General features: G+C 70.0%; 54 protein-coding genes (2 of these 54 only partly in view). 29 read left to right on the top strand and 25 right to left on the bottom strand.

Annotated features, from left to right (window positions below):
- Nucleotides 1-347, bottom strand: partial view of a VOC family protein gene (locus tag ACZ7M7_RS02855; RefSeq protein WP_383596198.1) — the 5' portion only. Its footprint begins 106 nt before the window's first position; the window shows 347 of its 453 coding nt (coding positions 1-347); the start codon lies at nucleotides 345-347; its stop codon lies beyond the left edge, outside the window.
- Entirely contained in the window at nucleotides 326-871 is a 546-nt protein-coding gene (locus ACZ7M7_RS02850; protein WP_472112134.1) for a pyridoxamine 5'-phosphate oxidase family protein, read from the bottom strand. Before ACZ7M7_RS02850 ends, ACZ7M7_RS02855 begins: the two co-directional genes overlap by 22 nt.
- A 172-nt stretch (nucleotides 872-1043) precedes the next feature.
- Between ACZ7M7_RS02850 and ACZ7M7_RS02845 the strand changes: the two genes are divergently transcribed.
- On the top strand, nucleotides 1044-4043 hold the full coding sequence (locus ACZ7M7_RS02845) for a bifunctional [glutamine synthetase] adenylyltransferase/[glutamine synthetase]-adenylyl-L-tyrosine phosphorylase (RefSeq protein ID WP_472112131.1): 3000 nt from the start codon (nucleotides 1044-1046) through the stop codon (nucleotides 4041-4043).
- A gap of 71 nt (nucleotides 4044-4114) precedes the next feature.
- On the opposite strand, the gene ACZ7M7_RS02840 is transcribed toward ACZ7M7_RS02845, so the two are convergent.
- Complete coding sequence (locus ACZ7M7_RS02840; protein WP_383624044.1) at nucleotides 4115-5098, bottom strand: phosphatase PAP2 family protein; 984 nt, start codon at nucleotides 5096-5098, stop codon at nucleotides 4115-4117.
- A gap of 143 nt (nucleotides 5099-5241) precedes the next feature.
- Nucleotides 5242-6276: a LacI family DNA-binding transcriptional regulator gene (locus tag ACZ7M7_RS02835; protein ID WP_383596210.1), complete on the bottom strand. Its 1035-nt coding sequence runs from the start codon at nucleotides 6274-6276 to the stop codon at nucleotides 5242-5244.
- Between the two features lie 381 nt (nucleotides 6277-6657).
- On the opposite strand from ACZ7M7_RS02835, the gene ACZ7M7_RS02830 reads away from it, so the two are divergent.
- The 5 genes from ACZ7M7_RS02830 to ACZ7M7_RS02810 all read left to right on the top strand — a co-directional run bounded on the left by ACZ7M7_RS02830 (nucleotide 6658) and on the right by ACZ7M7_RS02810 (nucleotide 13496).
- Nucleotides 6658-7926: an extracellular solute-binding protein gene (locus ACZ7M7_RS02830; RefSeq protein ID WP_472112128.1), complete on the top strand. Its 1269-nt coding sequence runs from the start codon at nucleotides 6658-6660 to the stop codon at nucleotides 7924-7926.
- Nucleotides 7927-8036: 110 nt separating this feature from the next.
- Nucleotides 8037-9041, top strand: a complete 1005-nt coding sequence (locus ACZ7M7_RS02825; RefSeq protein ID WP_383624041.1) for a carbohydrate ABC transporter permease — start codon at nucleotides 8037-8039, stop codon at nucleotides 9039-9041.
- Between the two features lie 13 nt (nucleotides 9042-9054).
- A complete protein-coding gene (locus ACZ7M7_RS02820; RefSeq protein ID WP_365062057.1) occupies nucleotides 9055-9963 on the top strand; it encodes a sugar ABC transporter permease in 909 nt (302 codons plus the stop codon).
- 199 nt (nucleotides 9964-10162) lie between these two features.
- Nucleotides 10163-11842, top strand: coding sequence for a glycoside hydrolase family 13 protein (locus tag ACZ7M7_RS02815; protein ID WP_472112124.1), 1680 nt, complete (start codon nucleotides 10163-10165; stop codon nucleotides 11840-11842).
- 268 nt (nucleotides 11843-12110) lie between these two features.
- Nucleotides 12111-13496 carry an alpha-amylase gene (locus tag ACZ7M7_RS02810; protein WP_472112121.1) on the top strand — a complete coding sequence of 462 codons (1386 nt, stop codon included), beginning with the start codon at nucleotides 12111-12113 and terminating at the stop codon, nucleotides 13494-13496.
- Between the two features lie 30 nt (nucleotides 13497-13526).
- Here ACZ7M7_RS02810 and ACZ7M7_RS02805 read toward each other — a convergent pair whose 3' ends face one another.
- A complete protein-coding gene (locus tag ACZ7M7_RS02805) occupies nucleotides 13527-13850 on the bottom strand; it encodes a hypothetical protein (RefSeq protein ID WP_383596225.1) in 324 nt (107 codons plus the stop codon).
- A gap of 212 nt (nucleotides 13851-14062) precedes the next feature.
- Here ACZ7M7_RS02805 and pulA point away from each other — a divergent pair, with 212 nt between their 5' ends.
- The 3 genes from pulA (at nucleotide 14063) to ACZ7M7_RS02790 (ending at nucleotide 21825) form a co-directional block, all read left to right on the top strand.
- Complete coding sequence (gene pulA / locus ACZ7M7_RS02800; RefSeq protein ID WP_472112118.1) at nucleotides 14063-19471, top strand: pullulanase-type alpha-1,6-glucosidase; 5409 nt, start codon at nucleotides 14063-14065, stop codon at nucleotides 19469-19471.
- A gap of 73 nt (nucleotides 19472-19544) precedes the next feature.
- On the top strand, nucleotides 19545-21440 hold the full coding sequence (locus ACZ7M7_RS02795) for a SpoIIE family protein phosphatase (protein ID WP_472112115.1): 1896 nt from the start codon (nucleotides 19545-19547) through the stop codon (nucleotides 21438-21440).
- A 28-nt stretch (nucleotides 21441-21468) separates the two neighbouring features.
- Nucleotides 21469-21825, top strand: coding sequence for a 5-carboxymethyl-2-hydroxymuconate Delta-isomerase (locus tag ACZ7M7_RS02790; RefSeq protein WP_472112112.1), 357 nt, complete (start codon nucleotides 21469-21471; stop codon nucleotides 21823-21825).
- 30 nt (nucleotides 21826-21855) lie between these two features.
- Here ACZ7M7_RS02790 and ACZ7M7_RS02785 read toward each other — a convergent pair whose 3' ends face one another.
- The 5 genes from ACZ7M7_RS02785 to ACZ7M7_RS02765 all read right to left on the bottom strand — a co-directional run bounded on the left by ACZ7M7_RS02785 (nucleotide 21856) and on the right by ACZ7M7_RS02765 (nucleotide 27126).
- On the bottom strand, nucleotides 21856-22545 hold the full coding sequence (locus ACZ7M7_RS02785) for a TetR/AcrR family transcriptional regulator (protein WP_383596234.1): 690 nt from the start codon (nucleotides 22543-22545) through the stop codon (nucleotides 21856-21858).
- A gap of 56 nt (nucleotides 22546-22601) precedes the next feature.
- The gene (locus ACZ7M7_RS02780) at nucleotides 22602-23627 is read right to left on the bottom strand and encodes a PDR/VanB family oxidoreductase (protein ID WP_472112109.1); all 1026 of its coding nucleotides are present in this window, start codon (nucleotides 23625-23627) and stop codon (nucleotides 22602-22604) included.
- Nucleotides 23627-24523, bottom strand: a complete 897-nt coding sequence (locus tag ACZ7M7_RS02775; RefSeq protein ID WP_383624020.1) for a metal-dependent hydrolase — start codon at nucleotides 24521-24523, stop codon at nucleotides 23627-23629. Before ACZ7M7_RS02775 ends, ACZ7M7_RS02780 begins: the two co-directional genes overlap by 1 nt.
- 105 nt (nucleotides 24524-24628) lie before the next feature.
- Nucleotides 24629-26554, bottom strand: a complete 1926-nt coding sequence (locus ACZ7M7_RS02770; protein WP_472112104.1) for a hypothetical protein — start codon at nucleotides 26552-26554, stop codon at nucleotides 24629-24631.
- Nucleotides 26555-26625: 71 nt separating this feature from the next.
- Nucleotides 26626-27126 (bottom strand): tetratricopeptide repeat protein, encoded by a 501-nt coding sequence (locus ACZ7M7_RS02765; protein WP_472112101.1) that lies wholly within the window; start codon nucleotides 27124-27126, stop codon nucleotides 26626-26628.
- A 120-nt stretch (nucleotides 27127-27246) separates the two neighbouring features.
- On the opposite strand from ACZ7M7_RS02765, the gene ACZ7M7_RS02760 reads away from it, so the two are divergent.
- Nucleotides 27247-27678, top strand: coding sequence for a hypothetical protein (locus tag ACZ7M7_RS02760; RefSeq protein WP_383596249.1), 432 nt, complete (start codon nucleotides 27247-27249; stop codon nucleotides 27676-27678).
- A gap of 74 nt (nucleotides 27679-27752) precedes the next feature.
- On the opposite strand, the gene ACZ7M7_RS02755 is transcribed toward ACZ7M7_RS02760, so the two are convergent.
- The 8 genes from ACZ7M7_RS02755 to ACZ7M7_RS02720 all read right to left on the bottom strand — a co-directional run bounded on the left by ACZ7M7_RS02755 (nucleotide 27753) and on the right by ACZ7M7_RS02720 (nucleotide 36079).
- On the bottom strand, nucleotides 27753-29324 hold the full coding sequence (locus ACZ7M7_RS02755) for a DUF1996 domain-containing protein (RefSeq protein WP_383596252.1): 1572 nt from the start codon (nucleotides 29322-29324) through the stop codon (nucleotides 27753-27755).
- Between the two features lie 203 nt (nucleotides 29325-29527).
- Nucleotides 29528-30181 carry a LuxR C-terminal-related transcriptional regulator gene (locus tag ACZ7M7_RS02750; RefSeq protein WP_383596255.1) on the bottom strand — a complete coding sequence of 218 codons (654 nt, stop codon included), beginning with the start codon at nucleotides 30179-30181 and terminating at the stop codon, nucleotides 29528-29530.
- Complete coding sequence (locus tag ACZ7M7_RS02745) at nucleotides 30166-31452, bottom strand: sensor histidine kinase (RefSeq protein WP_472112097.1); 1287 nt, start codon at nucleotides 31450-31452, stop codon at nucleotides 30166-30168. The genes ACZ7M7_RS02750 and ACZ7M7_RS02745 overlap by 16 nt, the downstream gene beginning before the upstream one ends.
- Nucleotides 31453-31503: 51 nt before the next feature.
- The gene (locus tag ACZ7M7_RS02740) at nucleotides 31504-32526 is read right to left on the bottom strand and encodes an SDR family oxidoreductase (protein ID WP_472112094.1); all 1023 of its coding nucleotides are present in this window, start codon (nucleotides 32524-32526) and stop codon (nucleotides 31504-31506) included.
- Between the two features lie 83 nt (nucleotides 32527-32609).
- Nucleotides 32610-33158, bottom strand: coding sequence for a winged helix-turn-helix domain-containing protein (locus tag ACZ7M7_RS02735; protein WP_383596264.1), 549 nt, complete (start codon nucleotides 33156-33158; stop codon nucleotides 32610-32612).
- Nucleotides 33159-33471: 313 nt separating this feature from the next.
- Entirely contained in the window at nucleotides 33472-34500 is a 1029-nt protein-coding gene (gene glnII / locus ACZ7M7_RS02730; RefSeq protein ID WP_383596266.1) for a glutamine synthetase, read from the bottom strand.
- Nucleotides 34501-34867: 367 nt separating this feature from the next.
- The gene (locus tag ACZ7M7_RS02725) at nucleotides 34868-35581 is read right to left on the bottom strand and encodes an RlpA-like double-psi beta-barrel domain-containing protein (protein ID WP_427841388.1); all 714 of its coding nucleotides are present in this window, start codon (nucleotides 35579-35581) and stop codon (nucleotides 34868-34870) included.
- Between the two features lie 132 nt (nucleotides 35582-35713).
- Nucleotides 35714-36079 carry an arsenate reductase family protein gene (locus ACZ7M7_RS02720; RefSeq protein WP_383596271.1) on the bottom strand — a complete coding sequence of 122 codons (366 nt, stop codon included), beginning with the start codon at nucleotides 36077-36079 and terminating at the stop codon, nucleotides 35714-35716.
- Between the two features lie 220 nt (nucleotides 36080-36299).
- Between ACZ7M7_RS02720 and ACZ7M7_RS02715 the strand changes: the two genes are divergently transcribed.
- Nucleotides 36300-36608, top strand: coding sequence for a hypothetical protein (locus ACZ7M7_RS02715; RefSeq protein WP_383596274.1), 309 nt, complete (start codon nucleotides 36300-36302; stop codon nucleotides 36606-36608).
- Between the two features lie 67 nt (nucleotides 36609-36675).
- Here the strand turns inward: ACZ7M7_RS02715 and ACZ7M7_RS02710 are convergent, their stop codons facing one another.
- Nucleotides 36676-37866 carry a winged helix DNA-binding domain-containing protein gene (locus ACZ7M7_RS02710; protein ID WP_472112089.1) on the bottom strand — a complete coding sequence of 397 codons (1191 nt, stop codon included), beginning with the start codon at nucleotides 37864-37866 and terminating at the stop codon, nucleotides 36676-36678.
- A 346-nt stretch (nucleotides 37867-38212) separates the two neighbouring features.
- Between ACZ7M7_RS02710 and ACZ7M7_RS02705 the strand changes: the two genes are divergently transcribed.
- The gene (locus ACZ7M7_RS02705; RefSeq protein WP_472113874.1) at nucleotides 38213-39550 is read left to right on the top strand and encodes a DUF2252 domain-containing protein; all 1338 of its coding nucleotides are present in this window, start codon (nucleotides 38213-38215) and stop codon (nucleotides 39548-39550) included.
- A gap of 28 nt (nucleotides 39551-39578) precedes the next feature.
- Here ACZ7M7_RS02705 and ACZ7M7_RS02700 read toward each other — a convergent pair whose 3' ends face one another.
- Entirely contained in the window at nucleotides 39579-41249 is a 1671-nt protein-coding gene (locus ACZ7M7_RS02700; protein ID WP_472112086.1) for an alpha/beta fold hydrolase, read from the bottom strand.
- Between the two features lie 253 nt (nucleotides 41250-41502).
- On the opposite strand from ACZ7M7_RS02700, the gene ACZ7M7_RS02695 reads away from it, so the two are divergent.
- Nucleotides 41503-41799, top strand: a complete 297-nt coding sequence (locus ACZ7M7_RS02695) for a hypothetical protein (protein ID WP_383596282.1) — start codon at nucleotides 41503-41505, stop codon at nucleotides 41797-41799.
- Nucleotides 41800-41841: 42 nt separating this feature from the next.
- Here ACZ7M7_RS02695 and pspAB read toward each other — a convergent pair whose 3' ends face one another.
- The 4 genes from pspAB to ACZ7M7_RS02675 all read right to left on the bottom strand — a co-directional run bounded on the left by pspAB (nucleotide 41842) and on the right by ACZ7M7_RS02675 (nucleotide 44854).
- Nucleotides 41842-42426 (bottom strand): PspA-associated protein PspAB, encoded by a 585-nt coding sequence (gene pspAB / locus ACZ7M7_RS02690; RefSeq protein ID WP_472112083.1) that lies wholly within the window; start codon nucleotides 42424-42426, stop codon nucleotides 41842-41844.
- A gap of 2 nt (nucleotides 42427-42428) precedes the next feature.
- Complete coding sequence (gene htpX, locus ACZ7M7_RS02685) at nucleotides 42429-43346, bottom strand: zinc metalloprotease HtpX (protein ID WP_383596288.1); 918 nt, start codon at nucleotides 43344-43346, stop codon at nucleotides 42429-42431.
- 127 nt (nucleotides 43347-43473) lie between these two features.
- Nucleotides 43474-43746: an SCO2583/SCO2584 N-terminal domain-containing protein gene (locus ACZ7M7_RS02680; RefSeq protein WP_383597634.1), complete on the bottom strand. Its 273-nt coding sequence runs from the start codon at nucleotides 43744-43746 to the stop codon at nucleotides 43474-43476.
- 346 nt (nucleotides 43747-44092) lie between these two features.
- A complete protein-coding gene (locus ACZ7M7_RS02675; protein WP_472112079.1) occupies nucleotides 44093-44854 on the bottom strand; it encodes a GntR family transcriptional regulator in 762 nt (253 codons plus the stop codon).
- 251 nt (nucleotides 44855-45105) lie between these two features.
- Between ACZ7M7_RS02675 and ACZ7M7_RS02670 the strand changes: the two genes are divergently transcribed.
- The 11 genes from ACZ7M7_RS02670 (at nucleotide 45106) to ACZ7M7_RS02620 (ending at nucleotide 51271) form a co-directional block, all read left to right on the top strand.
- Entirely contained in the window at nucleotides 45106-45351 is a 246-nt protein-coding gene (locus ACZ7M7_RS02670) for a helix-turn-helix domain-containing protein (protein ID WP_472112076.1), read from the top strand.
- Complete coding sequence (locus tag ACZ7M7_RS02665) at nucleotides 45348-45845, top strand: DUF6907 domain-containing protein (RefSeq protein WP_472112073.1); 498 nt, start codon at nucleotides 45348-45350, stop codon at nucleotides 45843-45845. The genes ACZ7M7_RS02670 and ACZ7M7_RS02665 overlap by 4 nt, the downstream gene beginning before the upstream one ends.
- Nucleotides 45845-45994: a hypothetical protein gene (locus ACZ7M7_RS02660; RefSeq protein WP_472112070.1), complete on the top strand. Its 150-nt coding sequence runs from the start codon at nucleotides 45845-45847 to the stop codon at nucleotides 45992-45994. Before ACZ7M7_RS02665 ends, ACZ7M7_RS02660 begins: the two co-directional genes overlap by 1 nt.
- Nucleotides 45995-45996: 2 nt before the next feature.
- Nucleotides 45997-46311, top strand: a complete 315-nt coding sequence (locus tag ACZ7M7_RS02655; RefSeq protein WP_472112067.1) for a hypothetical protein — start codon at nucleotides 45997-45999, stop codon at nucleotides 46309-46311.
- Nucleotides 46308-47066 carry a DUF6907 domain-containing protein gene (locus tag ACZ7M7_RS02650; protein WP_472112064.1) on the top strand — a complete coding sequence of 253 codons (759 nt, stop codon included), beginning with the start codon at nucleotides 46308-46310 and terminating at the stop codon, nucleotides 47064-47066. Before ACZ7M7_RS02655 ends, ACZ7M7_RS02650 begins: the two co-directional genes overlap by 4 nt.
- Nucleotides 47063-47260 (top strand): hypothetical protein, encoded by a 198-nt coding sequence (locus ACZ7M7_RS02645; RefSeq protein ID WP_472112061.1) that lies wholly within the window; start codon nucleotides 47063-47065, stop codon nucleotides 47258-47260. Before ACZ7M7_RS02650 ends, ACZ7M7_RS02645 begins: the two co-directional genes overlap by 4 nt.
- The gene (locus ACZ7M7_RS02640) at nucleotides 47257-48189 is read left to right on the top strand and encodes a hypothetical protein (RefSeq protein WP_472112058.1); all 933 of its coding nucleotides are present in this window, start codon (nucleotides 47257-47259) and stop codon (nucleotides 48187-48189) included. The genes ACZ7M7_RS02645 and ACZ7M7_RS02640 overlap by 4 nt, the downstream gene beginning before the upstream one ends.
- A complete protein-coding gene (locus ACZ7M7_RS02635; protein WP_472112055.1) occupies nucleotides 48186-48512 on the top strand; it encodes a hypothetical protein in 327 nt (108 codons plus the stop codon). Before ACZ7M7_RS02640 ends, ACZ7M7_RS02635 begins: the two co-directional genes overlap by 4 nt.
- Before the next feature lie 211 nt (nucleotides 48513-48723).
- Nucleotides 48724-48885 (top strand): hypothetical protein, encoded by a 162-nt coding sequence (locus tag ACZ7M7_RS02630; protein WP_472112052.1) that lies wholly within the window; start codon nucleotides 48724-48726, stop codon nucleotides 48883-48885.
- A 3-nt stretch (nucleotides 48886-48888) separates the two neighbouring features.
- The gene (locus ACZ7M7_RS02625; protein WP_472112049.1) at nucleotides 48889-49047 is read left to right on the top strand and encodes a DUF6257 family protein; all 159 of its coding nucleotides are present in this window, start codon (nucleotides 48889-48891) and stop codon (nucleotides 49045-49047) included.
- Between the two features lie 85 nt (nucleotides 49048-49132).
- The gene (locus ACZ7M7_RS02620; RefSeq protein WP_472112046.1) at nucleotides 49133-51271 is read left to right on the top strand and encodes a zonular occludens toxin domain-containing protein; all 2139 of its coding nucleotides are present in this window, start codon (nucleotides 49133-49135) and stop codon (nucleotides 51269-51271) included.
- 148 nt (nucleotides 51272-51419) lie between these two features.
- Here ACZ7M7_RS02620 and ACZ7M7_RS02615 read toward each other — a convergent pair whose 3' ends face one another.
- Entirely contained in the window at nucleotides 51420-51884 is a 465-nt protein-coding gene (locus tag ACZ7M7_RS02615; protein WP_472112043.1) for a hypothetical protein, read from the bottom strand.
- Between the two features lie 206 nt (nucleotides 51885-52090).
- On the opposite strand from ACZ7M7_RS02615, the gene ACZ7M7_RS02610 reads away from it, so the two are divergent.
- The 5 genes in view from ACZ7M7_RS02610 to ACZ7M7_RS02590 are tightly spaced (each overlapping or abutting the next) and all read left to right on the top strand, a layout consistent with a single transcriptional unit that may run on beyond the window.
- The gene (locus tag ACZ7M7_RS02610) at nucleotides 52091-52285 is read left to right on the top strand and encodes a helix-turn-helix domain-containing protein (protein WP_365062026.1); all 195 of its coding nucleotides are present in this window, start codon (nucleotides 52091-52093) and stop codon (nucleotides 52283-52285) included.
- Nucleotides 52282-52476 (top strand): hypothetical protein, encoded by a 195-nt coding sequence (locus ACZ7M7_RS02605; RefSeq protein ID WP_472112040.1) that lies wholly within the window; start codon nucleotides 52282-52284, stop codon nucleotides 52474-52476. The genes ACZ7M7_RS02610 and ACZ7M7_RS02605 overlap by 4 nt, the downstream gene beginning before the upstream one ends.
- Nucleotides 52473-52721, top strand: coding sequence for a hypothetical protein (locus tag ACZ7M7_RS02600; RefSeq protein WP_472112037.1), 249 nt, complete (start codon nucleotides 52473-52475; stop codon nucleotides 52719-52721). Before ACZ7M7_RS02605 ends, ACZ7M7_RS02600 begins: the two co-directional genes overlap by 4 nt.
- Nucleotides 52718-53539, top strand: coding sequence for a bifunctional DNA primase/polymerase (locus ACZ7M7_RS02595; RefSeq protein WP_472112034.1), 822 nt, complete (start codon nucleotides 52718-52720; stop codon nucleotides 53537-53539). Before ACZ7M7_RS02600 ends, ACZ7M7_RS02595 begins: the two co-directional genes overlap by 4 nt.
- On the top strand, nucleotides 53536-55064 hold the 5' portion of the coding sequence (locus ACZ7M7_RS02590) for a DUF927 domain-containing protein (protein WP_472112032.1). Its footprint extends 178 nt past the window's final position; 1529 of the gene's 1707 nt are visible here — the first part of the coding sequence; the start codon lies at nucleotides 53536-53538; its stop codon lies beyond the right edge, outside the window. Before ACZ7M7_RS02595 ends, ACZ7M7_RS02590 begins: the two co-directional genes overlap by 4 nt.

Below are 55064 nucleotides of genomic sequence, written 5' to 3'. Positions count from 1 at the left end.
AAGTACATGAAGGTGGCGCCGTCGTCGGGGGTGTACTGGACCGGCTCGGAGATGTCGAGGCCGCGTTCGACCAGTTCCGCGTGGGCGGCCTTGATGTCGGCCACGCAGAGCTGGAGGCCCTGGTAGGAGCCGGGCTCGGGCACGGTCTCGCCCTTGGTCATGTCCCAGATGCTGTCGCCCAGCGCGATCGAACAGCCGGAGCCCGGAGGCGTCAGCTGGACGATGCGCATGCCCGGCATGACCTCCTGGTCGATGTCGACGTGGAAGCCGACCTTGTCCCGGTAGAAGTCGCGGGCCCGGTCGATGTCGCTGACAGGCAGCGGGATCACTTCGAGCGTGAAGTCCATTGCTGTTCCTCCTGGGTGAAACGCCAACGAGTCTGGCTGAACGGCTCACCCTTACCGAAGCCGAAAACCGTGCTCGGCGCCACCGAGTAGACGTAGGCGTGTCCCGCGCCGTGCCGGAAGCAGCCGTCCGCGACGTCGAAGTGCCAGAAGGTGCCGTACTTCGTCTCCCACGCCGCGGCCAGCTTGCGTAGACGGGCCTCGTCGGTGATCCGTACCGCCTCGCCCTCGACCGCCAGGTCGTAGCCCTTGTCCCAGAGGTTCGTGCCCGTCGTCAGGACGAGGTGCGGGTTGGCCGCCAGATTCCGCGCCTTGCGCTCCTCCGGGCCGGTGCAGAAGTGCAGCGCCCCCTGGGACCAGACCGCCGGCAGCGGGGTCACATGCGGCCGCCCGTCCGGCCGTACCGTGGAGATCCAGAACAGCTCGGCCTCGGCCAGCAGCTTCTCCGCCTCGGGCCACGGGACCGCCGTGGCCGTCTCGTCGCTGTAGCGCGCATCCAGCCGGGTCTGCGGTTGTTTCTCGGTCATCGGACGGCCTCCAGATGTGTCGGCGGAATATGTCGCCGGACGTGTCCCTCGACAAGGAAGACCCCGCGGACCCCCCGAACTCATCGGCGCCACTGTCGGACTCTCCGGCTAGGCTCGACCGGGTACGACCTTGATCGGGCGCGCACGACCCCGATCGGACGGGAGGGCGAGCATGACGGCGCCGGGGCGCAGGAGCAGTACCTTCACGCGGCTGCTGCGGCACGGTTTCACCGACCCGTCCGCCGCCGAGCGCCTCCTGGACAGCGACCAGCTCGCGCCGATCAGGAACGACCCGGTCCTGCTGGAGGCCCTCGGCGCCACCGCCGACCCCGACCTCGCCCTGCACGGCCTCGTCCGGCTGCTCGAGGCACAGCCCGGCCCCACGGCCCAGCGGGAGCTGGTGGACACGCTGATAGCGGCCAAGCCCCTGCGCGACCGACTGCTCGGCGTGCTCGGCGCCTCCGCCGCGCTGGCCGACCACCTCGCCAAGCACGCCGGTGACTGGCAGGAACTCGCCATGTACGAGCCGCGGGATCTGCACCCCGGCGTCGAGGAGTTCGAGCGCGGGCTCGCCGGAGCCACCGACCCGGTGTCCCTGCGCGTCGCCTACCGGCGCTGTCTGCTGTCCATCGCCGCCCGTGACGTGTGCGGCACCACCGACCTGGCCCAGACGGCCGCCGAGCTCGCCGACCTCGCCACCGCGACCCTGCGCGCCGCGCTCGCCATCGCCCGCACCGCCGCACCGGAGGACGCCGCACTGTGCCGGCTCGCGGTGATCGCGATGGGCAAGTGCGGGGGCCACGAGCTGAACTACGTCTCCGACGTCGACGTCATCTTCGTCGGCGAGATCGCGGACGGAGCCGACGAGGCCAAGGCCCTGCGCTCGGCCACCAAGATCGCCTCGCACATGATGCGCATCTGCTCGGAGACCACCGTCGAGGGCTCCATCTGGCCGGTCGACGCCAATCTGCGCCCCGAGGGCAGGAACGGCCCCCTCGTGCGCACGCTCAGCAGCCATCTCGCCTACTACCAGCGCTGGGCCAAGACCTGGGAGTTCCAGGCGCTGCTCAAGGCCCGCCCGGTGGCGGGCGACATCGAGCTCGGTGAGGCGTACGTCGCCGCGCTGGAGCCCCTGGTCTGGAAGGTCGCCGAGCGGGAGAACTTCGTCGTCGACGTGCAGAAGATGCGGCGCCGGGTCGTGGAGAACATCCCCGTCGCCGAGCTCGACCGGCAGCTCAAGCTGGGGCCTGGAGGGCTGAGGGACGTCGAATTCGCCGTTCAGCTACTGCAGTTGGTACACGGACGCGACGACGCGTCGCTGCGCAGCGGCACCACGCTCGATGCCTTGCAGGCTCTCGCCGCCGGCGGTTACGTCGGCCGTGCCGACGCCGCACAGCTCGACGCCGCCTACCGCTTCCTGCGCTCGATGGAGCACCGCATCCAGCTCTACCGGCTGCGCCGGACGCACCTGGTGCCCGAGGACGACGCCGACCTGCGCCGCATCGGCCGCTCCCTCGGCCTGCGCGCCGACCCGGTCGCCGAACTGAACCGCGAGTGGAAACGGCACGCGAGCGTCGTACGGCGTCTGCACGAGAAGCTCTTCTACCGGCCGCTGCTCGACGCGGTCGCCCAACTCGCCCCCGGCGAGGCCCGGTTGAGTGCCGGGGCCGCACGCGAGCGGCTGGTCGCGCTCGGGTACGCCGATCCGGCGTCCGCCCTGCGCCATCTGGAGGCGCTGGCCTCCGGCGTCAGCCGCAAGGCGGCGATCCAACGCACCCTGCTGCCCGTCCTGTTGGGCTGGTTCGCCGACTCGGCCGATCCGGACGCGGGTCTGCTGAACTTCCGCAAGGTGTCGGACGCGCTCGGCAAGACGCCTTGGTATCTACGGCTGCTGAGAGACGAAGGCGCCGCCGCCGAGAACCTCGCCCGGGTGCTGTCGGCCGGCCGGCTCGCCCCCGATCTTCTCCTGCGGGCGCCCGAGGCCGTCGCGCTGCTCGGGAACGGGGACGGCGGCAGCGGGCTGGAGCCCCGCTCGCGCGGGCATCTGGAGCAGGAGATCATCGCCGCGGTGAGGCGTGCCGACGGTGACGCCCAGGCGGTCACGGCGGCCCGTGGGGTGCGCCGGCGAGAGCTGTTCCGTACGGCCGCCGCGGACATCGTCGACTCCTACGGCACCGAGACGAAGCCGGCCGAGGCCGACCAGGGCGCCCTCGTGGACCGGGTCGGCGCGGCGGTGTCGAGCCTCACCGCAGCGACGCTGGCGGGGACGCTGCGGGCGGTGGTGCGGGCCGGTTGGGGCGACACCCTGCCCACCCGGTTCGCGATCATCGGGATGGGGCGCTTCGGCGGGCAGGAGCTGGGTTACGGCAGTGACGCGGACGTCTTGTTCGTGCACGAGCCGCAGGACGGCGTCGACGAGCACGAGGCCGCGGTCGCCGCGAACCGGGTCGTCGAGGAGATGCGACGGCTGCTGCAGATCCCGAGTGCGGATCCGCCGCTGCTGATCGACGCCGATCTGCGACCCGAGGGCAAGTCGGGGCCACTGGTCCGGACGCTGAAGTCGTACGGGGCGTACTACCGCCGGTGGTCGCTGGTGTGGGAGTCGCAGGCGCTGCTGCGGGCCGAGGCGATGGCGGGGGACGCGGATCTGGGGCGCCGGTTCATCGAGATGATCGATCCGCTGCGGTATCCCGCGGGCGGGCTCGGTGAGGACGCCGTGCGGGAGATCCGGCGGCTGAAGGCGCGCATGGAGTCCGAGCGGCTGCCTCGCGGTGCCGACCCCAAGTTGCACACCAAGCTCGGGCCGGGCGGGCTCTCCGACGTCGAGTGGACGGTTCAGCTTCTTCAGATGCAGCACGGCTCGGACGTGTCGGGGCTGCGGACGACCCGGACTCGGGAGGCTCTCGGCGCCGCTCGCGGCGCCGGGCTCATCTCGGACGAGGACGCGGCGACCCTGGATGAGGCCTGGGTGCTGGCGACTCGGGTGCGCAATGCCGTGATGCTGGTGCGCGGGCGGGCCGGCGACACGTTTCCGTCGGACGCGCGGGAGCTGGCCGCTGTGGGGCGTTACCTGGGGTACGAGCTCGGTCACGTGGGGGACATGCTCGACGCCTACCGGCGTACCGCTCGGCGGGCCCGGGGTGTGGTGGACGAGCTGTTCTACGGAGGGTGACACGTCCCTCCGGGGGATGGGCCGGATGCCTGCGGCGGCCTGTGCGGTCCCGGTGGGGGTGCGCGTAGCGCCTAGCGGTGTGGTTGAGGTCGGGGCCGTGCCGGGGGGTGTCCGTCCTCGGTCGGGCGGCTCGGTTCCTCGGAAGGCTGCTCGGCGTTGACGCCCGCCGCTGCGGGCGGACACCCCCCGGCACGGCCCCTTCCCGCCGTGGGCGACTGCGGGCCCGTGCGGGGTACCGCCACTCGCCTGGGCAGTGCGTGCGGCAGCTTTCCGTACCAGAGGCGGGCCACCGTGTAGCCGAACGCCAGGCAGACGAGGCCTCCTACCGCGTCCAGCCAGAAGTGGTTGGCCGTGGCGACGATCACCAGCAGTGTTGCCGTGGGGTAAAGGAGGCCCAGGACGCGGACCCAGGGGACGCGTGCCAGGGCGAAGATCGTCAGGCCGCTCCAGACGGACCAGCCGATGTGCATGGACGGCATGGCGGCGTACTGGTTCGACATGTTCTTCAGGTCGCCCGAGGCCATCGAACCCCAGGTGTCGTGGACCAGCACCGTGTCGATGAAGCCGGTGTTGGTCATCAACCGTGGGGGAGCGAGCGGATACAGGTAGTAACCGACCAGGGCCACGCCTGTAGTGGCGAACAGGACCAGGCGGGTGGCCGCGTAGCGGCCGGGGTGGCTGCGGTAGAGCCAGATCAGGACGCCGAGGGTGATGATGAAGTGCAGCGTCGCGTAGTAATAGTTCATGCCGACGATGAGCCAAGTCACCGAGTTCACGGCGTGGTTGATCGACTCTTCGACCGCGATGCCGAGTTGGTGCTCCAGCTTCCAGAGCCAGTCGGCGTTGTGCAGGGCCTCGGTCCGCTGTTCCGGGACCGCGTTGCGGATCAGTGAGTACGTCCAGTAGCTCACCGCGATCAGCAGGATCTCGAACCAGAGGCGTGGGCGGCGCGGAGTGCGCAGGCGGCGCAGGGGCCCCCGCCCCGTCTCTTCCGCGACGGGGGGCAGAACGGCCGCTTCCCGGCCTTCCAGTGTCGTCACGGTGGTGTCACCCATGGGCACAGAGTCTGCCAGAAAAGACTTCCCCGACCGATCATCCCCCGGTTGGGTTGAGGATGCACGTTCTACGGCCGGCGTACAGCTCCATACTCCTACCAACGCAGGGGAGGGATGGGTCTATTCTCCGCCTCACGGACGACTTACGGACGAATCCTGTCACCGGGTGCCGAAGCCGTCGAACCCCGCACCACCAGCTCCGGCATGAACACGAACTCGCTGTGGGGGGCGGGAGTCCCGCCGATCTCCTCGAGGAGCGTGCGTACCGCGGCCTGGCCCATCGCCGGGACCGGCTTGCGGACCGTGGTGAGGGGCGGGTCGGTGAAGGCGATCAGGGGGGAGTCGTCGAAGCCGACGACCGAGATGTCCTTGGGGACGTCGAGGCCGAGTTGCCGGGCCGCCCGTATCGCGCCCAGCGCCATCATGTCGCTGGCGCAGACGATCGCGGTGCAGTCGCGGTCGATCAGGGCCGTGGCGGCGGCCTGGCCACCCTCCAGGGTGTAGAGGGAGTGCTGGATCAGCTCGGTCTCGATGACGTTCGTCGGCAGGTTCAGCTGGTCCTGCATGGTGCGGACGAAGCCCTCGATCTTGCGCTGGACCGGCACGAAGCGCTTGGGGCCCAGGGCCAGGCCGATGCGGGTGTGCCCCAGCGAGGCGAGGTGGGTGACTGCCAGGTTCATCGCCGCGCGGTCGTCGGGGGAGATGAAAGGTGCCTGGACCTTCGGGGAGAAGCCGTCGACCAGGACGAAGGGGACACCCTGCGCGCGCAGCGTTTCGTAGCGCTGCATGTCGGCGGTGGTGTCGGCGTGGAGGCCGGAGACGTAGATGATGCCCGCCACTCCGCGGTCGACGAGCATCTCCGTCAGCTCGTCCTCCGTCGAGCCGCCCGGCGTCTGTGTGGCCAGCACCGGGGTGTAGCCCTGCCTGGTGAGGGCTTGGCCGATGACCTGGGCCAGGGCCGGGAATATCGGGTTCTCCAGCTCCGGGGTGATCAGGCCGACCAGGCCCTCGCTGCGCTGGCGCAGGCGTACGGGGCGTTCGTAGCCGAGCACGTCGAGTGCGGCCAGCACGGACTGGCGGGTGGTCGAAGCGACGCCCGGCTTCCCGTTGAGGACGCGGCTGACGGTCGCTTCGCTGACCCCCGCCTGAGCAGCGATGTCGGCAAGCCGTGTGGTCACGGCACTGGACTGTACCGGCCGTATGTCGCCTTGCACACCAATCGGACGCCGTGGGCGACCGGTTGGCCGTCGCGGCCCGCGCTGCTGCGTCATCGCGCTCCCTCGTGAAAGTGATGGCAAGAGCTTGCAGAGTCTTGCACAACCCGCCTCTGTGCCGCTCCACCGTTGAAAAGAAGCGTCTCATGGTGGTCGCCGAGCGGTCACGCCCGGATAACTTCGACGTTCCCTTGCACTTTTTTTCTGCAAGGTCTTTCGTAAGTCTTTCAACGCTGTTACGTTCACGTCGCCCGGCGGCCGCAACGGCGCAGTCGGCAAGACAGCAGAGGCAGGCAGACGGGGCCGCCTCCGCATCACACGGGCTTTCACCCTCAAGGAGATCTCATGCGGCGTGGCATAGCGGCCACCGCGCTGGTGGCGTCCCTCGCCCTCGCGGCGACGGCCTGCGGCGGAAGTGACAGCGGCGACAGTGCCGACGGGCCGGTCACCATCACCTGGTGGGACACCTCCAACGCCACCAACGAGGCACCGACGTACCAGGCCTTGGTCAAGGAGTTCGAGGCCGCCAACAAGGACGTCAAGGTCAAGTACGTCAACGTGCCGTTCGACCAGGCGCAGAACAAGTTCGACACCGCCGCCGGCTCCAAGGGCGCCCCGGACATCCTGCGCTCCGAGGTCGGCTGGACCCCCGCCTTCGCCAAGAAGGGCTTCTTCCTGCCGCTGGACGGCACCGAGGCCCTCGCCGACCAGGCCAAGTTCCAGCCCAGCCTGATCGAGCAGGCCAAGTACGAGGACAAGGTCTACGGCGTTCCGTTCACCACGGACACCCTCGCCTTCGTCTACAACAAGGACCTGTTCAAGGAGGCCGGCGTCGAGGCCCCCAAGACCTGGGACGACCTGAAGAAGGCCGCCGCCAAGATCAAGGACAAGACCGGCGTCGACGGATACTGGGGCTCCACCCAGGCCTACTACGCCCAGACGTTCCTCTACGGCGAGGGCACCGACACCGTCGACGCCGACGCCAAGAAGATCACCGTCGCGGGCGCCGAGGCCAAGAAGGGCTATGGCACCTGGCTGAGCCTCTTCGACGGCAAGGGCCTGCACAAGGCCGACACCACCGCTGACGCCTACGCCCACATCCAGGAGGCGTTCGTCAACGGCAAGGTCGCCGCGATCATGCAGGGCCCCTGGGAGATCACCAACTTCTACAAGGGCTCCGCGTTCAAGGACAAGAGCAACCTCGGCATCGCCACCGTCCCGGCCGGCTCGTCCGGCAAGGCGGGCGCGCCGACCGGTGGTCACAACCTCTCCGTGTACGCCGGCTCCGACGAGGCCCACCAGAAGGCCGCGCTGAAGTTCGTGAACTTCATGACGTCGCAGAAGGCACAGGAGACGATCGCGCTCAAGAACTCCACGCTGCCGGTCCGTGACGACGCCTACACCGCCGAGGTCAAGGCCGACCCGGGCATCGCCGGCTACCAGACCGTCCTCGCCTCCGCCCAGCCGCGTCCCGCGCTGCCCGAGTACAGCTCCCTGTGGGGTCCGCTGGACACCGAGCTGCTGAAGGTCGCCGGTGGCAAGGAGTCCCTCGACAAGGGTCTGAGCACCGCCGAGACCTCCATCGCCAAGCTGGTCCCGGACTTCAGCAAGTGACCCCGAGTGGCCGCCGGAACTTCCTGACCATGGGGGGAGAGTTCCGGCGGCCACCGGCCTGTGTGCCGTACACCCCCTGATCTGCCGAACTTCGAGAAGGTTGTCGAACCATGACAGTCGCCATCGACCGCGCGACCGGCAAGCGCCGCGGTGACCGCGCGCCGCGGCCCGGGCTGGGCCAGCGCCTGAAGCACGGCTACCAGAAGCACTGGTATGCCTACGCGATGATCGCCCCGGTGGTGATCGTCCTCGGCGTTCTCGTGCTGTATCCGCTGGTGTACGGCTTCTACCTCACGCTCACCGACGCCAACAGCCTCAACTCGGCCCGCACGATCGGCGTCAACGAGATCGAGGCCACCTACAAGTTCATCGGCTTCGACAACTACGCCGACATCCTGTGGGGCGAGACGGCCTACGACCGCTTCTGGTCGCACTTCATCTGGACGATCTTCTGGACGGCGGCCTGCGTCACCCTGCACTACACCATCGGCCTGGGTCTCGCCCTGCTGCTCAACCAGAAGCTGCGCGGCCGCACCCTGTACCGGCTGATCCTGATCCTGCCGTGGGCCGTGCCGACCTTCGTCACCGTCTTCGGCTGGCGGTTCATGCTCGCCGACGGCGGCATCATCAACTCGTTCCTGGAGACGCTGCACCTGCCGACGCCGCTGTGGCTCGAGGACACCTTCTGGCAGCGGTTCGCCGCGATCATGGTGAACACCTGGTGCGGTGTTCCGTTCATGATGCTCTCGCTGCTCGGCGGACTGCAGTCCATCGACTCCTCGCTCTACGAGGCCGCCGAGATGGACGGCGCGAGCAGGTGGCAGCAGTTCCGGTACGTCACCGTGCCGGGCCTGCGGTCCGTGAGCTCCACCGTCGTACTCCTCGGCATCATCTGGACCTTCAACCAGTTCGCCATCATCTTCCTGCTGTTCGGCGACACCGCCCCGGACGCGCAGATCCTCGTCACCTGGGCCTACTACCTCGGCTTCGGACAGCAGCCGCGCGACTTCGCGCAGTCGGCCGCCTACGGCATCCTGCTGCTGGCCATCCTGATCGTCTTCACCTCCTTCTACCGCCGCTGGCTGAACCGCAATGATCCGCAGCTCGCGATCTGAGGCAGGAGTCCCCATGAGCACCACGACCGTCAAGACCACTGCTCCGGCGGACCAGCCCCCCAAGTCGCCGGCCGCGCCGCGCGGGGTCCGCCGGGGCGAGAACAGCCGCAGGACGTCCGTCGTCTCCCACGGCATCCTGATCGTGGCGAGCCTGATCGCGCTGTTCCCCGTCGTCTGGCTGGTCTTCCTTTCCCTCGGCCCGGACAAGGACGACTACCTCCACCCCGGTGGCATCTGGGGGAAGATGACGCTGGACAACTACACGTTCGTCCTGCAGGAGACCAAGTTCTTCGACTGGCTGACGAGCACCCTGATCGTCACGCTGGGCACCACGCTCATCGGCGTCGTCATCGCCGCCACCACCGGCTACGCGGTCTCGCGGATGCGCTTCCCGGGCTACAAGAAGTTCATGTGGGTGCTGCTCGTGACCCAGATGTTCCCGGTGGCCGTACTGATGGTGCCGATGTACCAGATCCTGTCCGGGCTGCAGCTCGTCGACAGCTACCTCGGTCTCATCCTCGTCTACTGCACGACGACGGTGCCGTACTGTGCCTGGCTGATGAAGGGCTACTTCGACACGATCCCGTTCGAGATCGACGAGGCCGGACGCGTCGACGGGCTGAGCCCCTTCGGCACGTTCGCGCGGCTGATCCTTCCGCTCGCCAAGCCGGGCCTGGCGGTCGCCGCGTTCTACAGCTTCCTCACGGCCTTCGGCGAGGTCGCGTTCGCGTCGACGTTCATGCTGTCCGACACGAAGTACACGTTCGCGGTCGGATTGCAGACCTTCGTCAGTGAGCATGACGCGCAGCGGAATCTCATGGCCGCGACGGCCGTGCTCATCGCCATACCTGTCTCGGCGTTCTTCTACTTCGTGCAGAAGAACCTGGTCACCGGGCTTACCGCGGGCGGCACCAAGGGGTGAGCCGTGCCGGCAGTGCCCCGGCGGGCAGTCGGTCGTGTGCCGCGCCGTCGTGGCTGGTCGCGCAGTTCCCCGCGCCCCTGAGGCTGAGCCCCCCCGAAACCCGAGGCGGCCGCTGTGGCCATCCGACCCCGCTGTCATTGCGGCCGCCTCGTACCCATTCACCCCCATGACCCGAACCTCATTACGCAACAAGGACGCCATGAGCCAGCACCCCACCGCACCGGCCGAAAACTCCGCCGTCGTCACCGTCGCCAAGCGCCGCGACTGGTGGCGGGACGCGGTGATCTACCAGGTCTATCCGCGCAGCTTCGCCGACAGCAACGGTGACGGCATGGGCGATCTGGAAGGCGTACGCTCCCGACTCCCGTACCTGCGTGACCTCGGCGTGGACGCCGTGTGGCTGAGCCCCTTCTACGCCTCGCCGCAGGCCGACGCCGGCTACGACGTGGCCGACTACCGGGCCGTCGACCCGATGTTCGGCAACCTCCTCGACGCCGACGCGCTGATCCGTGACGCCCATGAGCTGGGTCTGAGGATCATCGTCGACCTGGTCCCCAACCACTCCTCCGACCAGCACGAGTGGTTCAAGCGTGCCGTCGCGGAGGGGCCGGGCTCCCCGCTGCGGGACCGCTACCACTTCCGCCCCGGCAAGGGCGCGGACGGCGCGCTCCCGCCCAACGACTGGGAGTCGATCTTCGGCGGCCCGGCCTGGACCCGGGTCACCGAGCCGGACGGCACGCCCGGCGAGTGGTACCTGCACCTCTTCGCCCCCGAGCAGCCCGACTTCAACTGGGAGCACCCGGCGGTCGGGGACGAGTTCCGCTCGATTCTCCGCTTCTGGCTCGACATGGGCGTCGACGGCTTCCGTATCGACGTGGCCCACGGCCTGGTGAAGGCCGAGGGGCTGCCCGACCTCGGATCCCACGATCAGCTCAAGCTGCTGGGCAACGATGTCATGCCGTTCTTCGACCAGGACGGTGTGCATGCCGTCTACCGCCAGTGGCGCACGATCCTCGACGAGTACGCCGGCGAGCGGATCTTCGTGGCGGAGGCCTGGACCCCGACCGTCGAGCGCACCGCCAACTACGTGCGCCCCGACGAGCTCCACCAGGCCTTCAACTTCCAGTACCTGTCGACGGAGTGGGACGCCAAGGAGCTCCGCGAGGTCGTCGACCGCACCCTGGACGCGATGCGCCCGGTGGGCGCCCCGGCGACCTGGGTGCTGTCCAACCACGACGTCACCCGCCACGCCACCCGCTTCGCCAACCCGCCCGGCCTCGGCACCCAGATCCGCACGGCGGGCGACCGCGAACTGGGGTTGCGGCGGGCGCGGGCGGCCAGCCTGCTGATGCTCGCGCTGCCCGGTTCGGCGTACGTCTACCAGGGCGAGGAGCTGGGCCTGCCGGACGTCGTCGACCTGCCGGACGAGGTGCGCCAGGACCCGGCGTACTTCCGCGGCGAGGGCCAGGACGGCTTCCGCGACGGCTGCCGGGTGCCGATCCCGTGGACGCGTACGGGATCGTCGTACGGCTTCGGCACGGGTGGCAGCTGGCTGCCGCAGCCGAAGGGGTGGGGCGAGCTGAGCATCGAGGCCCAGACCGGCGACCCCGACTCCACCCTGGAGCTGTACCGCTCGGCGCTGGCCGTGCGCCGCTCGCAGCCCGACCTGGGCGCGGGGGACGCGGTGGAGTGGCTGAAGGCCCCCGAGGGCGTCCTCGCCTTCCGGCGCGGGGAGTTCGTCTGCGTCGCCAACACCGGCGAGGAGTCGGTGACGACCCCGGCGTACGGGCGCGTGCTGCTCGCCAGCGGCGAGATCAGCGAGACGGACGGCGAGGCGAAGGTGCCGGGCGACACGACGGTGTGGTGGACGACGGCCTGACGTCTCTCAAGTAGCCAGGGCCCGCTGCCTTTTCAGCAGCGGGCCCTCTGCCTTTCCTCGGATGACGTCAGCAGCCGTCGCGCGGCGCAGCGGCGGTTGGGCGCTTCAACGCCTGGTGAGCGTGAGGGAGTTGAGAAGGGCGCGTCAAGGTTGCGGATGAAAGTACTTGCTATGACTTTCAACTCTCTTGCTGTAAACCTTTCGTGGCGGTACGTTCACGCCGGCGCCCGGCAAAGACGCCTGGCCGTCATCGCAAGGAGTTACGCCTGTGATATCGAGATGGTCCGTCACCGCGACCGCGACCGTGCTCGCCGCCACTTCGGCGGCCCTGATGGCCCCCGCGGCCCCCGCGTCCGCCTCCCCGCCCGGCTCCAAGGACGTCACCGCGGTGATGTTCGAGTGGAACTTCGCCTCGGTCGCCAAGGAGTGCACCAGCACCCTCGGCCCCGCCGGCTACGGCTACGTCCAGGTCTCCCCGCCCGCCGAGCACATCCAGGGCTCGCAGTGGTGGACGTCGTACCAGCCCGTCAGTTACAAGATCGCCGGCCGGCTCGGGGACCGGACGGCCTTCCAGAACATGGTGAACACCTGCCACGCGGCCGGGGTGAAGGTCGTCGCCGACACCGTCATCAACCACATGTCCGCGGGCAGCGGCACCGGCACCGGCGGGTCGTCGTACACGAAGTACAACTACCCCGGTCTGTACTCCTCCTTCGACTTCGACGACTGCACCGCGCAGATCACCAACTACGCGGACCGCGCGAACGTCCAGAACTGTGAACTCGTCGGCCTCGCCGACCTCGACACCGGCGAGTCCTACGTCCGCGGTGCCATCGCCGGGTACATGAACGACCTGCTCTCCCTCGGCGTCGACGGCTTCCGTATCGACGCGGCCAAGCACATCCCGGCCGCCGACCTCGCCAACATCAAGTCGCGCCTGAGCAACCCGTCGGTCTACTGGAAGCAGGAGGTCATCTACGGCAGCGGGGAGGCCGTCCAGCCCACCGAGTACACGGGCAACGGCGACGTCCAGGAGTTCCGCTACGCCTACGACCTCAAGCGCGTCTTCAACAACGAGAACCTCGCCTATCTGAAGAACTACGGCGAGGGCTGGGGCTACATGAACAGCGGTGTCTCCGGTGTCTTCGTCGACAACCACGACACCGAGCGCAACGGCTCCACGCTCAACTACAAGGACGGCGCCAACTACACGCTGGCCAGCGTGTTCATGCTGGCCTACCCGTACGGCGCCCCCGACATCAACTCCGGCTACGAGTTCACCGACCACGACGCGGGCCCGCCCAACGGCGGTGCGGTCAACGCCTGCTGGCAGAACGGCTGGAAGTGCCAGCACGCCTGGCCGGAGATCAAGTCGATGGTCGCCTTCCGCAACGCCACGCGCGGTGAGTCGGTCACCAACTGGTGGGACAACGGCGGCGACGCCATCGCCTTCGGGCGGGGCGGCAAGGGCTACGTCGCCATCAACCACGAGTCGAGCAGCCTGACCCGCACCTACCAGACGTCCCTGGCGGCAGGAACGTACTGCAACGTGCAGAACAACACGAGCGTGACGGTGAACTCCAGCGGGCAGTTCACGGCCACCCTCGGCTCCAACACCGCCCTGGCGATCTACGCCGGCAGGACGAGCTGCTGAGCCGTCACGCCCTTCGCACGGCCACCCCTGTCATGCCTGTACACGCCGGCGCAGGGGTGGCCGTCCGAGTATCTCGATGTACATGATCCGGCCGTTCACGACGTCGAGGATCAGATCGCCCGACGAGGGCAACAGCGGCACACACCGATGGCCCGGGCCGTACGGCTGTCCGCCTGGATGATCCGACGTCCGGATGCTCTGGCAGAAGTCGTCCCCGCAGCCGCACTCGCCGACCATGCGGACGTCCCGTACGCATATGGCCAGCTCGCGTTCGCCCTCCTCCTCCAGGAGCCGGACCAGCTCGTCGACGAGCTCCGGGAAGACCTCGCGAACGAGGGGCGGTTCCTGCTCCATACGGGGACGGTAGGCAGAAGCCGGCGGGCGTGGCGAGCGATTATGCGCCCTGCCCCGGTGGCTCGGACTGCGGACACCGGGCAACTCGCCCTGCCGAGAGCCTTGCTGAAAGTTCTTACCGATGCTTTCAAGCCTCTTGCTGTAAGCCTTGCCGCGGCGATACGGTCGCGCGGGGTCGGACCCACTGAGCCGTAATCGCAAGGAGCCCATCTGTGATAGCGAGATGGCCGACGCCGTCGAGGCGCCGAACCACCCATGTCGGACGGGTCGCTGCGGTCACCGTGACCGCGCTGGCCGCAGCACTCGTCCAGCCCCTCGCGGCGCGGGCACAGACCCCGCCGCCGCCCCCGTCCGACGCCAGGCTCGCGGCCGAGCCCGCCCGGCACGAGGCCACCCGCGACCAGTTCTACTTCGTCCTGCCGGACCGTTTCGCCAACGGCGACGCGAGCAACGACAAGGGCGGCCTGACCGGTTCCCGCCTCTCCACCGGCTACGACCCCACCGACAAGGGCTTCTACCAGGGCGGCGACCTCAAGGGGCTGACCAAGCGCCTCGACTACATCAAGGGTCTCGGCACCACCGCCATCTGGATGGCGCCGATCTTCAAGAACCAGCCCGTGCAGGGCACCGGCGCCAACGCCTCGGCCGCGTACCACGGCTACTGGATCACCGACTTCACCCAGGTCGACCCGCACTTCGGCACCAACAAGGACCTGGAGACCCTCATCTCCAAGGCCCACGCCAAGGGCATGAAGGTCTTCTTCGACGTCATCACCAACCACACGGCCGATGTCGTCGACTATGAGGAGAAGTCGTACGACTACCTCTCCAAGGGCGCCTTCCCGTACCTGACGAAGGACGGCAAGCCCTTCGACGACGCCGACTACGCGGACGGGAAGTCCGGGTTCCCTGCGGTCGGCACCGGCTCCTTCCCGCGCACGCCGGCCGTCCCCGCCGCGAAGAAGAACGTCAAGGTTCCGTCGTGGCTCAACGACCCGACGATGTACCACAACCGCGGCGACTCCACCTTCGCCGGTGAGAGCTCCACCCACGGCGACTTCGGCGGCCTCGACGACCTGTGGACCGAGCGTCCCGAGGTCGTCAGCGGCATGGAGAAGATCTACCAGCGCTGGGTCAGGGACTTCGACATCGACGGCTTCCGGATCGACACCGTGAAGCACGTCAACATGGAGTTCTGGACCCAGTGGGCCACGGCGCTGGACTCCTACGCCGCCAAGCAGGGCCGCGACGACTTCTTCATGTTCGGCGAGGTGTACTCCGCCGACACGTCGGTCACATCGCCGTACGTCACCGAAGGCCGCCTCGACTCCACACTCGACTTCCCCTTCCAGGAGGCGGCACGGCAGTACGCCTCCCAGGGCGGCACCGCGCAGAAGCTGGCCTCCGTCTTCGGCGACGACTACAAGTACACGACCGACAAGGCCAACGCGTACGAGCAGGTCACCTTCCTCGGCAACCACGACATGGGCCGCATCGGGTACTTCCTGAACCAGGACAACCCGAAGGCGACCGACGCCGAGCTGCTCAAGAAGGACAAGCTCGCCAACGAGCTGATGTTCCTCAGCCGCGGCAACCCGGTCGTCTACTACGGCGACGAGCAGGGCTTCACCGGCGCCGGCGGCGACAAGGACGCCCGCCAGACCCTGTTCGCCTCGAAGACCGCCGACTACCTCGACGACGACCAGCTCGGCACCGACCGCACGCACGCGAGCGACGCCTACGACACGAGTGCGCCGCTGTACCGGCAGATCGCCGAGCTCTCCGCGCTCCGCAAGGCCAACCCCGCCCTCGCCGACGGAATCCAGACCGAGCGGTACGCGGCCGACGGCGCCGGGATCTACGCCTTCTCGCGCACCGCCGCCAAGTCGGGCACGGAGTACGTCGTCGCGTTCAACAACGCGGACGAGGCGAAGACGGCGACCTTCGCCACCGGTTCGGCCGGCATGACGTTCAAGGGGATCCACGGGACGCGCGACTCGGTCAGGAGCGACGCCGACAAGAAGGTCACCGTCACCGTCCCGGCCGGCTCGGCGATCGTCCTCAAGGCGACCGGCACGCCCGCGAAGCCCGCCACCGCGCCGACCCTGACCCTCAAGGCCCCCGCCGCCGGCGCCACCGGCACGGTGGAGATCGGCGCGGACGTCGACGGCGGACAGCTCAACCGCGTCGTGTTCGCAGCCCAGGTCGGCAACGGCAAGTGGCGTACCCTCGGCTCCGCCGACCACGCCCCGTACAAGGTCACGCAGGCCATCGGCAAGGACGTACCCGCCGGAACGGCCCTGCGCTACAAGGCCGTCGTCATCGACTCGGCCGGCCGCACCGCCAGTGCCACGGCGGCCTCCACCACCGGCACCCCGCCCGCCCCCGAGATCCCCGGCGCCGCCTCCCGCGACTACGCGGTCGTCCACTACAAGCGCACCGACGGCGACTACGCGAACTGGGGCCTGTACGCCTGGGGCGACCTCGCCGACGGCGAGGCCACGAACTGGCCGGACAGTCACCCCTTCGTCGGCCGGGACGCGTACGGCGCCTTCGCCTACGTCAAGCTGAAGCCGGGCGCGACGAACGTCGGCTTCCTCGTCATCGACAAGGACGGCAACAAGGACGTCTCCGCCGACCGCACGATCGACCTCGGCAAGACCGGCGAGATCTGGATCGAGCAGGGCAAGGAGGCCGTCCGCACCGAGAAGCCCGCGGCCGACTATCCGGCGCCGGACAAGTCCAAGGCCGTCCTGCACTACCACCGCGCCGACGGGAACTACGACGGCTGGGGACTGCACACCTGGACGGGTGCCGCGAACCCCACCGAGTGGTCGAACCCCCTGAAGCCGGTCAAGACTGATGCCTATGGTGCGGTCTTCGAGGTACCGCTCACCGACGGTGCCACCAGCCTCAGCTACATCCTCCACAAGGGCGACGAGAAGGACCTGCCCGCCGACCAGTCGCTCGACCTCACGGCGAACGGCCATGAGGTGTGGCTGTTGAGCGGCCAGGAGAAGTACCTGCTCCCGCAGCCCGCGGGGTCCGCGGCGGCGCTCGACCTGAGCACCTCCAAGGCGGTCTGGATCGACCGGAACACGGTCGCCTGGAAGGGCTCCGAGGCCGCCGCCTCCACCCAGCTGCTCTACAGCCGGGACGGCGAGATCGCGGTCGAGGAAGGCACCGTGACCGGTGCCGCCAAGTGGCTGCGTCTGTCCAAGAGCTCCCTCACCGACACCCAGAAGGCGCAGTTCCCGCACCTCAAGGACTACACCGCCTGGTCCGTCGACCCGCGCGACCGCGACCGGGTCCGCGAGGCCCTCGCCGGCCAGGTCGTCGCCTCCCAGCGGGCCGCGAACGGGGCCGTGCTCGCGGCGACCGGCGTCCAGATCGCGGGCGTGCTCGACGACCTGTACGCCGGGGCGGCGAAGGCCGACCTCGGGCCGACCTTCGACAAGGGCCGTCCGACGCTGTCCGTCTGGGCGCCCACGGCACAGTCGGTCAAGCTGGAGATCGGCGACTCGACCGTCGCCATGAAGCGGAACGCCGGCACCGGCGTCTGGTCCGTCACCGGCCCGGGATCCTGGAAGGGCAAGCCCTACCGGTACGTCGTCAAGGTCTGGGCGCCCGGCGTCCAGAAGGTCGTCACCAACAAGGTCACCGACCCCTACTCGGTCGCCCTGACCACCGACTCCGAGCGCAGCCTCGTCGTCGACCTGCGCGACAAGACCCTGGCGCCGAGCGGCTGGACCTCCTACACCAAGCCCAAGGCCGTACCGCTGAAGGACGCCCAGATCCAGGAGCTGCACGTCCGGGACTTCTCCGTCGAGGACAGCACGGCGAAGAACCGGGGCACCTACCTCGCCTTCACGGACAGGGACAGCGACGGCTCCAAGCACCTGCGTGAGCTGGCGAAGGCGGGCACGTCGTACGTCCACCTGCTGCCGGCCTTCGACATCGCCACGATCCCCGAACGCCGCGAGGACCAGGCGACCGTCGGCTGCGACCTCGCCGCCTTCCCGGCCGACTCCGACAAGCAGCAGGAGTGCGTGGCGAAGATCGCCGCGAAGGACGCCTACAACTGGGGCTACGACCCGTACCACTACACGGTCCCCGAAGGCTCGTACGCCACCGACCCCGACGGCACCGGCCGCACGGTCGAGTTCCGCAGGATGGTCAAGGCGCTGAACGAGGACGGTCTGCGGGTCGTCATGGACGTCGTCTACAACCACACGGCGGCAAGTGGTCAGGCGGACACCTCCGTCCTCGACCGGATCGTCCCCGGCTACTACCAGCGCCTGCTCGCCGACGGCTCGGTCGCCAACAGCACCTGCTGCGCCAACACGGCCACCGAGAACGCCATGATGGGCAAGCTGGTCGTCGACTCGATCGTCACCTGGGCCAAGGAGTACAAGGTCGACGGCTTCCGCTTCGACCTGATGGGCCACCACCCGAAGGCCAACATCCTGGCCGTGCGCAAGGCCCTCGACGCGCTGACCCTCGCCAAGGACGGCGTCGACGGCAAGAAGATCATCCTGTACGGCGAGGGCTGGAACTTCGGCGAGGTCGCCGACGACGCCCGCTTCACGCAGGCCACCCAGAAGAACATGGCCGGCACCGGCATCGCGACCTTCTCCGACCGGGCGCGGGACGCCGTGCGCGGCGGCGGGCCCTTCGACGAGGACCCCGGCGTCCAGGGCTTCGCGTCCGGGCTGTTCACCGACCCCAACTCGTCGGAGAGCAACGGCACTTCCGCGGAGCAGAAGGCGCGGCTGCTGCACTACCAGGACCTGATCAAGGTCGGCCTGTCCGGCAACCTCGCCGGGTACCGGTTCACCGACACCGCCGGCAAGGAGGTCACCGGCGCCGAGGTCGACTACAACGGCCAGCCCGCCGGGTACGCGGACGCCCCCGGCGACGCCCTCGCCTACGCGGACGCGCACGACAACGAGTCGCTGTTCGACGCGCTCGCCTTCAAGCTGCCGAAGGACACGTCGGCCGCCGCCCGGGCCCGTATGCAGGTCCTCGCCATGGCCACGGCCACCCTGTCGCAGGGACCGGCCCTGTCCCAGGCCGGCACCGACCTGCTGCGCTCCAAGTCGCTGGACCGCAACTCCTACGACAGCGGCGACTGGTTCAACGCCATCCACTGGAACTGCGCCGACGGCAACGGCTTCGGGCGGGGGCTGCCGCCGGCCGCCGACAACCAGTCCAAGTGGCCGTACGCCAAGCCCCTGCTGAGCACCGTGAAGGTGGGATGCGAGCAGATCGAGGGGGCCTCGGCGGCGTACCGGGACCTGTTGAGCATCCGTTCGACGGAGGGTGCCTTCTCCCTGGGTACGACCGGTCAGGTGCAGTCGAAGTTGTCCTTCCCGCTGTCCGGGAAGGACGAGACGCCCGGCGTGATCACCATGCGGCTCGGTGACCTCGTCGTCGTCTTCAACGCGACGCCCGAGCAGCAGGAGCAGCGGATCGCCTCGCTGGCCGGCGAGGGCTATCGACTGCATTCGGTGCAGGCCTCGGGCGCGGACCCTATCGTCAAGTCCTCGTCCTACGAGCGGGAATCCGGCACGTTCGCCGTTCCGGGGCGTACTGTCGCCGTCTTCTCACGGGCCCTTTGATACGGCACTAAGTTGAGTGGGGCGGACCCGGTCACGGGCCGCCCCACTCGTGCGTATCCGAGGGCTCCCGACGATGGACGGTTTCGGCAAGCAGGCGGACACGACCGTGATGGTCGTCGACGACGTCTCGACCAACCGCTTCGCCATGGGCGCCGTGCTGCGCCGCGCGGGCCATGACGTCGTACCGGTCGCGAGCGCGGGGGAGGCGCTGAGCGAGCTCGACATACGGCTGCGCGCGGGCGCCCTGCCCGACGTGGCCCTCGTCGACGTGGGGCTGCCCGACATGAGCGGCTTCGAACTGTGCCGCCTGGTCAAGGCCCGGCCGTCCATGGCCGCCCTGCCCGTCGTCCACTTCTCCGCCATGGCCGTGGACCCGGGGGACCGGTGCCGGGGTCTCGACGCGGGCGCCGACGCCTACCTGACCGTGCCGGCCGAACCGAGCGAGATCGAGGCCGTCGTACGGGCCGCCGTGCGCGGGGCGCGCCGGCGCAGCGCGGCCGAGGTGCTCGCGCACCGGCTGACGCTGCTGTCGGAGGCGATCGTCACCGTGCAGACCGCGCGCTGTCTGGGGGAGCTGGCCGACGCCGCCGCCGCGGGCACGGCCCGGCTCACCGGGACACCCGCCGTCGTCTTCGTGATCGGCCCGGGCGGCGAGCCGCACTGGGGCAGTTCCCTGCGCCTGCCCCGGGGCGACGGCTTCGCCCGTCCGGCGGGCACCCCCACCGCACTGCCCGACACCGCCCCGCAGGTCGCCGCGGCACGTCTGATCACGCGGATCGCGGAGGGCCGGACCGGGCGGACCGGGGTGCACAGCACGACCGTGCCCGCTTCGCTGTGGCCCGCCGGCTTCTTCCGGCCCGGCGTGCGGGAGGACGCCCGCCTGGTCCTGGCGTTCACCGACGAGGGCCGCACGTCGGTGTGCGTCGCCACGCCGGTACCCTCGGCCGCCGTACCGGTCCCGGCCCGGCGCCCGCAGATCGGGCCGCACGCCGGGGTGCTCGCCGAGCCGATTCCGGTGTACGTCCCTTTCGCGGCCCATCGCCCGCGGCCGGAACTGCTCGCCGAGCCGATGCCCGCGTACGAGCCCCTGGCGGCCCGGCGCCCGCACAACGGGGTACCCACAGCACCGATGCCCGCCTACGACCCCCTGGCCGCCCGGTGCCCGCCGACCGCACCGGCCCCCGGCCCGGACCCGGCCGACGGCGACCTCCTCGCCCGGCTCGCCCAGGCCACCGCGCTCGCCGCCGAGCCGCTGCTGATGTACCAGGCGGAGCGGCAGATCGCGCTCACCCTGCAGCACAGCTTCCTGCCCCAGCCGTACCGGCTGCCCGCGCTGCCCGGCGTGAAGGTCGTCGTCCGGTATGTCCCCGCGTCCCGGCAGGCCGAGATCGGCGGGGACTTCTACGCCGCCCTGCGCACCCGGGAGGGGGTGCTCACCGCGGTCGGGGACGTCGTCGGGCACTCGCTGGACGCGGCCACCGTCATGGTCGAGATCCGGCACGCGCTGCGCGCCTACTGCGTCGAGGAGAGCGACCCGGGCGCGCTGGCCGAACGGCTCGACCGGATGCTCGTGCACTACCACCCCGACGTCACCGCCACGGTCTGCCTGACCTTGGTCGACCCCGTCACCGGACGCGGCCGTATCGCCAACGCGGGCCACATCCCGCCGCTGGTCGTGCGGGACGGGGACGGCGCCGAGTACGTCCCCGTGGACGGTCCGCTGCTCGGCCTCGGCCTTCGGCGGCCGGCGCCCACCGAGCTGGTGCTGACCCCGGCCGACCGTCTGCTCATGGTCACCGACGGTCTGATCGAGAGCCGCGGCACCGACCTGGACGTCTCCCTGAAGCAGCTCCGCACGGCCGCCGCCGACGCCCCGCCCGGCGTGGACGCGCTGTGCGACACCCTGCTGGACCAGTTCGGACGGGACCAGGAGGACGACATCGCGATGCTGGCGCTGCGGTTAGGGTGAGCGCTGCCGACCCAGAACAGGAGTGCTCATGCCGCAGATCACCGTCGACTACTCGGAACAGCTGGCGGACGACTTCGACCGGCCCGGCTTCGCCCGGGCGCTGCACACCGCCGTGGTCGAGATCGCGGCCGCCAAGCCGCCCGCGTGCAAGACGCAGTTCCGCAGGACCGAGAACACCACCGTCGGCGACGACACCGACGGACACGGCGTCGTGCACGTCACCATGGGCCTGCTGTCCGGCCGTACGGACGAGACGAAGGCCCGGCTCACCGAGACGGTCCTGGAGTTGGTGCGGCAGCACCTGAAGCCGGCCGACGGGCTCGCGCTGCACGTGTCCGCCGAGGTGCGCGACCTCGACCCCTCCTACCGCAAGTTCGAGAGCTGAGCCTGCGCTCGGGGTCCGCTCACGATCAGCTCAGGACGCCAGGGCGATCAGCCGGGTCACCAGGTCGCCGAACGGCCCGTCGCCCGGCTCGTCCTTGAGCATGGTCCGCAGCAGCCCGCTCATCTCCTCGTCGTACGCCGCGCTCACCGCCGCGAGCGCGGCGAAGTCGTGCACGAGCTGGACCTCCAGCTCGCCGCGCGGGATGCGGCGGCCGTCCAGCCAGATCAGCGCCGTCGACTCGGCGAGCGAGATCCACGAGCGGATCACGAGTTCCAGGCGCGCGGGCGGATTCTCCACGCGCAGATGCGAAAGGATTTGGACATACGCGGCCTGCCGCACGGAGTCGATGAGCGCGTTCGTCGCCGTCGAGCCGACGGCCGGACCGCCCCGCATCAGCGCCGAGAAACCCGGGCCGTGCTCGTCGACGAAGTCGAAGAAGCGGCGCATCACCCGCAGCAGCCGGGCCCCCAGGGGCCCGTCCGGCGGCTCGACGAAACGACCCGCCAGTTCGTCCGAGGCACGCTTCAACGCGGCCTCGTACAGGCTGAGTTTGCCGGGAAAGTAGTGATAGACCAGCGGTCGCGAAATGCCTGCGGCCGACGCTATCTCGTCGATGGAGACGTCGTCGGGCGAGCGCTGGCTGAACAGTTCGAGGGCGACGCCGATCAACTGCTGCCGTCGCTCCTCGACTCCCATTCTTCGGCGTACCCCGGTAGTCATGCGAACACCTTACCGATCGAATCAGGCCCGGAACGGCCCGGAGCGATCGTCGGCGTTCACAGATCCAGTACGAGCCGATCACCCCGCGCCCGCGACACACAGATCAGCATGGAGTCGGACCGCTCCGCGTCGGTCAGCAGCTCGTCCCGGTGGTCCACCTCACCCTCCAGCACCCGCTGTTGGCAGGTCCCGCAGAAGCCCTGTTCGCAGGAGTAGGCGGTGTCGGGCAACTGAGCGCGTACGGCGGCCAGTACGGTCGAGTCGGCGGGGACGGTCAATGTCCGTTTGCTGCGCCGGAGTTCGACCTCGAAGGCGCCGCCCGCCGAGGAGCGGGGTGCGAACCGCTCCAGGTGGACCCCCGGGTACCGCTCCTCCACCGTGGCCATCAGCCCCTCCGGACCACAGCAGTAGACGGCGGTCCCGTCGGGCACGTCCGCGAGCAGCGCGCCCAGATCCGGGATGCCCGCCACGACGGTCACCCGGTCCCCGCCGCCCAGCTTCTCGACCTCCTCCAGAAACGGCATCGAGGCGCGGTCGCGTCCGCAGTACAGCAGCCGCCACTCGACGCCGTCGGGCAGCGTCCGCAGCATCGGCAGGATCGGCGTGATCCCGATGCCGCCCGCGACGAACACGTACGACGGGGCCGCCACCAGCGGGAACCGGTTCCGCGGCCCCCGCACCTCAAGCTCCATCCCCTCCCGCACCTGCTCGTGCACCTCGCGCGAGCCGCCCCGCCCGCCCGGGACCAGCCTGGTCGCCACCGTGTACGACGAGGTGTCCTCCGGGTCGCCGCACAGCGAGTACTGCCGCACGAGCCCCGACGGCAGCACGACGTCGAGATGCGCGCCGGGCTCCCAGCGCGGCAAGTCGTGCCCCTCCAGCCGTAGTTGTACGACCCCGTCGGCGACCTCCTCGTGCGAGGTCACCAGCAGGCGCAGCGCCCGCGACCGGGGCCGCCCGGAGGTCGGCTCCTCCAGGGCGGGCATCGGCCACAGCGGCGAGACCTGGATCCGGCGCCGCATCGCCCGACGGGCCAGCAGGGCGGCACCGGTGACGGCGGCGAGGGTACGGAGCTTCGGCATCAGGCGGCACCCTTCGCGGACTTCTCGGCGGTCTCGGCGGCCAGCGCGGCGGGGGAGGAGGCCAGATAGGCGACGGCCTGCTCGGTGGAGCCCTCCTGGGAGGGGTGGTAGGTCCGGCTCAGATAGCGGGGGATGGACCTGAGCATGTCCCCGGTCGAGGGGAGTGTGCCCCGCCTGCCCCGGACGTAGAAGTCCTTGAAGCTTGCGCGGCCGTCCATCAGCGTCGGGTCGTTCTCCATGAAGAAGCGCGACCCGCGCTGCCACAGGAAGACGAGAGCGGTGAACGCCGTCGCCCAGGTCCGCACCCGCCGCCGGTAGCCCCCGTCGACGTGCATGAACAGGTCGAACGCGACCGACCGGTGCTCGACCTCCTCGGCACCGTGCCAGCGCAGCAGGTCCAGCATGGTCGGATCGGCGCCCCTGCGGTCCAGCTCCTCGGCGTTGAGCACCCAGTCGCCGAGGAAGGCGGTGTAGTGCTCGATGGCCGCGATGATCGCCACCCGCTCCATCAGCCACCAGCGGCGCGCGCGGCCCGGCGGCAGCGTGCGGTCGCCGAGCAGCTTCTCGAAGAACCAGTCGACCTGTGCGGTGTACGGCGTCGGGTCGAGCCCCTGCTCCCGCAGATGCGGCAGCACCTCGTCATGGGCCTGCGAGTGCATGGCCTCCTGCCCGATGAACCCGATGACGTCCTCGCGAAGCCGCTCGTCCCGGATGTACGGCAGCACCTGCTTGTAGACGTGCACGAACCACCGCTCGCCGGCGGGCAGGAGCAGATGCAGCACGTTGATGGTGTGCGTGGTGAACGGATCGCCGGGCACCCAGTGCAGCGGGGTGGCGTCCCAGGAGAAGGACACCTTGCGGGCTTTGAGGGGTATCCGGTCCTGCGTGTTAGACATGGCGTCAATGTACTGACGGGTAGGGCCATGGTGAACCCTTGTGCACGGCCCTATTTACATTTCTGTCAGCAAGGCGGATCTCGCTGGGGTCATCTCACCGGGATCTCACTGAAGCCCGTTGATCGAGCGCCCGCTCGCCAGCGTGCCCTTCAACTCGGCCTGCGCGCCCTGCTTGGTCCGCACGGCCAGTTGGCTGCCCTCGGCGCTGCCGCGGACCCCGCCGGTGGCCCGGATCGACTCCGTGTCCCGGGTACCGGCCGCCAGCAGATACCAGCTGCCCGCCTGCGCCTTCCACAACACACCGGCCAGCACATGGGGATCGCGCTGTCCGCACGCCGGCACGTTCTGGGCCTTCGCCACCACGGCCGCCTGCGGCGTGCCCGGCGTCCGGAACTGGGCCAGCACCCGCTCCCCGCCGCCCCGCCAGGTCTCGGCGCGCGTGCACACCCAGTCCGCCGTGCCGGTTCCGTCGGGAAGCGTCTGCTGCGCGAACGACCAGGCGTTGACCGTCCGCACACCCGCGGAGCGCAGCGCGCCCAGCCAGCAGGAGTACGGCGCCAAGGTGTGCAGGGCCTGCGCGCCGGTCACGTCCTTGGACTCCCCGGGGCGGCCGGTGGTCAGACGGGCCGGGACCAGTTCGGCGAGGTCGGTGAGCAGCCGGGTGCCGGCGCTGTCGGTCACCTGCAGGGCGTTCCACGAGGAGCACGTGCCGGTCTGCTGGGTGGTGGGGCTCGCCATCGGCGAGGTGATCCCCTCGGTCACGGTGAGGTCCATCGCGCCCGCACCAGGCTTCAGCAGGTCCCGTTCGGCCGCGCGCTTCACCCAGGGCGCCATCAGATAGCGGACGTTGCCGTCGGCCCGGCTCAGCACCACCGCGCTCGCCTCCGCCCTGGTCGCGTTGTCGACGCGGGAGAAGTCCAGGGCGGCACCGGCCGTGCCGTCCGTCGGCTCGGCGTAGCGGGCGATGCGCAGACCGTCGTAGAGGATCACCACGCGCGCGGTGTCGACGGTCCCCGCGTACAGCAGCTGCGGTGCCCCGGCCGGGCCGCCCGACGGGGTGCCGGGCGTCGCGGAGACCGTGACCTTCTCGCCGGGGCGGGCCCAGACGGCGAGGGCGCGGCGCAGCAGGGCCGAGTCGCCGGTGAGGTCGCCGCGCGCGGGCCACACCGAGAAGTCGGTGCGGGCGGCGGACTGCCAGGCCAGCGGCGGGACCTTCGTCAGCTGGGCCGGGTCGAGGGCGGCCTCGGCCGCCGGGTTCTGCGCGTACGAGGGGGCGGCGGGGCCGTCGGGGCCCCAGCCCTCGCCGGGCAGGCCGAGCAGCGCCCCGCACACGAGGAGGGCGGCCCCGGCGGCGAGCGCGGCCTTCGTGTGCTGCCTGCGCCGCATCAGGTCGGTGGGCCGGGCCTGGAGGGAGCAGGGGTCGAACTCGGGGGATTCGAGCAGCGCGGCCTGCGCCGGGACGGTGTCGGCCTCCTCCAGCGCGTCGTCCACGTCCTCGACGCCGGCCGTCGTCAGGACGTCGCGCACCTCGCCGTCCGCGAGCTTCTCCAGCCCGCGCAGGACGTAGGCGGCCCGCGCCGGGCCGGACAGCGCCGACAGCTGCTGGTCCAGGGCGAGTTCGTCGGCGCCGCCCGACCGGGGGAAGAGGCGCAGGCCCCAGACCTGGGGCAGCAGGGGTGGCAGCTGGGAACGCTTGGGCCAGGCCGGGCGGCGCAGCGGCAGGCCCGCCTCCAGCGCCGTACGCAGCACCCGGAGCCGCAGGAAGGCGTATCCGGGGTCGCTGTCGCGGCCCGTCGACTGGGCCGGGATCGCGGGCGTCGCCGCCGTCCGGCCGCGGGGCAGCGCGCGCTGGGTGAGGGAGTGCGCGGTCACCACGCGCCGGTTGCGGCCGAGGCTGGGCGGCAGCACCAGGTAGGCGAGTCGGACGAGCCTCGGATAGTGCTCGACGAGCGCGGCCTCGGCCCGCTCGACGTCGACGACCGGCTCGGCCGGGGCGGGTGCGGGGCGCGGGGCGACATCCTGTGACTGCACGTTCAGCAGAACGAGCGAATCGTCGGTTGGTCACCGCCGCGCGACACCGCCCGGCGCGATGCCGTGCCGGCTCAGTCGTCGGACTCCAGCAGCGCGCGGGCGTAGTTCCCCATCGAGCGCTGGTAGCGCGGCAGATGGGGGGCGAGGGCGCCCAGTACGAGGGACAGGCCCTCGCGATCACGTCCGAGGCTCGACAGGCACAGCGCCAGCGTCGCCCGTACCGCGTCGTCCAGTTCGTCGGAGGGGGCGTCCAGCTCGGGTGTCAGCAGCTTGACGCCCTCATCGGCCTGTCCGACGTTCCGCAGCGAGCTGGACAGCTGGATCTTGGCGCGCCGGCCCTTGTAGCCGCTCAGCCCGGCCGCGAGAGCCTCCCGGTACAGCGGCACCGCCCTGTCCGAGTGGCCCGTCGAGTCCCAGGCGCACGCCTGCTCGAAGGGGCCCAGCGGGCTGTCGTCGGGCAGCTCGGTGACGAGGGCGTCGATGACGGCGCGGAAGTCGGCCGCCTCCTCCTCGGTGTAGCTGTCGAAGGTCGCCCATGCGGCGGTCACGCGATCTTCCCAGTCCTGGTTCATCGCGTCACACTCGCACACCCGTGCCCGTGAGAGCCTCTGATTTGAGCGCATCGCACACCACAGCCGTATGGGAGACGAGGGCCCCGTCAGGGCTCTGTGCGGCATGGACCGGAGGAACCGATGACATTGACCCGACCGATGCTCGCGCTGACCGGCGCGGTGGCGGTGCTCGCGCTGGCCGGCTGTGGCTCCGGCGGCGACAAGGAGGCCGAGGTGCCGAAGACGGCGACCGGCAGCCTGGAGCATCTGGCGGCCATGGCGAAGTGCGACCCGAACATGCAGACCGACGCGGACGAGATCCGCCAGGCCATCTGCAAGACCGGCAAGGAGAGGTACATCCTCGCCACCTTCGCCACGGACCGCGGCCAGGCCGAGTGGCTGAGCGGCGCGAAGGACTACGGCGGCTACTACCTCGTCGGCCGCAAGTGGGTCGCCGTGGGCCAGGAGAACACGGTCACGACGCTGCAGAGCAAGCTGGGCGGGACCATGGAGGAGGGTTCCGCGCACATGAACCCCGGTGGCAGTCACAACAAGGGCGGCCACCACAGCTGACCGCGCGGACCCGGACGGACGAAAGCCGGCGGTGGGAATTCCCACCGCCGGCTTTCGTTACCGGTTCAGGACTGCTACTGGCAGTTCTGGCCGCTGTTGATGCAGTCGACCATCTCGTTCATCGTGTTCTCGTCGAAGAAGTTGATGAAGTCGTTGTGGTCGGTGATCGCCTTGTGCAGCTGGTCCGGGAAGGAGTCCACCGCGAAGGCGTTCTGGACCTGTCCGTCCTGGATCTGCGGGGCCTGAACGTCGTAGACCAGTCGGACCTGGAGCTGGGGGATCGCCTGGAAGCCGTTGGCGCAGGTGCCGTCGCCCTGGACGAAGGCCACGTGCGTACGGTGGTTGGCGCTGTCGATGTTCTGACCGTCCCAGCAGCTCTGGAAGTTGGACGTCCGCACCACGGAGCTGCCCTCGGGGCAGATCGGGAGCTTGTCTTCCAACTGGACCTGGTCCTCGAAGCCGGTGCAGCTCCAGTTCGCGTTGGCGTTGTTGTTGCCGTTCACGAAGGACTTGGCGTCACCGGTGATGATGCGCAGGGCCTGCGGCATCGCGACGACCTCGCTCGTCCTGTTCCCGACGAACTTCAGCTGTGCCTCGCTGGGCTCGACGATGGTGCCGACGTTACCGTCCTGACCGCCACCGGGCGCGTTCGCGTCGATGTCGTTCTGACCGTCCTGGATACGCAGTACCGGCCAGAAGTACGACGACCTGTCACCCTGGTTCTGGCAGGTGGTGTCGCCGTTCGCCAGGTCCTGGTCGCTCGCGAAAGCGTTGTTGGCCTGGTTGCCGACGTAGTCGTGCTGGTGCTGCGCACCGTTGCTGACACCGGGAGCGACGATCACGTTGTCCGAGTTGCGGTTCTCGTTCTCGTTGGTGCCGCAGTTCGTGGTGAAGCTGCCGGTCGAACCGCCGTCCCCGTTCGCGGGGAGGCCGTTCGCGCCGACGCCCAGCTGGGCGTCGCCCTGGACCTGCGTGATGTCCACGAAGTCGTCCGCCGACGGGCCGTTGCCGGCCTGACCGCCGTTGCCGCCCTGGTCCTGTCCGCCGTCCTGGCCGCCCTGGTCCTGGCCGTCGTTGTTCTGACCGTCCTGGTTCTGGTCCTGACCGTCGTTGTTCTGGTCCTGACCGTCCTGGTTCTGGTCCCCGTCCTGCTGGCCGTCGTTGGTCTCGGGCTGCTCGGCCGGGACGCCCTGGCACTGGGCGAGCTGGTCCAGGTTCTGCGGTCGCTTGCCGCCGGCCCGGTTGATGTTGATACCGATCCGGTCGAGCGTGGCCACGCGCTTGGACTTCAGCGGGCTGAGGATGGCGTTGTTGACGTAGTTGGCGTCCCCCGCCTGGGCCTGCCGCGTCTCGGCGAGACGCTTGTAGGCATCCGTGACCTGCCTGTCCAGCAGCGCCAGCTCCTTGGCGACACCCCTGCGCGCGCTCCGCGGCACCTTCGTCAGCTTCTGGCCGACATCAGGGCAGTTGATCGTCGCGACCCGGGCGTTCGTGGACTTCGTCTGGTTCCACCCAGAGTTGTCCTCGTGCGCCGAAGCGTAGAAATTGGCCCATACAAGCCCGCCCCCACCGAGCGCTAGGGCTGCCGAAGCGGCAATGGCCTTGGTGGCCAGCGGCGTACGGCGTTTTCTTGTGTTGCGTCCCATGGAACTCCTCTGACTTCCTTTTTCGGGGCATCGAGGGCGCCCGACAGGAGTGAAGCGGCTCCCTTTGATACGGAGGTCGTCCCAGGGGTGTTCAGCCGTCCCGGAAATTGTTGAGAGATTCGTGAGAACGCTGTGTGCTCAACCGCCTCTGAAATACCAGGAGTTGTTGATCCCGCACGGCGGGTGAATGAGCGGGTCCGTTTTCACCGGCCGTGGTCGAGATACGCGAGAACCGCCAGCACGCGACGGTTGTCGTCGTCCGACACCTCCAGGCCCAGTTTGGCGAAGATATTGGCGGTGTGCTTGGCGATCGCCCGTTCCGTGACGACCAGCCGCTCGGCGATCGCCGCGTTCGTCCGCCCCTGAGCCATCAGCTCCAGCACCTCCGTCTCGCGGGGCGTGAGCCGAGCCAGCGGCTGGTCGTCGGCCGCCCGCCGGGACAGCAGCTGCTGGATCACCTGCGGGTCCATCGCCGTGCCGCCCGCCGCGACCCGCCGCACGGCGTCCACGAACTGGTCCGCGTCGAAGACCCGGTCCTTCAGCAGATACCCCACCCCGCCGCTGCCGTCGGCGAGCAACTCCCGTGCGTACAGCTGCTCCACATGCTGCGAGAGAACCAGCACCGGCAGACCGGGCTTCCTCCGGCGGGCCTCCAGCGCGCACTGCAGCCCCTCGTCGGTGTTCGTCGGCGGCAGGCGGACGTCGACGACGGCGACGTCCGGCTCCAGCTCGGCCAGCGCGCGGGCCAGCTCGGGCCCCGTCTCCACAGCGGCCGCGATCTCGAAGTCGTAGGCCTCCAGAAGCCGGACCAGGCCGTCGCGCAGCAGGAACAGGTCTTCGGCTAGGACAACGCGCAAGGGATCTCCATGGTGACCATGGTGGGACCGCCCGCGGGGCTGCTGACGGCCAGGACGCCGTCGAATGTACCCAGTCGCCGCTCGATTCCGGCGAGCCCCGAACCGGTCCCGATCACCGCGCCGCCCTTGCCGTTGTCGGTGACGGTGATGCGCAGCCTGCCGTCCGTGTGGTGCAGGTCGATCCAGATCCGTTCGGCGTCCGCATGCTTGACGGCGTTGGTGAGCACCTCGCTGACCGCGAAGTACGCCGCCGACTCCACCGGCGCCTCCGCCCGCCCGGACAGCTCCACGTTCACCTCGGAGGCGACCGGCAGCCGCAGCGCCAACGCCCGTACGGCGTCGCCCAGTCCGCGCTCGGCGAGCACGGGCGGGTGGATGCCGCGCACGAGGTCGCGCAGCTCGGACAGCGCGTCGACGGAGGACTGACGGGCCTGGGCGACGAGCCGCCTCGCTTGCTCCGGGTCCTTGTCGAGCAGCATCTCGATGGTGCCGAGATCCATGCCCATCGCCACCAGCCGGGCCTGCGCCCCGTCGTGCAGGTCGCGTTCGATACGGCGCAGTTCGGCGGCGGAGGTGTCGACGGCGTCCCGCCGGGTCTCGGTCAACACCCTGACCCGCTCGGCGAGTTCGCCCTGGTTGGAGCCGAGGACGGCGCGGGTGAGCCGGAAGTGGGTCTGCAGCAGGCGCGGGGTGTAGAAGTGGGCGAGGAAGAGCAGACCGAGGCCCAGGGCGCCGGCGCCGAGCGCGGAGGCCTGCCCGGTGACCGGCACAAAGCCGTACCAGTACGTGCCGCCCCCGACGTCCGTGAAGACCCGCCACAGCCCGGCCGCGATCGCGAACCCCTCCAGCGGATAGAGCAGCAGCACGGCAGGCAGCAGCGCGGTGACGAACCCCGCCGTCATGTCGACCGGCAGCCACCTCAGGTCCCGCCAGGTCGCCGGGTCGCCCAGCATCCCGAAGGTGCGGGCCCACGGGTTGGCATCCTTCGGCAGCGGCCGGTACGCCGGCGGAATCCGCACCCCGCCCCACTCGGCCGCGAGGACCCGCCGCCAGTCGGCGAACGCCCGTACCCCCGTCAGTACCCAGGGTGTCGTGACGATGCCGACGCCGATGGGGATGAGCGCGATGGACACGAGGGACAGGACGAAGCACAGGACGGCGCCCGGCAGCGAGACCAAGGCCAGCGCCAGCCCCCGTACGGCCGCGAGTCCCATGCCCCGCGCCCGTGTTCGCTGGTCGCCGCCGGTGCCGCTCTTCGTGTCGTAGGTCATGGCGTCAGTCTCACGCAGCCGGCGGCGCGGGTCACTGGGCCGGGGTCCCGGTCAGGAGGTGGTGCCAGCTACACCCCCGCCCGCGAGGACCTTGGCCTCCACCTCCGGGTCGAGCCCTTTCGCCGTCCGGTCCTTCCGCCGGGGCGCCGTGCCGCCGATGTCCTGGAGCCAGGCCCAGGTGTCGGCGACGGTCTCCTCGACCGGCCGGCACCGCAGTCCCGTCGCGACCGCCCGGGACACGTCAGCGGCGTGCAGCGCGTCGTGCATGTCAGTGCCCGGCGGCACCCACACCGGCAACTGCGTCCACGGCTCGATGCCCGCGTCGAGGATCACCTCGGGCTCGGTCCACCGCAGCTCCGCCGTACCGCCGACGGTGGCCGCACACGCGTCGAGGAACGTGCCCATGGTGGCGTGCCCCTGCGGGCTGATCAGGTTGTACGGTCCGCTCAACTCCTGTTCCGCCGCCCCCAGGATCCAGTCCGCGAGATCACGGACGTCGGCGTACTGGAGCGGCAGCTCCCGCGGCCCCGGCGCCAGTACGGGTCCGCCACGGGCCATCCGGGTCAGCCACCACGGCAGCCTGCCGACGTTCTCGTACGGGCCGATGAGCAGCCCGGCCCGTACGAGCACCGAACGGTCCGCGCCGAACTCCTCGACGACGGCCAGCTCCCCGCCCCGCTTGTCCCGCAGGTAGTCGGTGTGTTCGGCACCGGCCTCGGCACCCTCGACCAGCGGCGCGTCCTCGCCGTAGCCCGCGGGCGGGGCCCACGCGTACACCGAGCAGCTCGACACGTACACATACCGCCCGGCGCGGCCCCGCAGCAGCCGCGCCGTGTCCCGCACGGCACGCGGCGCGGCCGACCAGGTGTCCACGACGACGTCCCACTCGCCCTCCGCATCGGCGAGGGCGGCGAGCCCGTCGGGCGCGGTGCGGTCACCGTGCAGCGACCGCACCCCGGCCGGCGGCTCGTGCCGCCCCCGGTGGAAGACGGTCACGTCCCAGCCGCGCCCCAGGGCCGCCTCCACGACGGCCCGCCCCGCGAACTCCGTACCACCCAGCATCAGAAGCCTCATACGGCCGACTCTGCACGGTACGGGCGCGGGACGGAACAGGACTCTGCCGTCAGCAGAAGATCAGGGGAGGCGGCCGCGACGGCTCAGCGCCCGACCGGCGGGGTGTACTTGTACCCCACCCGCCGCACCGTGCGGATGGTGTCCCGGTGCTCGGCGCCCAGCTTGCGGCGCAGCCGGGCGATGTGGACGTCGACGGTACGGCCGTCGCCCACGTGCCCGTATCCCCACACCGTGGTGACCAGCTGGTCGCGGGTGTGCACCCGGTGGGGGTTGGCCACCAGATGGGCGAGCAGCTCGAACTCCAGGTAGGTGAGGTCGAGTTCCTGCCCGTCTACCGCGGCGGTACGCCGTACGGCGTCGACGCTGACGAGCGGGTCCCCGCCGCCGGTGTCGGGGACGGGCGCGACCGGCGGCTGCTGGTCGGCCGGGACGAGCACCAGGTAGCCGATCATCGGCGGCTGGCCCGGAAGCGTGGGCAGGGAGTGCGGGGGAGCGGGCAGCCAGGTGGCGCCCGGCGGCAGCAGGTCAGCGACGTCGATCACCTCGTCCCGGTCCACGGCACGCAGATGATGCCGCGAACCGTTCGGGGAGGTGAGGGTGGCGGCGTTGGACAGAGAACGAGTGGTCGCCATGAGAGGTCAGCTCTTTCGCGCGAGAGGTCCGTTGGGAAGACGTACGTCGTTTCGCGCTGGCCGAAGGCCGGAAGGTTACGGCTTTACAGGGCCCGCGCGTTCACCGCGCGGCAACACACCCGGTCGAAGTCGTGGTGCTGACGGGAAGGCCAGAAGGGCTCGAGGTCATGGCGACCCGTCGCGGAGTACTTCTGGAAGCTGGCCATGGCCCCATTGAAGCAGACACTTGCCCGTGGCGGGGCCCTCGTCTCATCAGACGCGAAGGGGCGCCCACCGTCCCGGTGGGCGCCCCTTCGGGAACTACTGGACACGATCAGACCTGTCCGGCCTTCTCCAGCGCGGAGCAGCAGGTGTCGACGAGCAGACGGGTCACGACGTACGGGTCGACGTTGGCGTTGGGACGCCGGTCCTCGATGTACCCCTTGCCGTCCTTCTCGACCTGCCACGGGATACGGACCGAGGCGCCGCGGTTGGAGACGCCGTAGGAGTACTCGTTCCACGGGGCGGTCTCGTGCAGGCCCGTCAGACGGTCGTCGATGCCGGCGCCGTAGTTCTTGACGTGGTCGAGCGGCTTGGAGCCCTCGCCGAGCGACTCGGCGGCGGTGATGATCGCCTCGTAGGTCTCGCGCATCGCCTTGGTGGAGAAGTTGGTGTGCGCGCCGGCGCCGTTCCAGTCGCCCTTCACCGGCTTCGGGTCCAGCGTCGCGGCGACACCGAAGTCCTCGGCGGTGCGGTAGAGCAGCCAGCGGGCCACCCACAGCTGGTCCGACACCACGAGCGGGGCCAGCGGGCCGACCTGGAACTCCCACTGGCCGGGCATGACCTCGGCGTTGATGCCGGAGATGCCCAGGCCCGCGGCGAGGCAGTTCTCCAGGTGCGCCTCGACGACGTCACGGCCGAAGATCTCGTCGGCGCCGACACCGCAGTAGTAGCCGCCCTGCGGCGCGGGGAAGCCACCCTTGGGGAAGCCGAGCGGGTAGCCGTCCTGGAAGAACGTGTACTCCTGCTCGATGCCGAAGATCGGCTCCTGGGCGGCGAACTTCTCGGCGACCTCGACGAGCGCGGCACGCGTGTTGCTGGCGTGCGGCGTCATGTCGATGTTCAGGACCTCGCACAGGACGAGGACGTCGTCACCGCCGCGGATCGGGTCCGGGCAGGTGAAGACCGGCTTGAGCACGCAGTCCGAGGCGTGCCCCTCGGCCTGGTTCGTGGAGGACCCGTCGAAGCCCCAGATCGGCAGCTCGGCACCCTTGGCGTCGTCGGCCAGGATCTTGGTCTTCGAACGGAGCTTGGCCGTCGGCTCGGTGCCGTCGATCCAGATGTACTCAGCCTTGAAGGTCACGGGCCACATCCTTCGGGGGTGGGTCTAGGCGCGTATTGCGGGCGCTGCGGCGCTGCGGCACTGGGGCGCCGCGCTACAGGAGCTTGTCAACAGGCGATTTCCCGGCCATTGCTCGAATGTGAACCCCGTGTTACCTGGTGTTGGTGTGGCCCGTTTCACGCTGTGAGCGCCCATCCGCGGCATCCGGCGCAGCCGGGACGGAGCACACGGCCGACTCGTATGCGATGGGAGTGAACGAAGCACCCGCAGGCACACGCACGCGGGCCCTGCCGCTCGTGGCCGCGAGCAGCAGGACCCTCCCCCCCCCCACTCTCGAATGCGCTCGAGCGGGGGGACCCCCGTCACGTACGAGGTGACTACGGAAGCCTCACCCCACCTTCTCTATCAGCGCTCGGCGAATGAGGAACTTGCCGGGCTCACGCACCTGCTCGAAGGCCGCGTTGTTGAGCAGCGCACAGCTGCCGGAGACCGAGGTGACCTCCACCGTCGTGGACTTGTTGTTGTCCAGGTTGGTGACCTTCAGCTTCGTACCGGCCGGGAACTGGTTGCTGGACGCGGCCGGCGCCCCGCCCTCGCCGGAGAGCGTGACGGTCGACCCGTTGCAGACCTGCTGCCCCGAGGCCGCGGCACCGCCGCCGTCCCCCGCGTTGCCGGCCTCCCCGGCACCCGCGTTCCCGGCGTCACCGGCACCTGCGTCACCGGCACCTGCGTCACCGGCACCCCCCGCGGGAGCGCTCGGCGCGGGCTGCGAAGCCTGGGAGTCCTGAGCCGACTCCCCAACCCCACACCCGGACGCCTCCTGCTGGACCTTGATCTGTGCGATGACCGCCTCACGGTTGGCGATCCGCGCCTCGGACTGCGCGTCCGGATTGGCCCGTTGTCCCTCGATGAACCGCTCGTTGTTGCCGAGCGCGGTGGCGAGCCCCTGACAGACGGTCGACTCCGCGGCGGACTTGACGGTCGGCGTCTGCGAGGCGTTCGAGGTGCTCGCCATGACGAAGGCGCCGCCTCCCGCCACCGTCGCCGCACTCACCAACAGCGCGAGCTTCTTGTTCGTACTGAGAGTTCTCCTACGCGACATGCGCGCCTCCTGAAGAGCTAGGGGAGCGTACGTCGCTATGTACGAGATGCCGAACGAAGTTACTCAGTGGTCACGGGAGTTGGCCCAAGTAACCTACGTCACACCTCACCAGGGAGCCCGTCAGCTCGCCCGTCAGCCCTCCCGGGACAGCGCGTCCCGCACGGCGTCATCGGTGCGAGCGACAACGGCCGTACCGTCCTGTGCGGTGATGATCGGCCGCTGGATCAGCTTCGGATGCTCGGCCAGGGCCTTGACCCACCGCTCCCGGGAATCGGCGTCCCGCGCCCACTCCTTGACCCCGAGCTCCTTGGCGACGGCCTCCTGGGTCCGCGTGATGTCCCACGGCTCCAGTCCCAGCCGATCGAGCACCTCCCGGATCTCGTCCTCGCTGGGCACGTCCTCCAGGTAGCGGCGGACGGTGTACTCGGCCCCCTCGGCGTCGAGCAACGTGAGGGCGCTACGGCACTTGGAACAGGCCGGATTGATCCAGATCTCCATGCCGCTCACCGTATCCCGAGTCACTCGTGTTCGAATTTTTCGGCGTCTCACGCACACCTCCCGAACCCGGCGTGACATGACGCCAATTTCATTGCTGACCAGGGGATTTCATGGACGTCTGGCACCCCCCGATTGTCAGTGCCAGGTACTAAACTGGAGTCAGTGTTCGAGAGTGTCGCCGGGAACCCGGCCGGCGCTCCACCGCGACAGGAGGATGCCTGTGCCCGCTGCCGCACTGAAGGCGAAGCCCACCCAGTCCACCGCCAAGCACCCGGTCCTGCTCGACCTGCCGTACGCGCCCTTGGAGAAGCGGCCGCTGCCGCCGGGCCGTCCGCGCGAGTGGTACGTCACCCACAACCGCCGCCTCAAGGCCCTGCGCCTGGCGATCGCCCTGCTCGACTCGGGCGTCCTCATGCCGAACCAGGCCCGCAACGAGACGATCCGAAGCACCGCGCAGACGATCGGCGTCCATCCTCCGTCGGACACGACGTGCCACATGGTGCGGGCGCTCATGAGGTACTCGCGGTAGTCGGCGCAGCCGGGTGCCCTCGACGTCGAGGGCACCCGGAAAGCCCGGAATGATCCGGAACAATCCCTTACGCGGACAACTCCCGCTCCAGCGGCGTCCGAAACCGAGGCGTCACGCGGGCCGCCCCCACCCATCCGCGCAACGCCTCCGCCTCCATGGCGACCGCGGCCTCCACCGCCCGCCGCTCCGCACCCCCCAGATCCTCCAGCAACCGCCAGACGATCTCCCCGTCCCGGCGCTGGGCCCACCCGCCCACCACCCGTCCGTTCCACCACACCGTCGGCCCCACATTGCCGCTCCGGTCGAACAGCGACGGCCACAGCTCCGGTGCCAGATACCACTCCCGCCGCTGCCACCCCATCGCCGTGGGGTCGAGCCCCGGCAGCAACGCCGCCCACGGCTCCGAGGGCCCGGCCACCGGACCGTCGTCGCCCTCGAGGACGTACCCCGCCCCCTCGTCCAGGGCCACGGTCTGCGCCCCGATCGCCGCGAGCGCCCGGCGCACCTCGGTGACCCGCCACCCCGTCCACCACTTCAGGTCGGCCTCCGTCGCGGGTCCGCACGCCGCCAGCCAGCGCCGGACCAGCTCCGCCTGTGCGCCGGCCACGTCCAGCTCGGGATGCTCGGGCGCCAGCGCCCACCGGAACTGCGAGGACGTCCAGGAGCCCAGCGGCCGCCCCCGCACGACCTTCCCCTCGACGCCCAGCACCCGCAGCAGCCGCGTCGAAACGGTGTGCACGCCCTCGTAGCTCTTCCCGGCCCCGTACGCGAACTGCTCGCGCAACCGCGGCTCGTCCCGGGCGAGTTCGGCCGCCGTCGCCTGCCCGCGCCGGGCCAGCGCGGCCAAGGCCGACTCCTCGACCTCCTCGAGCCAGGCCGCGTCCGGCGCCCCCGCCGCGGCCATGTGCTTGACCAGCGTGGCCCGCTCCCGGGCGGCCACCGCGAGGCCGGTCGAGGCGTGCACGACGGCCGTCAGCCCGGTGGGGAACACGAACACGGTGTGCCGCATGCCGTGCATCCGGACCAGCGCCCGCTCCTCGTACAGCGCCCGCTCGGTCTCCGCGACGGTCTTCCCGGGCTCCGCCAGCCGCGCCCCCACGGCCAGGTACACGGTCGCCGGATCGGTGCCGTGCAGCGCGACCAGGGACTCGGCGACGTCCTCCGGGCGCCCGGCCCGGGCCGCCCCGGCCAGCCGATGCCGCAACCCCAGCCGGGCCCGCCGCTCCGCCACCCCGATGTACCGCAGCCCGTCACCCATCCCGGCCTCCACCCGTCATGCCGTCACACAGCCAGTGACTGCATCTTCCCGGACCCCACTGACAACGGCCCACGCACCGGTCACGCCCCGGGCCCGCCCGCCCCTCGGGATGGCCCGCCCCGTCACCCGATTGCCGTACCCGGCATGCACACACCCCCGCCCCCGCCTTCACTGCGATCAGGAGGGTGACGAACCGGGTGACCGGCTGAAGAACCGGGGGACGGACCGGGCGGCGGACTTCGCCCGAGCGTGCGGCGGCAGCGGGAGGTGCGATGGGCAGACGTGGCATACGGCGGCCGGTGCACGGGACGGCCGTGGACAGAAACGTGTCCTCGTGACGACCCCCATGACGCCGGCCGAGCGGGCCCGCCGCGGCAAGGCCGCCCGCAAGCATCTGTCCCGCTCCGCCCACGCCGCCTGGGTCCCCTCCGTCGACCGGCCCGACCCCGTCGCCGTACTGGAACGCCAGGGCCGCGACCGGCTGCCGGAGCTGCTGCCGATCAGGTACGGCCGGATGACGGCGTCGCCGTTCGCCTTCCTGCGCGGCGCCGCCGCCGTGATGGCGGCCGACCTCGCCGCCGCCCCGCACACCGGCCTCACCGTGCAGCTGTGCGGCGACGCCCACCTGCTCAACTTCGGCCTGTACGCCTCACCGGAACGCTCCCTGCTGTTCGACCTGAACGACTTCGACGAGACGTTCTGCGGCCCGTTCGAGTGGGACGTGAAACGTCTCGCCACCTCGGTCGCCGTGGCCGCCCGCGAGATCGGCCACCCGGACGCCAAGGCCGGCCGCGCGGCCCTGGAGGCCGTGACCGCGTACCGCACCACCATCCGGCGGCTGGCCCAGCTCGGCGAGCTCGCCGTCTGGCACACGCGCATCGACGCCCAGCAGCTCCTGCCCCTGGTCCGCTCCACCCGCGACCGCCGCCGAGTCGAGGCCAGCCTCGGCCGCGCCCGCCGCCGCACCAGCATGCGTGGCTTCGACAGGCTGACCGAGATCGTCGACGGACGCCGGCGCATCATCAACGACCCGCCGCTCCTCGAACGCGCGGGCACCTCCGACATGGCCGCACTGCGCAAGATCTTCAGCGACTACCGCTCGACCCTCTCCGAGGAGCGCCGCCTGCTCCTCGACCGCTACCGCTTCATGGACGCGGCCCGCAAGGTCGTCGGCGTCGGCAGCGTCGGGCTGCGCTGCTTCATCGTGCTGCTCGCCGGCCGGGACACCGACGACCCGCTGTTCCTCCAGATCAAGGAGGCGCGGCCGTCCGTACTGGAGGAGCATCTGCCCAGCGGGCCCTACGTCCATCCCGGCCATCGCGTCGTCGCGGGCCAGCGTCTGATGCAGGCGGCCGGTGACGTCTTCCTCGGCTGGATGTCGGGGCCGCAGGGCCGTGCCTTCTACTGGCGCCAGCTACGCGACATGAAGGGCTCCACGGACGTCGCCGGCATGAGCCCGGAGAACCTCCTCGCCTACGCCCGCCTGTGCGGCACCACCCTCGCCCGCGCCCACGCCCGCTCCGGCGACCGCATCGCCATCGCCGGCTACCTCGGCGGCGCCGACACCTTCGACCGCGCGATCACCGACTTCGCCCTGGCCTACGCGAACCAGACACTCAGGGACCACACAGCCCTGGGCGCGGCCGTCGGCGCCGGGGTGGTCAGGGCGGCGCCCGGGGTCTGAGCACCGCCGTACGGCTCGGGCGGCGCGGTCAGCCGTACGACTCCAGTACCCCCTCCACGTACGCCGTCAGCCGCCCGCCCAGCACCTCGGGCGTCAGCTCGGTCCGCCCCAGCTCACGCCACGGGCCGGCGAGTTTCGCCGCGTCGGGGGCGTAGGCGAGGGCGTCGATCAGCCGCCAGTACAGGTGGTCCTCCCCGTCGGCGAGCCGTCGCCCGCCCTGCGCCTCGTAGCGGTCCCGGAAGCCGAGGCCGTGCTCCGGTCCGTGGAGCAGCGCGAGCGCGGTCGAGCTGGGGGCACCTCCCACGCCCTCAAGGCAGTGGGGGAGGGCGACGTCGAGGTCGGCGGGGCCCCACGAGGTCTCCACCCAGTCGACGACCCCGCTGATCCGGCAGTCCTCACCCGTACCCCGGAAGAGCACGTTCCCCGGGTGGAAGTCCCGGTGCAGGAAGCACCCTTCATACGCCGCAGGCTCCTGCCGGATCACCTCCACGGCCCGCTCCCACAGCCCTCCCGACGGCGTCCGCACCCGCTCCGGCGATGTCCACGCCTGGTACGGCCGCGGGCGTTCGTCCGGTACGACCTGGTGGATCGCGGCGAGTTGGGCCGCCAGCAGGTCCAGGCGCCGGTCCAGGTCCTCGTCGTCCACCCGCACCCGGCCCGGCAGGTGCGACATCAGCAGCGAGGGGTGGTCGCAGTGCTCGGCCGTGGCGTCGACGGCGATCAACTCGGGTGCGGGGACGCCCTCCTGAGCGGCGAGCAGGGTCAGCACCGACGCCTCACGGGTCAGCAGTCCCGGCGCGTGCCTGCGGAAGAAGGGCTTCACGAACGTACGCAGCGCCAGCTCGGAGCCGTCGTCGAGGGTGAGCCGTCGCATCTGCGAGCTCCAGCCGCCCTTCGCGAAGGCGGTGTCGGCGACCGTCCGCCCCTGCGGCACCTGCTTGGCCAGCCACGACCGGGTGGCCGTCCACCCCCGGTCGCCCAGGCCGGTCACCACCGCCGTCACGAACTCCCGCCGGTCCTCTGCATGTTCCTGGAACCACATCCCCAGCATGTGCTCCGAGCCCGGCACCTCGAACCGTGTGAACTGGGCGTGCGCGGCCAGCGCGTCCTGGACGGCCTCCGTCACCTCCGGCGGGATGATCGCGTCCGTCCCCGGCACCGCGAGCACCGCCCGGCCCTCGTACGCCCGCAGGACATCGAGTGCGGGCGCCCCGCGCCAGCCGTCCGGCCTGCGGATGATCTCGCTGAACCGTCCGTTCCCCTCGCCGAACGGCACATCCCAGGCCTCCTGGGCGTATACGGCGGGCGCGCACAGCCCGATCGCCGCCACGCGCTGCCCGTAGTGCGCGACGAGGTCTGTCACCGTCTGTCCGCTCATGCTGAACCCGACGAGGATCAGCGGACCGTCCGCCGGGACACGCGCGTCGATCACGGAGACCGCCTGCTCGAAACGCCTTCGCAGGCTCAACTCCCGTAGTTCACCGCTGCTTTCACCGTGTCCCGAGAAGTCGAGGGCGAGCCCGTGGCAGCCGCGGGACACGAAATCGGCGAGCAGCGGGAGCAGCCGTTCCTTGCTGCCGATGCCCGCGCCGTGCAGCAGGACGGCGGTGGCCGTTTCCGGACCGCCAGCGGCACCGCCGTACACGCCGCTGAGCAGTTCACCGTCGTGGGTGTGCGTGAAGGAGAGGAGCTCGGTCATGTGCCCCATTCACTCACAGCGGCCACCGGCCGAACTCGGGCCCCGGGAAAAGGAGATGCACGCCGGGTGACGGTCTCCCTACCCTGGACATGCGTAACGGAGCAGTTCACGCCGCTTTTCGCAGGGCGGGCGTCACCCTGCGGACTCGGGGCTACTCTCTACGCACCGACGGACGGTCGCCATCCCCCAGCGACACCCCGTCGGGGACATTCACGCACCGCTCAGTACCGACCCACGTTCACGGAGGCCCGTGATGGGCACCATCGTCATGTCCGGGACCGTCGTCCTGGTGATCCTTGGATTCGGAAACCACGTCTACTGGCTCGCCGCGGTCGCTGTGCTCTTCCTCTACCTCCAGTACGGCCGGAGCCTCTCCGCGCCGAGCGGCAGGCCCGGGGGAAGGGCCGGCGGAGGGCCCTCCGGGGGCTCCATGCCCGCGGACTACCGCTCCTACCGCGACCGGCGCGACATGCAGGCCAAGTGGGAGCGCCGCTACCGCCGCGAGCGCCCCCTGGAGTCCCGCCGCCAGGAGCGCGAGAAGAGCAAGTGACACCACCTGTGGTGGTGACCCGAGGTCGAGGGTGCTCCCCGGTCACAGGCCGGGGGCACCCCACACCGGGAACCAGCGGTTCAGGTCCTGCTCGATCCGCAGGTCGCCCGCCAGCGCGGCCTTGACCCTCAGCTCCAGCGGGTTGTCGCGCCGCTCCGCGGCGCCGGACAGCGGCGCGAAGGGGTAGAAGGTGCCGCGCTTGTAGAGATAGACGAGCGCGAGCCTGCGGCCCCTGTCGTCCTCGAACCCCGCCAGCGAGCACAGCAGCTGCGGGCCGAAGCCGTTGACCTCCATCGCGCTGTTCACCGCGTGCAGGTCGTTGACCAGCTCCGGCAACTGCTCGGGACCGCGCCGGGAGACCAGCCACGAGTAGCCGTAGCCGTCCCGGGTCAGCCGCACCGGCCGGCCCTCGCGCGCGGCGTCCGCGTCCAGCAGCGCCTGCACCTCGCGGTGCGTCTGCTCGAAGACGGCGCCCTCGACCGTGGCGAAGCACACCGCCCCGCTCCCGGTCGGCCGGAACCCGGCCGCCGCCTCCAGCATGATCGCCGCCGACGGCAGCCCGAAGAGCTGGTCGAGATCGGGCGCGACCGGTTTCGTACGGCCCAGCAGAATGTCCAGCAGCCCCATGCTCACGCCCCTCCGGGAGCCGCCGCCTCGCCCAGCTCGGCGGAGATCCGCCCCAGCTGGTCGAGCCGCTGCTCCAGGCTCGGGTGAGTCGAGAACAGGCGGGCGATGCCGGGCTCGCGGCCCAGGGCCGGCGTGAAGTAGAAGGCGTTGAAGGCCTGCGCCGTCCGCAGGTCCTTGGTCGGGATGCGGGCGATGTCGCCGGATACCTTGGTGAGCGCGGAGGCCAGCGCCGAGGGCCGCCCGGTGAGCAGCGCCGCGGCCCGGTCGGCGGCCAGCTCCCGGTACCGGGACAGGGCCCGGATCAGCACGAAGCTGAGCGCGTACACGGCCGCGGACACGCCCATCACGGCGGCGAAGATCACGGCGGTGTTCTGATCCCGGCGCCCGCTGTCGAACAACTGCGAGTAGAAGGCGAACCGTACGATCAGCCCCGCGATCACGCCGAGGAACGAGGCGACCGTGATCACGGCGACGTCCTTGTGCGCCACGTGCGACAGCTCGTGCGCGAGCACACCTTCCAGCTCGTCCGGCTCCAGCCGCCGCAGCAGGCCCGTGGTCACACAGACCACGGCATGATCGGCATTTCGCCCGGTGGCGAACGCGTTCGGCATGTCCATCTCCGACACGGCGACCACGGGCTTGGGCATGTCGGCGATGGCGCACAGCCGGTCGACGACCCCGTGCAGTTCGGGATACTCCTCCCGCTCCACGACCCGCCCCCGCATCGCGAACAGCGCGACCCGGTCGGAGAACCAGTACTGCGCCCCCAGCAGCGCCGCCGCCACGACCACGACGAGCACCCAGGACTTCAGCAAAAAGATCAACGCGACGACGAACGCCACGTACAACAACCCGAGCAGAAACAGCGTGACCCCCATACGGGCGGTCAACCGCCGATCACTCCGGAACCGGCTCTGCATCTCGCATCACCCCGCGCACTCAGGCACTCGTCCCACTGCCCAGTGTGCACCCGGTGACGCCCATGAACGGGTCGTGATCGGCCCCAGGACCGGCAAAGGTCAGGCGAGCGCGGGACCGCAGGAGGACCTAGTAGCCCGCGCGGAAGTTGATGTAGCCCAGCAGCACGATCACCCCGGCGACGCAGCCCAGCACGATCGCCGTGGACACCCATCCCGACCTGCGCTGCCGCCGTGCCACATGATCGGGCTCACCCCGGAACGGCACCGGCCCGGGCGGGTTCTCCTTCCAGCGCGCGGCGAGCATACGGGCCCGCGCCGAGGGCTCCTTGTGCTCGGCGTTGTCCGCCCACTTCAGGTCGAACTCGCGTTCTTGATCGTCGTGTTCGTGCCGCTCCGGCATCCCGTCCACCCCCGTGTCGCCCATCGACAGAGGAAGAATAGAACAAACGCCCGCGCCCCCGCTGTCAGTGCAACAGCGGGGGCGCGGGCGCTATGCCTCGGTGCCTGAATCAGGCGTCGATCACACGTCGAAGTACATCTCGAACTCGTGCAGCAACTATCCAACCAGCCACGTTAGAGCTGATGGCGATCTGACCTGCTGTTATGCGCCTCAGTGTGCCTCGATGTGCCTCAAGAGGCCTCGGCGTACTGCGGACCGTTTGCGGACTGCCCGACGCTACCCGCTGTCATGAGAGAGGCCCCCGCCCTGACTCCAGGGTGGGGGCCTCTTTTGCGTTCTGAGCTCATCAAGACTCCGGCGGCGGGATCGGGATCACGTAGCTGAGGGTGTACCGGTCGGCCGCGACCACGATGTCGGCAGACTCGACGGGCCGCTCGTCGACGTAGTACGTCCTCGTGATCGCGATGACAGGCACGCCCGCGGCGATCTGCAGCTGCTCAGCCTCATACGGCCGCGGGGCTCTCGCGTTGACGTCCTCGGTGACGTGCGTGATGTGCTCACCGATCGAGTCGAACCGCGGGACGACACCCGTGATGGCGCCGCCCTCCGGCTGCTCGATGGGTGTCCCGGCAATGAGCGCGCGCGGTTCGTAGGACGTCGACAGCATGACCGGTTCGTCGTCCGCGAAGAACCGGTACGTCGTGCGCACCACGTCGTCGCCGGCCTCGATGCCGAGCCGCTCCGCGACCGCCTTCGTGGCGGCCGTGACGCGCGTCTGGTACTCCCATTCGGACCGCCGGCCCTCCGCCTCCGTCTGTCGCTTCATCGGCGACGCAACCGGGCGCTTCCCGTACAGGTCACCCGAGATGCGCTTCCGCAGGGGACGCTGTCCGCGGACGAAGGTCCCGGCTCCCTGTCGCTTCTCAACTAGGCCCTCGCCCTGAAGCACCTGCGTCGCGTTGCGCGCGACGATCCGAGAGACCCCGTAGTCCGCCATGAGGTCGGTCTCCGTCGGCAGCTTGTCGCCGGCCTGCAGGTCGCCGTCGAGGATGCGCTGGCGGATGTCGTCGGCGATCTGCTGGTACGCCGGTTTCGGCTGAGCGGCCACTAGGTCCCTCTCTTGTTCATTGGTCACAACAAGTGTCCCACGTGCCTGACCTGCGCTTCTAGAGCTGTTTTCGTGGTCGCTCAGTCACACCCTTGCTGGATTGGGCTACTCGTTATACCGTTTTCGACATCGGCACTTTCTGCAAGTGCCGCAAGTTCAGCTCTGCCCAAAACAACGGCCCCGACGGGGTGTCCCGGAGTTGCACCTCCGGGCCCGTCGAGGCCAACGCATCAGAGAGATTGGGTCTCCGAATGCAGCATGAGCTTACTGCGCCTGCCCAGGAGCAGGCGCCCGAAGGCGAACCGCTCAAGGTCAAGGACATCGCCGCCGCTCTGCGCGTCGACTCCACCACCGTCTACCGCCTCATCGACGCCGGCCAGCTGGCCGCTTACCGGGTCGGTTCGGGCCGCGGCACCTTCCGCGTCTCCCGGACCGCCTTCGCGCAGTACCTCGCCGACCGCGGCATCCCCGCCGCAGAGCTGGCGGTGGCGCTGTGACCACGAACAACGTCCACCCGTTCCCCGCGGTCAAGCCCGGCTTCCGTCTGGTGCCCGCCAGGGTCGCCCGCGACGGCGAGGACGGCGTCATCGCCTACATCGAGTGCCCGAACTGGTGCCGTGTGGACCACGTCGACGACTCCGTCGGAAGCATCGCGGACGTCATGCACCACGGCGACGACGCGATCCTGGCCGTGCCGACCTTCGGATACGGCGCCTTCCCCATCCAGATGCACGCCTGGGTCGAGTCCGACCCCGTGGCCAGGGACCCGCAGTTCCGGGCGGCGCACATCAGCATCACGGACGCCGGCGGCAACGCCTACTGCCACCTCACGCCGGACCAGGCCGAGAAGGTCGCCGACGAGGTGATCGGCTTCGCGTCCGAGCTGCGCCACCAGGCCCGCACTGCCCGGCTCGCGAACCAGACCAACGGCGACTCGGACCCGGACATGGACGAGGCCCTGCGCCGAGTGCGTGAGGGTGGTGTCGCCTGATGCCGCGCCGCAACCAGAACGTGAACCGCTCCCGCTACCCGCAGGTCGACTCCGTGGACCTGACGCGTGTCGAGGAGACGCCGGCCCCGCGCCCGCTTCCCGCCAAGCAGTCGTCCCGCCGCCGCGCGCTGCGCGTCCGGGGGTGGTGAGCGTGAACGCCGACGTTCGTAATCTGCTGACCGCGGTGCTGGAGTCCCTCGAGATCCCGCACTCGGCGACCGTCGCCGGTGAAGAGGTGCGCAACCGCATCCTCTGCGACCGTGCCATGCACGCGGTGATCGCCCTCCGCTCGGTCCTCGACGACAAGCCGCTTATGGACGTCGAGTGGACGACCGACTACCTGCGCGAGCAGCTGGCCAAGCACCCGGTAGCGGGCTACGTCACCGTTGCTCAGGCGCACGCCGAACTCGCCAAGGGCAAGTCCTGGTCCGAGGCAATCGCCCTCCCCGCTGGGGAGGGCCGGTGAGCGAGCGCTACTGGGGTCGTGAGCGGCCCGACATGCCGCTGTACGGGCCTACGGACCCGTTCGGCGACGAGGAGCACACGCCTGAGGTCATCGTGCGGGTCGACTTCCTGATGTCGCGTGAGCAGATCGCGACGGCGCTCGGGATCGCCTGGGCGGAGGGCTTCACGACCAGCCCCGTCGAGCGGGTGCCGGTTCTGCAGGTCCGTCACGAGGTTGAGGCCTGGCTGTCCGTGCAGGCCTTCGCCGAGCTGGACGCGCAGATGGAGCGCGACCGGGGCCGGGTGTTCCCGCCCGAGCAGCAGCGTGTTCTGCAGCTGCTCGAAGAAGCGGTCGACCGGGCGTACCCGCCGCGCCGTGAGCCGGAGGAGCGGCCCGTACAGGCGCCCCGCTACGGCAACGGCACGGTCACCCTCACGACGCTCGACAACGGCGAGATCACCATTCCCGAGCCGGACTGGTGCACGGGTCACGACGGCGAGCAGATCGTCCAGCGCGTCGACGTCACGCACGTCGGGCGGACGGTCGCGGCCGAGCTGGAGACGGACGGCGGAACCATCGAGTTCCTGCCCGCCCGCATCTCGTGGGGGCCGTTCGCCGAGCTGCAGCCCGAGCCGTACCCGGTTGTGGACGTCGACGACTTCCCGGCGATGGACCCCGCGCAGCTGCGGGAGCTCGCCGCGGAGACCGCTCTGCACGCCGGACGCCTGTACCGGCTCAGCAACCAGCTGGACCGGCTGCGGAGGAACGGGTCGTGACTGCCAAGTGGCCCGTGCGCCGCCCGACCGAGCATGCCGGCATTCGTGCCGCGTGCCGGTCGGCCCGGCCGATCCCCCCTGTACCCGCGTTGATGGCTGCGCTGATCGAGGCGAACGACCGCCGCGACCGTGAAGCCGTCTGCCTTGCCGCGCACCGCGTAGTGCGCGCCGCCACCCCGGAGGTGGGCGAATGAGCACCATCAGGAAGGCGGCGCCCTGGCTGCTGCCCGCCGCCCTCACCGTCATCGCTGTCGTATGGGCCGTCGCCGCTATCGGCGGCATCCTCACCTCGACCGCACACCCCGCATTCGCGTACAGCGTCGCCGTCCTCTACGACGCCGTCTGGCTGTACGCCCTGGCGCAGGAGACCGCGCACCGCCGGCAGGGCTCCAATGCCCGCCTCCCGAAGGCGATCGGCTGGGTGTTCCTGCCGCTGACCGTCGCCGTGCTGGCCGTTCACGGGCTGCTCGCCGGTGACGTCCTGGCCGCCGTCGTCGGCGCACTCATCCCCGTGCTTGCCAAGGTCACTCTGGTGATGGCGATCGACCGGGACCGTACCCGGATCAGTCCCCGCGCTCAGGCCGCCATCGACCGGACCCGTGCCACGACCCGTGACCGCATCGCCGTGTCCCGTGCCGTGGCCGCGGCCCGCGCCGACGAGACGAAGGCCGCGGCCGACATCGTGAAGGCGGCCCGGGAGGCGGAGGCGAAGGCGGTCACCGTCACCCACGACGCCTACGAGCGGTACGCCGAGGTGATCGACCAGCATCCCCTGCCGGAGGTTGGGGAGCTGCCCGGCCTGGTCTCTGACAGGGAGTTGGAGGCCTTGCTGTCCGGGGGCGTGCCGGAGGGGGTTCCCGCACTTGGCACGGGGGGTGACGGATCGTCCGGCACGGGTGGCGGCACGCCCTCGGCACAGGCAGCGAAGGCCGCGAACGATCAGGCGGTGGCACTGCTCGCCGCGCAGCTGTACGCGACCAACCCGCCGCCGTCGAAGCGGAAGTTCCGGGAGGCCATGCGGGCGGAGATGAACACCCGTGGCCTGACCGGGTCGTGGGAGACGATCGACGCCCTGTACGACCGGGAGAAGGCTCTGGCCGGGCCGGGCGGGGGCACCCCGTGAGTAGCGACCTGACCCCGCTCGGCAAGGCCGAGGCCGCCGCGCAAGAGGCCGCGGTGAACACGGCCGCCGTACAGATCGCGCTGGCCGCAGTCGAGTTGGCCAAGGCGGCACAAGCACAGCCCGCCCTTCAGCCGCATGCGTGCGATCACCAGCGCAAGCCGGGCCGCGGCGCCGGCGAGTGGATTGCCATCGGCTGCGCGGTCTGCGTCGGCGGCGTAGGGATCGCCTTCGCATCCATCGCCATCGCCATCGGCGGGATCTCCGTCGCGATCCTCGCCCTGGTCCTGCGCTCCATCTGGACCGACTACCAGAAGGGCCGCTGACCTGCCCTTCCGTCCTCCGCCGTCTGTTCCATTTGGAACAGACGCGGGGGTGCGGTGGGGCCGGACAGCCCGGCCCTCACGAGAGGAGATCCCCGTGACCACCAACCCGGAGACCGGCAGCGAGATCGAGTACGAGGACGACGGCGACTACACCGTCACCTTCTCGATGAGCCTCCCGCAGCCGCCCGCCACCGACGAGGAGAAGTAACCCATGGCAAAGCGCCGGTCCAGCAAGCCCGAGCCCGTCTCCAACGACGACCTCGAGCTGACCCTGGAAATCGACCCGATCACGTTCCTGCCCGTCACCGGCGTCGCCCCCCGCACCACCCCGATCCCCGACAAGCCTCGCCGCCGCGGCAAGAAGGGGAAGTGACCCGTGGCTGACGGCATCAAGTTCGGCGACTTCACCCGTGGCGAGAAGGCCCGCATCGTCGCCCTGACCGCCCGCATGGCCGGCCCCCGCGCCGACATCCGCAAGCTGCAGCGCAAGGTCGAGCGCATCGAGCAGGAAGCCCTGCGCCGCAAGAAGAAGTGACTACGCCCCGGGGCGGCCGCCAGCTGCCAGGCACACCGGCCGCCCCGGGCCTCCCGTCCCTCCGCAGAGAGAAGGAAGCCCCAGCATGACCGACACCGCCCCTGAGAAGGTAAACGGGCACGTCAAACCGCAAGTCTCCCTGCTCAAACTCGCCCCAGAACCGACCACCGAGCAGCCGCCCGCCGTGTCCGTCGAGGACAAGCCGCGGCCTCGCCGCCGGGTGCGCATCGACTCCCTGCGCCGCGTTTTCGTCGAGACCCGCCAGCACGGCGCCTACCGGCTCGCTGTCCGCCACGGCGCCTACGTGGCCGGCGGCGCCCGCATCCTCGCCAAGCGGGCGTGGGACGGCCGCACAACGGCCCGCCACGAACGCATGATCCGGGCCGCCGAAGCCGCCGGGCTGATGGACGAGGTCAAGGAGTGGGAGCAGCGCGCACAGTCCTACCGGGCCGCCCGCCACCGGCGCCGCATGGACATGATCCGCACCATGATCTACCTGCCCAAGGCCATCGGCTACGCCACCGCCACCGGCACCGGGGCGCTGCTCATGCTCGGTGTGCTGATCGCCCTGGGCACGGAGGACACCAGCGACATCTACGCCCCGTTCGCGGCCGTCGTCGAGCTGGTGCGCTGGGTGGCGTTCCTCGCCGGAGTCATCTGGAAGCCGGCCCTGTTGGCCGCCCCGTGGATCGGCCTCACAGCTGTGTGGGCGGTCGGACGCGGTGCAAGGTCCGCACCCACGTGGGCGCTGCCCCTCGACGCAGCCGCGTTGGACGTCCTGCCCGACGAGAACGCCATCCTGCGCGCGCTGGAGAACCTGTCCATCCCCAAGCTCAACAAGGCCATCAAGGAAGGCTGGAGGCCCCGCTGGGTGCAGCCCACCACCCGCCTCGGCAACGGCTACCACAGCCAGCTGCAGATGCCGCAGGGCGTCACCATCGAGATGGTCAACGCGAAGAAGAGCGTCCTGGCCCACAACCTGATGCGCAAGCCGGTCGAGGTATGGCCGACCGAGCCGCCCAACCAGCCCAGCGTGCTCGACCTTTGGGTCGCTGACCAGGGCTCACTCAACGGCCCCGTACCGGAATGGCCGCTCCTGCACGAAGGCACCACCGACTACTTCAAGGGCGTACCGGTCGCCGTCTCCCAGCGCGGCGACGCCATCATCGGCCAGCTCATGGCGAAGAACTGGATCGTCGGCGGCATCATGGGCTCCGGCAAGACGTCCATCGTCGTCTCCCTGCTGCTCGGCGCCATCCTCGACCCGCTGGTCATCGCCGAGGTGTACGTCATGGCCACGAACGTGGACTACGACCCGCTCAGGCCCCGGCTGCGAACCCTGGTCAAGGGCGACGACCCCGAGCAGCTGAAAGCCGCCCTCGACGCGCTGCGCGCCCTGTCCAACGAGGTCACCGAGCGGGGCAAGCTCCTGGAGGAGCTCGGCGGCGAGTCGACGAAGCTCACCCGCGAAATGGCGATGAAGGACGCGCGGATGCGGCCGAAGGTCGTCGTGTTCGACGAGTGCCACGAGCTGTTCATGAGCAAGGACTACGGCAAGGAAGCCGCTGAGCTGGCCATTCGCGTCATGAAGAAGGCCCGCAAGGTGGGCATCACCCTCATCTGGGTGACCGTCTCCCCGACCGCCGACAGCATCCCGAAGGACGTCACCCGCAACACGTCCAACCGTGTCGCGTTCGCCGTCGGTGACCACGTCGCCAACGACGGTCTCCTCGGCTCCGGCAAGTACAAGGCCGGCATCCGCGCCACCGAGCTGGTGCCCGGCCAGGACATCGGTACCGCGGTCACCTACGGGTTCACGTCCAAGCCGTTCGAAATCATCCGCGCCCACTACGTCCAGCGCGATCCCGAGAAGGGCATCGACGAGGTGACGCCGGTCGTCGAGCGGGCCATGGCCCTGTACGAGGGCACCGGTCCGGCCGCCGCCCCTGCGTTCGCCCCCGTAGACCACCTCGCGGACATCGCGAAGGTGCTCGGGCACGAGACGAAGATGCTCACCCTGGACGTGCTACACGGCCTCAAGGACCTCAACCCCGTCGAGTACGGGTCGTGGTCGCCCCGGGACCTGAAGCGCGTCCTCGACGACGCCGGGCACGGCGACTACAAGACCGGCGGCAAGATGCACGTCAGTCTCGACCGGATCCTCGAGGCCATCGCCAGCCGCGATGAGGACGACCTCGACGACGAGGGAGGCGGCGAAGACTGAGGGAGTTCTCCCTACCCGCCTCCCCACCCTGCCTCCCTATACATGACCTGCGGAAACGACGGGTTAGGGAGGCAAGGGAGGCAGCCGCAGCGAAGCCCTCAGACCCCCGGAATCGGGGTGCTGGCCTCCCCTCCGCTGCCTCCCTCCCTCAGGTAGCGCGGTCGCCCATCTCCGCGGGCCGCTCGCCGCGGAACATCCAATTCAACAGAGCGTCGTCGCCGAGCTCCTTGCCCGTAGCGACTCGGTACTCGGCTCGCAGGCTGTCACGGACCGCCTGCCCCTCGACCGTCAGCTGGCCCGTCGGCGCGGGCAACTCGTCGAGCGGGATCTCGCTGCGGAAGATGCGCTGATCCGTCCCGGGCAGCGGCTCGGTACCGCGGAGCCATGCCCGGACGCGGCTGGTGGGTACCGCCTCGTCTGGGGTGACCTTGAACTCGACCTCTTCGAGCGGCACTAGGAGGTGCAGCGGCGAGACGTCGAGGACGCGCGCCAGCGCGAGCCACTCAGTCAGGGTGACGCTCTGCCGCTTCCCGCTCTCCAGGTTGGCGACGGTGAAGCGGTCCCACTTGAGGCCGAGGTCGGTCATCCGCCGGCCTAGCTCAGCAGCCGTCATGTCCTTGCGTCGGCGCAGCTCAGACACCCGCGCCGCCACAGCCTGCACTGGCCCAACCCCTTGCACCATCGCCTGCCCCTCTATCTAGGTGATTTCGTTTCACCTTAGTGAGGACTTGCATCACGGGCAACACTGCGGCACCATGCCGCTCAGCGAGGTATCTCAGTACACCTCTAGGTGAAATGAATTCACTCATTGGAGAAGCGATGACACGGCGACCCCTCGCCACCGTTCCCGAAATCGCCGAGCACTACGGCGTCCCGCAGAAGACCGTCCACCGCTGGCACCAGACACAGACCGGCCCCGGGAAGCTCATGTTCCCCGTCGGCAGGTACCTCCGGGCGCGCTGGGACGACATCGAGCGCTACGACGCCAAGCAGGTCGAAGGCGCCGCGGCATGAAAGAGCGCCCCGCCCCGAAGTGCGGCCACTGGATCGGTCCCGAGACCCGTTACTGCCACGCCGACGAGAACATCCGCCAGTACATCCCCGGCCTCCGCTGCCCCGAGCACACCCCGGCCGCCCTGCAGGGCAAGCCCGAAGTGCCGCCCGGCCCCGGCTGGCCCATCCGCCGGGAGGCGAACAGCGCATGACCCAGAACGCAGAAACGCCCCGGGCCGAATCCGGGGCGTTTCAGGAAAGCTGCGTGGTTGACGCGAGCCCCATCGTGCCACACCTCATCGCACGCCCGGTACCCGTCCAAACGAGCGGCCGAACCGAGTTCGCCGCCCGCTGCCCTGAGTGCAAGTCCTGGCATAGGCATATCGGCCTCGGCGAGAAGGACGCGCCCTGCGGCGCGCACTACCTCCTTGAGTTCGCCAACAAGGGGGCGGCATGACTCCCCTTGAAGGAGCCCGGTGGCTCATCCGGCACGGGTTCGCCGTGTTCCCCTGCGACCACCCCGGCACGGCCCGCTGCACGGGCCTGCACAAGACGTGCGACGGATCCCGCGGCAAGCATCCCGCCGTCGCCTTCACTCGCGGCTGGACTCTCGACGAGCGCAAGGTGCACGAGACGTTCGCCCGCGGACTGCGGAACCCCGCCGTCTCCGTAGGCGCCTGCTCAAGGTCTGAAGGTGTGCAGCTGCTCGTCGTCGACAGCGACCGGCCCGGAGCGATCGAAGATGTAGCAGGCGCCCGCGGCGAGCAGTGGCCGGCCACCATGCGCGTCCGCACCGCCAAGGGCCACCACGACTACCTGTGGGCCTGGTCGTCGCTGAAGCTCGGCAACGGACTCGGTTCTCTGCAGGGCCAGTTCGACGGTGACGTCCGTGCGGGCAACGCCTACGTCGTCGGCCCCGGAGCTCTCCACGCTACGGGCGTCGTGTACGAGCTGGAGGACCCGGAGCGCCCGCCCGCCAAGGCCCCGGCCTGGCTCCTGCAAGCGATCCTCACAAAGCCCCAGCGGCCAGTGCGTCATTCGTCGTACCCGCGGCCTGAGTCTCGGAACCTTCAGGGCCTGGTCAAGTTCGTCGCCGACAGCTCCCAGGGGCAGCGCAACTCCCGCTTGTTCTGGGCAGCCTGCCGCGCCGCCGAGGCCGGCGCCGAGGACGCGCCCGCCGTCCTCCTGGATGCGGCCATCCACGCAGGTCTAGCCGAGGCGGAAGCCCGCAGCACGATCGCTTCCGCCTTCCGCACGGTGGGGGTGTCCGCGTGACCGACGAGACGACCGAGCAGGCAACCGAGGAATGGACGGATAACCGTCTCGTTCCCGAGGGCGTGCGCATGCCCACCGGTTACAAGATCAGCTATGGCGGGGTGTGGGTTGAGAAGGAAGTCAAGGGCGAGATGGTGCCCGTCCGCATCGCGTGGGCACCCCTGGTCATCCGCTGCGTCTACGTCGACCCGGTCGGCGACCAGGCCGTCGAACTGGCATGGACCGACCGCGGGCAAGTCGTCACCAGGACCGTGCAACGCTCCGTCGTCCGACGGGGCCGCATCCTGGTGGCCACGCTCGGAGACGCCGGCCTGCCAGTCATCGAGGCCGACGCCAAGCTGGCGGAACGCTACCTAGCAGCTTTCGAGTCCCTGAATCAGGGGAAGATCCCGCGCGTTCACCTGGCCCGACAGCTGGGTTGGCAGAAGGACGGCACGTTCGTCACCTCGCAGGACGAGCCGCACCGTGTCGAGGTCAAGTACGACGAGCAGAAGCCGGCACTGGCCGCGCACGCCCCGGCAGGGTCGTTCGCGGGCTGGCAGGCCGCGGTGAAGCCGATGGAGGCGTACCCAGCTGCACAGATGGCGGTGTACGCGTCGCTCGCCGCCCCGCTGCTGGAACTGGTCGGGGTCAACTCGTTCACGGTCGACATCAGCGGGCGGTCAACCCGAGGGAAGACCACGGCGGCCGGCGCCGGGATGAGCGTCTGGGCAGACCCCAGTGAGAAGGCAGACGGCATGTACTCGTGGCGCACCACGATGCTTGCTGCAGAGAAGCGGCTAAACCTGGTCAACGGCCTACCGGTCGTGTTCGACGAGACCAAGCTCGTGCGTGATCCGGAACTGGTGCACGCCCTGTTGTACTCCATCCCGAAGAACCACGGGCAAGCCCGCGGCGGTGGCTGGCCGTCCGGCCTCCCATGGCGAACCATCGTGATCTCGACGGGAGAACAATCAGTTCTCACCTTCACGACCGACCAAGGCGCCGGCGCCCGCGTCCTGACCGTCAAGGAAGCGCCGTTCGGTACAGACGGACCCGAGTCCGCCACGGCGGCCGTCGACGTCCGGGACGGCTGCGCCGAGCACTACGGCACGGCCGGCCCCCGGTTCGTCGAGAAGCTGCTCGACGAGACCGCCGGGAACGGAAAGCGACGCCTGGTCGCTCGCCACAAGGAACTGACGGAGGCTCACCGGTACGACAGCGACATGTCGGCCCGCCGGGCCCCCCTGGTGGCAGTCCTCGCCCTCGCTGCAGAAGTCGGCCACGAATGGGGCATCATCCCCTTCCCGACCCCGCCCATGTCCGTCTGGCGCCGACTGTTCGCCGTCTCGGACCAGACCGACAACAGGGGCGAGATGGCGCTCGACGTCGTCCGCGAGTACGTCGCATCCAACCGGCGTTCCCTGTGGGCGCCGGGCACCGACAACGAGCCCCCGTTCTCCGGATGGATCGGCCGGGAGCTGGACATCGACGAACAGCCCACGGTCGGCCTACTGGCACAGCGACTCAAAGAAGCGCTGAGCCG

It is taken from the genome of Streptomyces sp. NPDC111606 (assembly GCF_055656945.1).
Note: the sequence above shows the minus strand (reverse complement) of the source record. Positions and strands in the feature narration are given on the sequence as shown.

Excerpts from the sequence above, each read along its gene's own strand:
- ACZ7M7_RS02850 (WP_472112134.1), bottom strand. The coding sequence starts at position 871 with ATGACCGAGAAACAACCGCAGACCCGGCTGGATGCGCGCTACAGCGAC.
- ACZ7M7_RS02845 (WP_472112131.1), top strand. The coding sequence starts at position 1,044 with ATGACGGCGCCGGGGCGCAGGAGCAGTACCTTCACGCGGCTGCTGCGG.
- ACZ7M7_RS02840 (WP_383624044.1), bottom strand. The coding sequence starts at position 5,098 with ATGGGTGACACCACCGTGACGACACTGGAAGGCCGGGAAGCGGCCGTT.
- ACZ7M7_RS02830 (WP_472112128.1), top strand. The coding sequence starts at position 6,658 with ATGCGGCGTGGCATAGCGGCCACCGCGCTGGTGGCGTCCCTCGCCCTC.
- ACZ7M7_RS02825 (WP_383624041.1), top strand. The coding sequence starts at position 8,037 with ATGACAGTCGCCATCGACCGCGCGACCGGCAAGCGCCGCGGTGACCGC.
- ACZ7M7_RS02820 (WP_365062057.1), top strand. The coding sequence starts at position 9,055 with ATGAGCACCACGACCGTCAAGACCACTGCTCCGGCGGACCAGCCCCCC.
- ACZ7M7_RS02815 (WP_472112124.1), top strand. The coding sequence starts at position 10,163 with ATGAGCCAGCACCCCACCGCACCGGCCGAAAACTCCGCCGTCGTCACC.
- ACZ7M7_RS02805 (WP_383596225.1), bottom strand. The coding sequence starts at position 13,850 with ATGGAGCAGGAACCGCCCCTCGTTCGCGAGGTCTTCCCGGAGCTCGTC.
- ACZ7M7_RS02795 (WP_472112115.1), top strand. The coding sequence starts at position 19,545 with ATGGACGGTTTCGGCAAGCAGGCGGACACGACCGTGATGGTCGTCGAC.
- ACZ7M7_RS02790 (WP_472112112.1), top strand. The coding sequence starts at position 21,469 with ATGCCGCAGATCACCGTCGACTACTCGGAACAGCTGGCGGACGACTTC.
- ACZ7M7_RS02785 (WP_383596234.1), bottom strand. The coding sequence starts at position 22,545 with ATGACTACCGGGGTACGCCGAAGAATGGGAGTCGAGGAGCGACGGCAG.
- ACZ7M7_RS02780 (WP_472112109.1), bottom strand. The coding sequence starts at position 23,627 with ATGCCGAAGCTCCGTACCCTCGCCGCCGTCACCGGTGCCGCCCTGCTG.
- ACZ7M7_RS02775 (WP_383624020.1), bottom strand. The coding sequence starts at position 24,523 with ATGTCTAACACGCAGGACCGGATACCCCTCAAAGCCCGCAAGGTGTCC.
- ACZ7M7_RS02765 (WP_472112101.1), bottom strand. The coding sequence starts at position 27,126 with ATGAACCAGGACTGGGAAGATCGCGTGACCGCCGCATGGGCGACCTTC.
- ACZ7M7_RS02760 (WP_383596249.1), top strand. The coding sequence starts at position 27,247 with ATGACATTGACCCGACCGATGCTCGCGCTGACCGGCGCGGTGGCGGTG.
- ACZ7M7_RS02755 (WP_383596252.1), bottom strand. The coding sequence starts at position 29,324 with ATGGGACGCAACACAAGAAAACGCCGTACGCCGCTGGCCACCAAGGCC.
- ACZ7M7_RS02745 (WP_472112097.1), bottom strand. The coding sequence starts at position 31,452 with ATGACCTACGACACGAAGAGCGGCACCGGCGGCGACCAGCGAACACGG.
- ACZ7M7_RS02740 (WP_472112094.1), bottom strand. The coding sequence starts at position 32,526 with ATGAGGCTTCTGATGCTGGGTGGTACGGAGTTCGCGGGGCGGGCCGTC.
- ACZ7M7_RS02735 (WP_383596264.1), bottom strand. The coding sequence starts at position 33,158 with ATGGCGACCACTCGTTCTCTGTCCAACGCCGCCACCCTCACCTCCCCG.
- ACZ7M7_RS02725 (WP_427841388.1), bottom strand. The coding sequence starts at position 35,581 with ATGTCGCGTAGGAGAACTCTCAGTACGAACAAGAAGCTCGCGCTGTTG.
- ACZ7M7_RS02720 (WP_383596271.1), bottom strand. The coding sequence starts at position 36,079 with ATGGAGATCTGGATCAATCCGGCCTGTTCCAAGTGCCGTAGCGCCCTC.
- ACZ7M7_RS02710 (WP_472112089.1), bottom strand. The coding sequence starts at position 37,866 with ATGGGTGACGGGCTGCGGTACATCGGGGTGGCGGAGCGGCGGGCCCGG.
- ACZ7M7_RS02705 (WP_472113874.1), top strand. The coding sequence starts at position 38,213 with ATGACGCCGGCCGAGCGGGCCCGCCGCGGCAAGGCCGCCCGCAAGCAT.
- ACZ7M7_RS02700 (WP_472112086.1), bottom strand. The coding sequence starts at position 41,249 with ATGACCGAGCTCCTCTCCTTCACGCACACCCACGACGGTGAACTGCTC.
- ACZ7M7_RS02695 (WP_383596282.1), top strand. The coding sequence starts at position 41,503 with ATGGGCACCATCGTCATGTCCGGGACCGTCGTCCTGGTGATCCTTGGA.
- pspAB (WP_472112083.1), bottom strand. The coding sequence starts at position 42,426 with ATGGGGCTGCTGGACATTCTGCTGGGCCGTACGAAACCGGTCGCGCCC.
- htpX (WP_383596288.1), bottom strand. The coding sequence starts at position 43,346 with ATGCAGAGCCGGTTCCGGAGTGATCGGCGGTTGACCGCCCGTATGGGG.
- ACZ7M7_RS02680 (WP_383597634.1), bottom strand. The coding sequence starts at position 43,746 with ATGCCGGAGCGGCACGAACACGACGATCAAGAACGCGAGTTCGACCTG.
- ACZ7M7_RS02670 (WP_472112076.1), top strand. The coding sequence starts at position 45,106 with ATGCAGCATGAGCTTACTGCGCCTGCCCAGGAGCAGGCGCCCGAAGGC.
- ACZ7M7_RS02660 (WP_472112070.1), top strand. The coding sequence starts at position 45,845 with ATGCCGCGCCGCAACCAGAACGTGAACCGCTCCCGCTACCCGCAGGTC.
- ACZ7M7_RS02640 (WP_472112058.1), top strand. The coding sequence starts at position 47,257 with ATGAGCACCATCAGGAAGGCGGCGCCCTGGCTGCTGCCCGCCGCCCTC.
- ACZ7M7_RS02630 (WP_472112052.1), top strand. The coding sequence starts at position 48,724 with ATGGCAAAGCGCCGGTCCAGCAAGCCCGAGCCCGTCTCCAACGACGAC.
- ACZ7M7_RS02620 (WP_472112046.1), top strand. The coding sequence starts at position 49,133 with ATGACCGACACCGCCCCTGAGAAGGTAAACGGGCACGTCAAACCGCAA.
- ACZ7M7_RS02615 (WP_472112043.1), bottom strand. The coding sequence starts at position 51,884 with ATGACGGCTGCTGAGCTAGGCCGGCGGATGACCGACCTCGGCCTCAAG.
- ACZ7M7_RS02610 (WP_365062026.1), top strand. The coding sequence starts at position 52,091 with ATGACACGGCGACCCCTCGCCACCGTTCCCGAAATCGCCGAGCACTAC.
- ACZ7M7_RS02605 (WP_472112040.1), top strand. The coding sequence starts at position 52,282 with ATGAAAGAGCGCCCCGCCCCGAAGTGCGGCCACTGGATCGGTCCCGAG.
- ACZ7M7_RS02600 (WP_472112037.1), top strand. The coding sequence starts at position 52,473 with ATGACCCAGAACGCAGAAACGCCCCGGGCCGAATCCGGGGCGTTTCAG.
- ACZ7M7_RS02595 (WP_472112034.1), top strand. The coding sequence starts at position 52,718 with ATGACTCCCCTTGAAGGAGCCCGGTGGCTCATCCGGCACGGGTTCGCC.